Here is a 57,671-nt window from a genome sequence, read left to right as displayed (position 1 = left end):
GTCGTCAAGGGCGCCATCCTGCCCGAGTGGGTCGGATTCACGGTGGGTATGGCAGAGGAGATCTTCGAGCTGCCGGTGTACCTGGAGAACGATGCCAACCTCGGTGTGCTGGCCGAGGCCACCTGGGGCCCGCACGGCGGAACCCCCACCGTCGTCTTCGTCAAAGTGGGCACAGGGATCGGGGCAGGCCTCATTCTGGACGGCAAGCCCTACAGCGGGAATATCGGCCTGACCGGGGAGATCGGTCACACCCCTATCCATGAGCACGGGCTGCTCTGCCGCTGCGGCAACCGCGGATGCCTCGAGACGGTGGCCTCGACGACCATCATGATCGAGCTGATCTCGCGCACTCTCGACCGGCCCGTGCGCACCCGCGAAATCGTGCGAATGGCGCTCGACGGAGACGACCTGGCCATCCGGGTGGTCGAGGATGCCGGCCTGGCCGTTGGCCGGTCGATCGCCGCGATCGCCAACCTCGTCAATCCGCACACCATCATCATCGGCGGCCCGCTGACCGATCTGGGCGAGATGCTGCTGCGGCCGGTGCGGCTCGGCCTCAAGAAATACGCCGTGCCAATGATCGTGGAGACCACGGATGTGGTGATGTCTTCCCTGGGTGAACGAGCCGAAGCGCTCGGCGGCGCGTCTCTCGTTCTGCAGCAGTCGGGGATCACCTCCACCGTTAGCTGATCGTTGCAATGCTTGCGTTAATAAGTTAGCCACAACAGGAGTAGTGTGTGGCTCCTGAGCAGGGCTACAAAAGCGTGGTCCTGTGCGACGAGGAGGTCACACGTGGAGACGGGTCGAAACACGCACCCCACCATCCTGGAGATGCGGTCCATCACCAAGGAGTTCCCGGGCGTCAAGGCCCTCGATACCGTTTCACTCACCGTCAAGGCCCGCGAGATCCACGCGATCTGCGGCGAGAACGGTGCCGGCAAGTCGACCCTGATGAACGTGCTCTCCGGTGTCTATCCCTTCGGCACCTACGACGGTGACATCGTCTACGAGGGCACTGTCGTGCGGTTCCGCGATATCAAGCAGAGCGAGGCCGCGGGAATCGTCATCATCCATCAGGAGCTCGCCCTCATCCCCGAGCTCTCGATCACCGAGAACATCTTCCTGGGCAACGAGCCCGGTCGGCACGGTGTCATCAACTGGGTCGAGGCCCAGCGCCGGGCGATCGAACTGCTCGCCCGGGTCGGACTCGATGACGACCCCGACACCCAGGTCAAGAACATCGGGGTTGGCAAGCAGCAGCTCGTCGAGATCGCGAAGGCCCTCAACAAGAACGTGAAGCTGCTCATCCTCGACGAGCCCACCGCCGCACTCAACGAGAGCGACTCCCAGCACCTGCTCGACCTGATCCTGGGTCTGAAGGGCAAGGGGATCTCGTCGATCATGATCTCCCACAAGCTCAACGAGATCGAACAGATCGCGGACCAGATCACGATCATCCGTGACGGCAAGTCCATCGAAACGCTGGATGTGAAGGCCGACGGTGTCGACGAAGACCGCATCATCCGCGGCATGGTCGGGCGCACGCTGGGCAATCGGTTCCCCGAGCACACGGCCACCATCGGCGAGGTGTTCTTCGAGGTGCGCAACTGGACCGTGCAGCACCCGCTGACCACCGAGCGCCTGGTGGTGAAGAACTCGAGCTTCACCGTTCGCCGCGGCGAGGTCGTCGGGCTGGCCGGGCTCATGGGTGCGGGCCGCACCGAGCTCGCGATGAGTATCTTCGGGCGCTCCTACGGCAAGTTCATCTCCGGCCAGGTCTTCAAGGACGGTGAGGAGATCAAGCTGCGCACCGTCGCCGAGGCGATCGGCCACGGCATCGCCTACGTGAGCGAAGACCGCAAATCCCTCGGCCTCAACCTGCTCGACACCATCAAGCGCTCCGTCGTCTCGGCGAAGCTCAGCAAGATCTCCCGCGGCAGCGTGGTGAACGACACGGCAGAGGCGCAGGTCTCCGAGGAGTACCGCAAGAGCCTGCGGATCAAGACGCCCACCGTGGAGGAAGGCGTCACCAAGCTCTCCGGCGGAAACCAGCAGAAGGTCGTGCTGGCGAAGTGGATGTTCACCGACCCGGACCTGCTGATCCTGGATGAACCCACCCGCGGCATCGACGTGGGGGCCAAGGCCGAGATCTACCAGATCATCCGGGACCTGGCCGCGCAGGGGAAGGGCATCATCATGATCTCCTCCGAGCTGCCGGAACTCCTCGGCGTCTCCGACCGCATCTACACGATCTTCGAAGGCAAGATCACCAACGAACTCCTCGTCGCCCAGGCGGACCCCGAAACCCTCATGCGAAGCATGACCTCGTCCTCACAGAAAGTAGTCGCGTAATGAGCGCACCCGAGACCGACCGAAGCAGCGGATTCCAGATCCGTGACCTGAAGAAGCTGTTCGGCGGTGGAGGCTCGCTCAAGCAGTTCGGCATCCTCGGCGCCCTCGTCGTGATCATCATCATCTTTCAGGTCTGGACGGGCGGAAAGACGCTGCAGCCCGGCAACATCATCAACATCGTGCAGCAGTACTCCTACATCCTGATCCTCGCCATCGGCATGGTGATGGTGATCATCGCCGGCCACATCGACCTCTCGGTAGGGTCGGTCGCGGCGTTCACCGGCATCATCGTGGCGCTGGCCATGAAGGACTGGAACTTCCCCTGGTGGGCCGCGATCATCCTCGGCCTCGTCGTCGGCGGCCTCATCGGCGCCTGGCAGGGTTTCTGGGTCGCCTACGTCGGTGTGCCGGCGTTCATCGTGACCCTGGCCGGCATGCTCATCTGGCGTGGCGGCAACCAGTTCATCGGCGACTCCGCCACCGTGCCAGTCGACACCGGGTTCCAGGTCATCGGCAAGGGCTACCTCCCCGAGTTCGGGCCGAACTTCGGCGTCAACAACGCCACCATGCTTCTCGGCATCTTCGTCGTGCTGGTGCTCATCGGCCTCGAGATGCGGGGGCGCCGCACCCGCAAGGTGATGGGAGCATCCGCAGCCCCGGTCTGGATCAGCGTGCTGCGCGTCGTCATCCTCGGCGGCGTCGTGTTGGTGGCCGCCTACCTCTTCGCCACCGGCCGAGTCGGCACCAGCTTCCCGGTCTCCGGAATCATCCTCGCCGTGCTGGTGGTGGCGTACTCGTTCCTCACGAACAAGACCACCATCGGCCGCCACATCTACGCAGTCGGCGGCAACAAGCACGCGGCCGAACTGTCGGGCGTGAACTCGAAGCGGGTCAACTTCTTCGTGATGATGAACATGTCGGTGCTGGCGGCACTGGCCGGCATGATCTTCGTCGCCCGGTCGCAGGCCTCCGGCCCGTTCGACGGCACCGGCTGGGAGCTCGACGCGATCGCCGCGGTGTTCATCGGCGGCGCGGCCGTCTCCGGCGGCATCGGCACAGTTGCCGGCTCCATCATCGGCGGGCTCGTGATGGCCGTGCTGTCCAACGGTTTGGCGCTCAAGGGCATCCAGTCCGACCTCGTGCAGATCATCAAGGGCCTCGTGCTGCTGATCGCCGTCGGCGTCGACGTCTTCAACAAGTCGCAGGGCCGACCGTCGATCATCGGCTTGATGACGCGCAACCGGAGCGGCCAGGGCCCGACCGATGACGCCATATCCGCCCAGGTCACGCCGGGCGGCGGCACTCCCGACACCGCCGTGCCCGCTGACCTGCCCCGCTAGCTTTCACCCACTGATAACAACCCCGGAGAATCAGCTCCACTCCCTGCACCACACACAGAAGAAAAGAAAGAGATCCCAATGAAGAAGATCCTTCTTGCTACGACCGCTGTCATGGCAGTGGCCGCACTCGGCCTCACCGGCTGCGCCTCCGACACCGGACGCGGCGCCGCGTCCGGCGGCGACGAGGCCGCCAGTGGCTTCCCCGCCGACTCGCTCGTCGGCGTTGCTCTCCCCGACAAGACCAGTGAGAACTGGGTTCTCGCCGGCAGCCTCTTCGAAGATGGGCTCAAAGAGGCCGGCTTCGAGGGCGACGTGCAGTACGCCGGTGCCAGCAACGCTGTCGCCGACCAGCAGCAGCAGATCTCGACCATGGTGACCAACGGGGCGAAGGTCATCATCATCGGCGCCAAGGACGGCGCCCAGCTGGGCACCCAGGTCGCAGACGCCGAGGCCGCCGGTGTGACGGTCATCGCGTACGACCGCCTCATCCTGAACACCGACGACGTGGACTACTACGTCGCCTTCGACAACTTCAAGGTGGGTCAGCTCCAGGGCCAGGCTCTCCTTGACGGCCTGGCCGCGAAGTTCCCCGACAAGACCACCTACAACATCGAGCTCTTCTCCGGATCGTCGGACGACTCGAACTCCGCGGTGTTCTTCGACGGCGCCATGGACGTGCTCCAGCCGAAGATCGACGACGGAACGCTGAAGGTCGTCTCCGCCCAGACCGAGATCAGCCAGACGGCCACCGATGGCTGGAAGCCGGAGAACGCCCAGCGCCGCATGGACACCCTCATGCAGGGCACCTACCAGACCGAGGCCGTCGATGGCGTTCTCTCGCCGAACGACACCCTCGCCCGTGCCATCATCACCTCGGTGAAGGATGCCGGTCAGGCCGAACTGCCCGTCGTGACCGGTCAGGACTCCGAGGCTGCCTCGATCCCGCTGATCATGTCTGGCGACCAGTACTCGACCATCTACAAGGACACCCGCGCCCTGGTCAAGGAAGCCATCGCCATGGCGACTGCCCTCCAGGCCGGTGACGAACCCACCGTCAACGACACCGAGTCCTACGACAACGGCAACAAGATCGTGCCCGCCGACCTGCTCACCCCGGTCATCGTCACGAAGGACAACGCCGCTGAGGCGTACGCCGAGAACCCCGAGCTGCTCGCGCTCACCAAGTAGCACCCGCCAGATCCACGCAGAAGGCCGGTCGACCCCAACGGGTCGGCCGGCCTTTGCTGTGCCGGACGATCTGACCGGAGGCGCCCATCCGACGCTGCACGGAGTACCGTAGCCCCATGGTTGAAATCGGGGTTTCCAGTTCAGGTTTGGTGCGCAAGTTCGTTGGCAAGCCGCGGATCTGGGTTGGTGCAGTCTGGTGCAGCATCGGGCTGGCCTGGATTCTCCTCGCGGTGTGGGGAGAGCCGACTCCGAGCCGGATCGTCCTGGGGGCCATCTGGCTCCTGCTCGGAATCCTCCAAGTAGTTGTCGCCCTGCTCGACCGGAAGAACGGGCGAGGGTTCTATCAAACGGGGGCGGTCGACGAGACCGGCGAGCAACACTAGACCGTTAGTTCCCGCGGTGTGCTGACCTGGGCTGGCTCAGTGCGGCGAGTGAATACCGGCCAGCACTGCGGCCAGCAGGCTGATCCGCTCCCAGATCGACTCGACAAGAATGTGCTCACTGCGGGCGTGCGCACCGCCGCCGCGCGGGCCGAAGCCGTCGACGACGCCGAGGTCCGACGCCCCGAGCAAATTGGTATCGGCGGCGCCTGCGGCGGGCGCCTGGCCCATCCGGGCATGGTCGTGAGAGCCGCCCGCGCGCGCCGCGTCGATGTCGGCGATCAGCGACGCCAGGGTGAGGTCCGCGGCGCGGGGCTTCCAGGCCGGCCGGTGGGAGAGCCGGGTGACCGACACCTCGGCCCGTGGGCGAATGGCGGTGAGCGCCTCGATCTCGCCGAGAACCTGGGTCTCGATCTCGAGGTCGGAGAAACGGAAGCCCAGCAGCGCGTTGGCGGCCTCGGCCACGACGTTGGCCTGGCCTGGGGCGGTGATGCCGCCGAGGTTGTAGAGCACCGTGGCGCCCGGCTGCTCGGCCGCGCGCCTGGTCGCTTGCGCGGCAATCTCCCGCACCCGCAGGAGTTGGTCGAGGATTTCCTCGGTGGCTGAGACGCCCTTCTCGGGATCGAGGGCCGCGTGGGCGGGAATACCGGCCACGGCCAGGTTGATTCTCGTGCTGCCCAGCCTGCCCACCTTGAGGTCACCATTGGGTTGCGGGGATTCGAACCCGATGGCCGCGGCGCAGCCGTCGGCCGTGGCAACGAGCAGCTCGCTGGAGCTGGGCGAGCCGATCTCCTCGTCGGCGGTGACAATGATCCGTACCGGGCTGTGATCGACGCCGCTGCTGCGGAGGAGTTCCAGGGCCTCCTCGATCACGACGAGTCCGGACTTCATGTCGTAGACCCCCGGCCCGGTGATGCGGACGCCGTCGCTGGTCCAGGGCACCTCCCCGGCGAGGGTGCCGACCGGCCAGACGGTGTCGGAGTGCCCGACCAGCAGCACAGCGCCGGCCGCGGCGCCGGCACCCCGGCCGGGGAAGTCCGCGACCAGGTGGGTGCCCGCCTCCATCGGGTGCAGCACCACGGTGCCGCCGAGCAAGGTGTAGCGAGCCGCGAGAACGTCGACGAACTCCCGGCTGGCCTCGGTCGCTCCGGTGGGCGTTTCCCGCTTCACATAGGCCTCGAGGGCGGTCAGCGCGCGCGCCTTGGTCGCGTGGTCGACAACAAAAGGATCGGTCGAAGCGGTCACGCGCAACTCCTGGTCGTCACCGGCGCTCGGGCAGCTGCCGTAAAGATATGATACCTATCATTGACTGTAGTGGCCGGAATAATGTCTGTCATGGTTAACACGCACGCAATATAGGATGCCTATGATTGGCATCGAGACGCTGCCGGTTACGCCCGGTCGTTTCCGGCCTATTTTCACACTCGCAAAGGAACAACACCATGGGTGACCTGCAACTCACCGTGCAACCCACCCGGTCACGCCACGTGTTCGGCCAGGCCAGCAACCTGTACGCCCGCGTCTTCGGCTACACCTCGAGCGACCACACCCTCAACCCCAAACTGCTGTCGGCGATCGTGGGCAACGGCGGCGCCGCTGTGGCCGCGACCACCCCCGACGGTGACCTGGTGGGGTTTGCCTACGGCTTCGTCGGTTTCGACGCCGGCGCATCCTTTCTCTACTCCCAGGCCGCGTTCATCGACCCCGCCTACCAGGGCAAGGGCATCGGGCGGCTCCTCAAGCATGAGCAGGCCATCGTCGCGGCCACCGCCGGACTCGCCTCGATGCGGTGGGCGTTCGACCCGACCCTGGCGCGGAACGCCCACTTCAACCTCGACGTGCTCGGTGCCCGCGGGGTGCGGTTCGCGCCGAACTACTACGACGAGAACTACTCCGACCGGTTGATCGTGGAGTGGTCACTGGCCGCCGACGTCACCCCGAACCGAGCCGCGCCCATGCCTGCCGCCCCCGCACCGGAGTTCCCCGCGGTCGACCTCGCCGCGTTGGCCGAGACACCGCCCGCGCACTGGGGCCGGCCGGCCGGCAGCGGCGACGTCATCCATGTGCCGATCCCGTCGGACAACCCGGCGACCAGCCTGAATCCGGCTCTGGTCGCGGAGTTGCGTGCCACTGTCGCCGAGACCTTCGCCGAACTGTTCGAGCGCGGGTATGTCGCCGAATCCTGTGTGCGGGTCGATGCCACAACCGCCGCCTACACGTTCGTTCCGGCGCCGGCCCGCGCCTGGCATCCGGCGCCGTGCCGGGACCTGGCCGAACGATGACCGCGGCCAACGACGCCCTCGTCAGCCCGGAAGACCGGTACGCCGCCCGGTTGCAGAAGAAGTCGTCCGCCTCGGTGCTGCGCGCGCGCATCGTGGAGAGCGAGAAGAAGAACCTCGCCGAAACCTTCGCCCACCTCGGCGAGGACGACGCGCTGGTGCGCGCCCCGGCCCGCATCGTCGCCGCCCGCCGGCGGTACGTTCTCGGCGCGGGCAAGTCGTTCGCCTACGCCACCCTCTTCGCCTGGGACCTCTCGGCCGGGCTCTCCCAGGTGCTTTTGATCGACGAGGCCGCGGTGCGCTCGATCGAGGTGCTCAGCGACGTGCGCCCGACCGACGTGTTGGTGGTGTTCTCGTTCCGGCGCTACCAGAAGCAGAGTGTGCTCGTGGCCGAACGGTTCGCCGCGGCCGGCGGCACCGTGATCGCCGTCACCGATTCCCCCACCGCCCCGGTCGCGGCCTTCGCCACCGAAACCGTGACCGTGCCCACGTCGAGCGCCTCGTATGCCGACTCGCCGACCGCGGTGGCGGCCGTCATCCACCTGCTCAGTACCCTGAGCATCGCCAGTTCGAAGGGCGCCCGGCGCCGGTTCGCCGAACGGGAACAGCTCAACCAAATCTTGAACAGCTACGTGGAGTGACCCGGTTGACCGCCAGAACAGAAGGAGCACGATGAAGGTAGTGGGAGTTTCCCTGTTCGTCACCCGGTTGCCGCTGGTGCACGGGTTCGAGACCAGCTCGCATCGCAAGAGCCACCTCGACCACATCCTGGTGCGCCTCACGGATGCCTCGGGTGCGGTCGGTTGGGGCGAGATCGCCTCGGCCAGCGACCCGTTCTACTCCTCGGAGACCGTGGACACCGCCCTGCTGGTGGCGCGGAAGTACATCGTGCCGGCGATCATCGGCCACGAGTGGGAGACGCCGGCCGACCTGGCCACGACCTGGGCACGCATCCGGGGTCACGAATTCGCCAAGGCCGGGTTCGATATGGCCGCGTGGAGCCTGTACTCCGGGATGCGCAACGAGCCGCTATCGGTGACCCTGGGTGGTACCCGCACCGAGGTTGCCGCCGGGGTGTCGCTCGGCATCGAGGCGTCGATCGACGCCCTGCTGGCCGAGGTCTCCCGCCACGTCGACGCCGGTTACCGCCGGGTGAAGCTCAAGATCAAGCCCGGTTGGGATATCGAACCGGTGCGCGCGGTGCGGGCCGCGTTCCCCGAGCAGGACGTGCACGTGGACGCGAACGGCATCTACCGTGACACCGACGAGACCACCGCCCTGATGCGGGGCCTGGACGAGTTCAGCCTGAGCATGATCGAGCAGCCCTACGGGCCGCGCGACTTCGTGGCGCACGCCAGCCTGCAGGCCAAACTGGCCACGCCGATCTGCCTCGACGAGGGCGTGGTGGATCTCGACGACATCGGCACGATGATCGCGCTCGGCGCCGGGCGCATCCTGAACATCAAGGTCTCCCGCATGGGCGGCCTCACCGTGGCGCTCGCCGCGCATGACCTCGCCCGCGACGCCGGCATCCCGGTCTGGTGCGGCGGGATGCACGAGTTCGGTGTGGGCCGGGCGGCCAACGTGGCCCTGTCGTCGCTGCCCAACTTCAGCTACCCCTCCGATGTCTCGGCGTCGGAGAAGTACTACGCCAGAGACATCATCTCGCCGCCGGTCACCGCGACCGACGGCATGGTCACCGTGCCCACCGGGCCGGGGCTGGGCCACGAGGTGTTGGCCGCCTGGATCACCGAGAACACGATCACCCACGAGCACTACGGAGAAGAGCGATGAGCGTTTCAGACCAGCACGGCACGACCACAGGCGCCCAGGTGCTCTTCATGTTGGCCGACCCCACCACGACCCCGGCCGACGCGGATGCGCTGGCCGCGGCCGTGCACCCGGCCGACCCGTCCGCGCCGCAGGTCTCGGTGCTCGACCTGGCGGTCACCCGCGGTGACGGCATCTTCGAAACCCTCGACGCCATCGACGGCTACGGCCAGGCCCTCGAACCGCACCTGGCCCGGCTGGCGAACTCGGCCCGGTTGCTCGACCTGCCGGCGCCGTCGCTGGAGCTGTACCGCGAGGGCATCCGCCAGGCCATCGAGGCATCCGGTCACCCCCGCCTGTCGGTGAAGCTGGTGCTCACCCGCGGCGTCGAGGGCGCCGGCATCTGCACGGGCTGGGTCTACGCCGAGCCGGTGCCCGACTTCAGCATCGCCCGCACCGAGGGCGTGACGGTGGTGACCCTCGACCGCGGCTACAAGCACGACGTGGCCCAGACCTCGCCGTGGCTGCTGCAGGGGGCGAAGACCCTCTCCTACGCGGTGAACAAGTCGGTCTACCGAGAGGCCGAACGTCGCGGCGCCGACGATGTGATCTTCATCAGCAGCGACGGCTTCGTGCTCGAGGGCCCGACCTCGACTGTGGTGCTGCAGTTCGGCACCCACCTGGTCACCCCGTCTACCGACCAGGGCATCCTCGCCGGCACCGCGCAGGCCGCGGTGTTCGAATTCGGCGAGGCCAACGGGTTCACCACTGAGTACCGCACCGTCACCCCCGACGAGCTGCTCGCCGCCGACACGGTCTGGCTCGCCTCCAGCGTGCGCCAGATCGTGCCCGTGGTCGCCATCGACGGTACGCCCCGCGGTTTCGACACCGCCGTGCACACCGCCGCGCTCGACTACCTGCTCGCCCGCCGCAGCTAGCCTCGCCCCGCCGCATCCATCCACCACCCCACCCGGTGAGCGGAGGAACAGACGCGGAGAAAACAGGGGCTAGTAGAACTCGACGGTGTCCACCCGGTTGCGCAAGGGGGCGCCGTCGAGGAAGCGGGTGGCGTTGTCGGCGAAGAGCTCGGCGATGCGGCGTTCCTCACCGGCGTCGAGTGCGGCGGTGTGCGGGCTGACCAGCACGTTCGGGTGGTCCCAGAGCGGGCTGCCGGCGGGCAGGGGTTCGGTGGCGAACACGTCCAGCGCTGCGAATCCGACCTGTCCGCTGGTGAGCGCGTCGAGCAGGGCGGCCTCGTCGATCACGGTTCCCCGGCCCACGTTCACGATCGTGACGCCGGGTCGCGCGGCGGCGAACACGGCCGCATCCAGCAGGCCGTCGGTGGCGGTGGTGCCGGGCAGCGAGACCACGATCGCATCGGCACGGGCGGCGGATGCGGCGAGGTCGTCGATGGAGACGTACTCGTCGACATGCTCCACCGTCTTGGTGCTGCCGGCGCGGCGGGTGCCGATCACGTGCATGCCCAGGGCCGAGGTGAGCCGGGCGATCTCGCGGCCGATGCCGCCCAGTCCCACCAGCAGCACGGTCTGGTCTCGCACCTGCCCGAGCGCCCAACGGCCGGGCCAGACGTGGTCGCGCTGCTGGGCTTGCAGCCGGGGCAGCTGCTTGGCCCCGGCCAGGATGCCGAACAGCGCGAACTCGGCCAGCGGCCCACCGTGCACACCGGCCGAGGTGGTGAAGGCCACCCGCTGCAGGTCGCCGGGGCTGAGATCGGCCGCCTTCACCTGGGCGCCGCCGCCGGCCGCCATCAGCTGCACCCAGCGCACGCGCGGGTTGGCCGCCACGGTGCGGGCGAGCGCGGCCGGGTCCACATCGGGGATGCCATAGAGCACCTCGGCCGAGTCGACCAGTGCCTCGAACTCGGCCTGCTGGCCGGGGGTGCGCCGAAACGCCGGGTCGCCCTGGTAGTCGGCCGGATGCCGCATAGGCGGCAGCAGGGACTGGTCGCGCACCAGGTCGATGCGGGGTTCGGCCTGTTCGATCAGCCGGCAGAGCTCTTCGGCCAGCGGGGATGCGACGACGACCCGCAGTCGGTCGGAAGCGGGGGCATCGGAACGGGTGGGGGAGTCGGTCATGGGAAGCCCTCTCTGGCTGGGTGCGGTTCCAGCGTAGAACGCGAACCGGCCCGGTCTCCTCACGGAGGCCGGGCCGGTTGGGTCAGAACGGCAGGGAGCGCAGGTCAGCGCCCCGAGTGATCGGCGCTGTCGCCGGAGGTGTCTGGCACCGTGATCAGTCCGGTACGAGTCGAGAGCACCGCATCCGCTGTGCCGTGGGCACCCGCGGCGAGGGACTCGTCGAGCATCTCCATGTGCAGCGACTGCTCACCGTCGGTCTTGTCGATCCGGGTGGCCAGGGGCTTCTCGACCACGAACATCAGCAGCACCGCGGCCACCAGAACGAGCGGCACCATGAGCAGGAAGATCGGCGCGAGGGCGTCGTTGTAGGCGTTCACGATTACCGTGCGGGCGGCGTCGGGCAGCGCGGCGACGAGCGCCGGGGTGAGCGAGTTCGTTCCGGTCTCGCCGGTGCTGCCGGCGGGCAGGTTCGAGGAGAGGATGTCGGTGAGCCGGGAGACGAACAGGCTGCCAACGATGGCGGCGCCGAGCGACGAGCCGATCTGGCGGAAGAAGTTGTTCGAGCTTGTGGCGGTGCCCACGATGGCCTGCGGGAAGGAGTTCTGCACGACCAGGGTGAGGATCTGCATCGACAGGCCCAGACCGAAGCCCATCACGGCGAGGTAGGCGCACATGATCCAGATCGCGGTCGAGGCCGTGAGGGTGGAGAGCAGGAACAGGCCCAGCGCGGTGACGAACATGCCGATGATGGGGATCAGCTTGTACCGGCCGGTGTGCGACACGATCTGGCCGGAGCCGATCGACGAGATCAGCAGGGCGCCCATCATGGGGATCATCAGCAGGCCGGCATCCGTCGCGCCGACGCCGGTGACCATCTGCAGGTAGGTGGGCATGTACGCCAGGGCGCCGAACATGGCCACACCGGTGATGAGGCCGGCCGAGGTGGTGAGGTTGAAGTTGCGGTTCTTGAACAGCTTCAGCGGGATGACGGGCTCCGCGGCCCGGCTCTCGATGAAGACGAACAGGCCGGCGAACACCACAGTGCCGATGATCAGGCCGATGATGACGGGGGAATCCCAGTCGTAGGTGTTGCCACCCCAGGTGGTGAAGAGCACCAGGCTGGTTGCAGCGAGGGCGAGCACGATCATGCCGGGGTAGTCGATCTTCGGCTTGGTGAAGGCGCGCTTGGGCAGCTTGAGGAAGAAGATGGCCGAGGCGATGGCGAGGATGCCGAGGGGAAGGTTCATCCAGAACGCCCAGCGCCAGCCGGGTCCGTCGGTGAAGTACCCGCCGAGCAGCGGGCCGGCGACACTGGAGACGGCGAAGACCGCGCCCATGATGCCGGAGTACTTGCCGCGCTGGCGGGCGGGAACAACGTCGGCGATGATGGCCAGGGCCAGGATCATCAGTCCGCCGCCACCGAGGCCCTGCACGGCACGGCCGGCGATGAGGGTGCCCATCGAGTCGGCGAGGCCGCCCATGACGCTGCCGACCAGGAAGATCGAGATCGCGCCGACGAAGAGCCATTTGCGCCCGACGAGGTCACCGAGCTTGCCGTATACCGGCATCACGATGGTGGAGGCGAGGATGTAGGCGGTGGTGACCCAGAGCATGTGCTCCACGCCGTTGAGCTCGCCGACGATGGTCGGCAGGGCGGTGCTGAAGATGGTCTGGTCGAGCGAAGAGAGCAGCATCGCCACCATCAGGCCGGCGAAGACCAGCAGCACGCTGCGGGTTGACGGACTCCCCTCGTCGAGAGGGGGTTTGGGTTCAGCGGTTGTCATTTCAGTTTCTCCAATACGGTACGAAGCGTCGTGATCGAGCGCTCGTAAGATGTGCGGGGGTCGGCCGACAGCGGCCCACCGGTCTGGCTGGTGTCGCTGGCCCACTTCTTCATGCTCATGCGCACGGTGGCCAGGCACACGCCCAGGATGATGCGGGCCTCCTCGAGGCGGTCGGCCTCGGTCTCGGCGGCGAAGCGTTCGTCGCTGGCGAGCCAGCGCGCGACGATCTCACTCAGCCGGTCTTCGAGTGCGGCAACCCGCACCATCTGGCGCACCATCAGGTGCGGGTACTTGCGCAGCACGTCGCGCTTGAGCTCGGACTTGGTGCGCTGGGCGCCGCTGGCCTCGAACAGGGCGTGGATGAGGTCGAAGGCGGCGAGGAAGGGATCTCCGGCGTAGTCGCGGGGTTTGTCGAGCTCGGCCGATGCGGCCACCTCATCGATGCCGAGGACGGCGTCTTCCTTCGAGGGGAAATAGTTGAAGAAGGTGCGGGTCGACACATCCGCGCGCTCGCTGATGGCATCGATGGTCACGGCGTCGAGCCCGTGCTCTAGCACGAGCTCGGCGGCGGCGATGTGGATGGCTTGGGAGGTCTGTTCGCGCTTGCGCTCGCGCAGCCCCACGGGTGGGGAGGTGCTCATGCATTAATTCTTGCACGACGTGCAACTATGCGCAACTGCATACTTGCGCGCTGCGCAAGAAGGTAACTACCGCGGGAACGCGGCGCCGCGTTCGATCTCGTGGGTGCGGAGTTCCCGCAGGGCGCGCAGGTGCACCCCAGCCCAGGAGCGGAAGGGGCGCCACGCGTCCGCGACGTCACTCGGCGCAAGCTCGGCGCCGTACTTTTCAACGATTTCCGCGCTCAGCCGGCCCTCCGTGTGGGGGAAGACGTCGGGGGCGTTGGCTCCGCGAATGAGCACAAGCTCGGCCGCGAACGGCCCCAACCCGTGGACCGACTGGATCTGCTCGAGCGCCTCGCCCGCCGGTAGGGCCCGCAGGCTCGGCCCGTCGAGCACCCCGGCCAGGGCGGCGTCGGCCACGGCGTGCAGGTAGTCGGCCTTGCGGCCGGGCAGGTCGAGGGTGAGGCCGCGCAGCACCTGCGGTGAGGGAAAGGCACCGTCGGCACCTAACCGGCTGGTGAGGTCGCTGGACAGCCTGGCGGCCTGGCTCATGCGGATGCGCTGGGAGAGCACCGACCAGGCCGCCGCCTCGTAGGGTGAATGGAATCCGCACGGCCGAAGCCCCGGCAGCAGGCGCTGCGCCTCCGCGATCACGGGGTCGCGCCGGCCGACCGCCGGCCAGTCCCGGGCGTCGATGTCGAGGGAGACGAACCGCCGCACCTGTTCGGTGGCGGCCTCGAGATCGCCCGGGCCGGTCACCGAGATGCGGGCGGTGTCGCCGGCCTGGTGCACGGTGGCCTCCACTCGTTGCCAATCGGCCTCGGCAAGGAACACGGTGTGGAGGTGACCGCCGGTCTCGTTCGCCGGGAGCGCGGCCGGCGCGAACCCCTCCCAAAACCGCCGGCTGGTGGCCAGCGACCAGGGGCCGAGTACCTCGTGGAACGTCTCCATGATCGTCGTGCTTACGCGCGGTCGTGCAGGGTGATCTGGTAGCCGTCGGGGTCGGCGAAGGTGAAGGTGCGGCCGAACGGGCCGTCGATGGGCGTAGAGGTGATGGTGACCCCCGCCGTGAGGAGGGCGTCGTGGATGTCCTGGGCATCCGGGGCATGCAGCCAGACGCCCACGCCGAAGCCCAGTTGGCCCACCGCGTCGAGGTCCACTCCGGGCAGGGCTCCGCGCACGGCGAACGCGGCGGGCTTGGTGTCGAAGACCACGGCGTGGGGCGGACCGGCCTGCCGGGTGAGTCCGAGGTAACGCTCGTAGAAGGCTGCGGAGCGCTCGATGTCGCGTACCTGCAGGGAAATGAAACCGGGGCCGGAAGCCGTCATGAGAATTCTCTTTCGTCAGTGTCAGTAAGTTGACATGTAGAGAGTATGTCAGAATGCTGACATGAGTCAAGAGGATGCGCAGATCGAACTGGAGACATCGGTGGGCTACCTGCTCAAGGAGGCGTCGAGCGCACTGCGCTCGGCAATGGAGGCGGTGCTCCGCCCCCTCGGCATGAGCGTGACGCACTACTCCTGCCTGGAGCTGCTCGCCCAGCGGCCGGGCCTGTCCAACTCCGAGCTGGCTCGCGGCGCCTTCGTCACCCGGCAGTCGATGAACGTGCTGCTGCAGGCGCTGGAACGCGACGGGTTCGTGTCCCGGCCCGACCAGGCCGCAGAGGGCCGAGCACTGCCGACCCGGCTCACCGAGCTGGGCCGCAGCCGGCTGACCGTGGCCAGCGCGGCGGTGCGCGGGGTGGAAGACCGGATGCGGTCGGGCCTGGATGCTGTCGAGCGTGAGCAGTTGCGCGCGCTGCTGGCCCGGTGCGTCACCGCCCTGACCGACCCGGCCAGCGATCCGGCCGCGCCGCGCTAGTCGTGCCGCTGGTCTAGCCTTGCACCATGGCGACCCTGGGCAGATACCCGAAAGGCGTCGCGAAGCGTGCCGAGATCCTGGATACTGCTCTCGCGCTGGTCGCCCGGCAGGGCTTCCACCAGACCTCGGTGCGGGATATCGCCGATGCCGTCGGTCTCACGTCGGCCGGGCTGTTGCACTACTTCGAGTCCAAGGACGACCTCTGGGTGGCCATCCTGCGCACCCGGGACGAAGTGGATGCGGCCAAGGATCCGAATGACCCCGACCCGGCGGCCACCTACGCGGCACTGATCCGCCACAACGCCGAGGTTCCCGGGCTCGTGCAAATGTTCGCGAACCTGTCCGCCGCCGCGGCGACCGACCCGGCGCATCCCGCGCACGCCTACTTTCGGGAACGCTACGCGCACTCCCGGAAGACGATCGCGGCCGGGCTGACCCGGATGCAGGCGTCCGGTCGGCTCGACCGGTCGGTCGACCCCGAGATGTTCGCGTCGATTCTGATGGCGGTCAGCGATGGCATCCAGGTGCAGTGGATGTTCGACGAGACCCGCGACATGGGGGAGCACGTCGAGGCCCTGATCGCGCTGGCCCGCACCGGGAGCCGTCCGGCCGAACCGGACGGCCCCGAGGAAGACCCGCGCGGTTAGAGCGTGGCCGTGGCGGGGTTCCAGTCCTCCGGCAGGGGAACCGGCTTCGGGATGCTCGAGGGCACGTCGACGACTTGACCGGTCTCGGCGGCCGCCGAGACGGCCAGCAGCACGTCGAGCACGTGCGCCGCGACGGCACCGCTGGCCCGCTCGGGCACCCCGGCACGGATGGCGCGGGCCAGGTCGAGCACTCCGGAACCGCGGCCGTAGGTGGAGCCGGTCGCCGGGATCGTGGTCGGCTCGTCGTGGCCGAACCGCCACAGGGTGGAGTCGCCCTCAAAGGTGTTCGGGTCCGGTAGCACCAGGGTGCCGTCGGTGCCGCTGATCTCCACGAAGCCCGCCCGGGGGAGGGCGTTCTGGAAGCTGAAGGTGGACTGCGCGGACTGCCCGCCCTCGAACGAGATCACCGCGGCGTGGTGGGTGGGCACCTGCACCGGGAACTCGACACCCGCGCGCGGGCCGCTGCCGATGGTGCGCACGGCCTGGGAACGCGACGAGACCGCGCCGACCCGGCTGGCGGAGCCGAACGCGTGCACCAGGGTGGTCACGTAGTACGGGCCCATGTCGAAGAGGGGACCTGCGCCGAGCGCGAAGAGGAATTCGGGATTCGGGTGCCAGGCATCCGGACCGGGAACGTGGAACATGGTGGTCGCCGTCAACGGTTCACCGATGTCGCCGCGCTGGATCGCTCGCATGGCGGTCTGGATGCCCGCGCCCAGCACGGTGTCCGGTGCGCAGGCCACCCGCAGTCCCGCGGCGCTCGCCGCGGCGAGCAGCGCCGCCCCGGAGTCGTGATCGAGGGCGAGCGGCTTCTCACTCCAGACGTGCTTGCCCGCGGCGATGATCCGCTCACCCACCTCGGTGTGCACCGCGGGAATGGTGAGGTTGACCACGATCTCGATGTCGTCGCGGGCGAGCAACTCGTCGACCGTGCCGTGGCTTGCCACCCCGTATGCCTCCGCCTGCGCCTGGGCGCGAGCGAGGTCGAGATCGGCGACGAAGAGCACCTCCAGGTCGGCGAACGCCGTCATGTTCTCCAGGTAGGTGCCGCTGATGACGCCGGCGCCGATCACGCCGACGCCGACGGGTCCGGTGCGCGTCACTTGTCGTTCTCCGCAAGCCAGGCGAACGATGCGGCAATGCCCTCGAAGACGTCACCCGCGTAACCGTCGAATTCCACCACGCGCAGGGCGTGCGGCGCGGCGGCGAGAATCGCGGCGACCCCGGCCTCCCCGCTGCCGGCGGGCAACTGGCTCTTGAAGGCCGCATTGAGTTCGGCGGGAACGTCGAGGGCGCTCTCGGCGCTCGGCAGGGAGGTGGCGATGGCACCCTGGATCGGGCCGTCCTTGATGTGCAGGAACTGCACCCGGTCGCCGAGCCGGCGTAGCAGCTCAGGCGTGTCGGCGCCGCCGACGGTCGACCAGAAGGTGTCGAGTTCGAGGGCGACCTCCGGCGAGAGCCGCTCGACGAAGAGTTCGTAGATGGCCCGGCCGTCCACCTGGTTCGAGAACTCCCAGTTGTGGTTGTGGTAACCGAACCGCAGGCCTTCGGCGGCGGCCTTCAGCTGCAGCTCGTTGACGCGGTCGGCGATTCGGGCGGCGTCGTCAGCGCTCTGCCAGCGCTCGCTGGGCACGAATGGGTCGATGACGGTGCCGATGCCGAGCTGCGCCGCGGCAGCGAAAGCGCGGGCCGGGTCATCGGAGTCGATCACGGGGGCGTGGCCCGACGGCGCCGTGATGCCGGATGCCGCGAACGCACGCTGGTACTCATCCGCCCGTTCGATGAAGGCATACGGCTCCACCTGGGTGAAGCCGATTTCGGCGATGCGGGCCACGGCGCCCTGCAGGTCGGCGGAGATGGCATCCCTCACCGTGTAGAGCTGGACCGAGGGTGTGCTGGACATACTTGCTCCTTTGGAAGTGATGGTTATCTGCAGTGACAAACCTAACGCCGTTCGGTTTTAAAGCCAAGGGGTGGTGACGATAGTTACGAGCGGTTGTACCCTGTGCGTTTGTACAGGAACGGCCATTAGGCTCGATCCACTATGGATGACCCTCCCACGCATAAACCCAAGCTCCCTGTCCGCCCCGAACGCTTCCGGGCGCAGGGAGCCACCTCGTGAACGAATGGATCATGCTGGGCCTCGGGCTCATCCTGACCGCCGGAACCGGTGTGTTCGTCGCCGCCGAGTTCGCCCTCGTCACCCTCGACCGCAACGAACTCGAGGCGCGGCAGGCCCGCGGTGAGAAACGCCTGGGCCCGACCATCAAGGCCCTGCGGATCACCTCGACCCACCTCTCCAGCGCACAGCTGGGCATCACACTGACGACCCTGCTCACCGGCTACACCTTCGAGCCGGCCATCAGCTCGCTGCTCCGCGGCCCGCTGACCGGTCTCGGCGTGCCCGATGGTGTCGTGCCGGTGCTGGGCGCGGTCATCGGCATCGCGCTGGCCACCCTGTTCTCCATGGTGATCGGCGAGCTCGTGCCCAAGAACTTCGCGCTGGCCGTTCCCCTGGCCACGGCGAAGGTCGTCGTGCCGCTGCAGGCCGCGTTCACCGCCGTCTTCAAACCGGTGATCCTGCTGTTCAACAACACCGCGAACGCGCTCATCCGCCTGATCGGCATCGAACCGAAGGAAGAACTCTCCGGCGCCCGCTCGGCTGAGGAACTCGGCTTCCTGGTGCGCCGCTCCGCGCTCGAGGGCCTGCTCGACGCGAACCACGCCGACATGCTGGGCCGCACCCTGCGGTTCTCCGACCACTCGGCGGCCGACGTGATGACCCCGCGCGTGCAGATGGCGTCGGTGCACGCCGGCGATACCGCCGAGAGCATCGTGACCCTGGCCAGCACTACCGGTTACTCCCGCTTTCCGGTGATCGGCCGGGACACCGACGACATCCTCGGGGTGCTGCACGTGAAGCAGGCCTTCGCTGTGGCCCTCGGCCGGCGCGCCCTGGTGACCGCCGCCGACCTGCTGATCCCCGCCCTGCGGGTGCCCGAGTCGATGGGCGTCGACAGGCTGCTCGGCACCCTGCGCCAGCAGGGCCTGCAGATCGCGGTGGTGACGGATGAATACGGCGGAACCGCCGGCATCGTCACCCTGGAAGACCTGGTGGAGGAACTCGTCGGCGAACTGGAAGACGAGCACGACCGGGCCAAGCCCGGCATCGTGCAGACCGGCCGCTCGATCGTGTTCGACGGTGCCCTGCGCCCCGATGAACTGCTCGACCGCGCCGGCGTCACCGTGCCCGACGACGGCGACTACGAGACCATCGCCGGCTTCGTGACCGACCGGCTCGACCGCATCCCCGAGGTGGGCGACGTCGTCACGATCGACGCCGGCACCCTGCGGGTGGAGCGGATGGACGGTGCCCGCGTGCTGCGCGTGCGCCTCACCCCGACCGAGTCCGGGCTTGATGCCGACCCGCTGCCCGCCGCGATCGAAGGGAGGCTGACCCATGAGTGAGTACCTGCCCGGGCTGCTCTGGCTCGTTGTCCTACTGATCGTGAACGCCTTCTTCGTCGGTGCCGAGTTCGCCGTGATCTCGGCCCGCCGGTCGCAGATCGAACCCCTGGCCGCACAGGGCAACAAGGCGGCGAAGACCACCCTCTGGGCGATGGAACACGCGACCCTGATGCTCGCCACCTCACAGCTGGGCATCACGGTGTGCTCGCTGGTGATCCTGAACGTGTCCGAGCCGGCCATCCACCACCTGCTCGAGATCCCGCTCGGGCTCACTGCGCTCTCCGCCGAGGCCATCAGTGCGATCGCGTTCGCGGTGGCGCTGGCCCTGGTCACCTTCCTGCACGTGGTGCTGGGCGAGATGGTGCCCAAGAACATCTCGTTCTCGGTGCCCGACCGCGCGGCCCTGCTTCTCGCGCCGCCGCTGGTGTTCGTGGCGCGGGTGTTCCGCCCGGTGATCGTGAGCCTGAACTGGCTGGCGAACAGCGTGCTGCGTGTGTTCCGGGTGACCCCCAAGGATGAGGCGACCAGCGCGTTCACCCTCGACGAGGTGGCCGGCATCGTGCGGCAGTCCACCCGCGAGGGCATGCTCGCCGACGCCTCCGGCACGTTGTCGGCGGCGTTCGAGTTCACCACCAAGCGGGTCTCCGACGTGGAGGTGCCGCTCTCCGGCATCGTATTCCTACCGGAGCATGCGTCGCCGGCTGATCTGCAGCAGGCTGTGGCCGCACATGGGTTCTCCCGGTATATCGTCACCGACAGTGCGGGAGCCCCGGCCGGCTACCTGCACCTCAAGGACGTGATGGACCTCACCGGAGCGGATGCCTTCCAGCAGCCGGTTCCGGCCAAGCGGGTGCGCAGGCTTGCCACCGTGCTCCGCGACAGCGACCTCGAGGACGCCCTCGCGGCCATGCGCCGCACCGGCTCCCACGTGGCCTCCTCGTTCGACGGTGACGGCGTTGCGACCGGGGTGCTGTTCCTCGAGGACATCATCGAGGAACTCGTCGGCGAGGTGGACGACGTCACCAGCGTGTAACCCGCTGCCCGCCCCGTTCGTTGGTAGAGCTTGCCGAGACCCGGTGACCGTGCCCCGCTCGTTGGTCGAGCTTGTCGAGACCGGGTGACCGTGCCCCGCTCGTTGGTCGAGCTTGTCGAGACCGGGTGTGGTTGTGAACGCGGTCGGCTCGCGGGATCTCGACGGGCTCGATCAGCGGATTGGTCGCGCCCCGGGCGTTGGTCGAGCTTGTCGAGACCCGGTGACCGTGCCTGCATCCCTATCCGTGGCGGCGGGGAGTAATGTCGCCGCTAGGACTGCAGCCGGAGCGGGGTCAGATGGTGTTCGAAGAGGTGATCGGGGCGGTCGTGCAGGTCGTCGAAGGCCTGGGCGCCGCGATCATGGTGTTCGGCGGGCTCGCCGCGCTGATCGGCGGTATTCCGCAGGCGCTGCGCACCGCGACGCGGGCCACGGCTTACCAGGTGATGCGCCGCAACCTCGGCCGCGCGATCCTGCTCGGCCTCGAGGTGCTGATCGTGGCGGACATCATTCGCACCATCCTGGTCGAACCCACCGTGGAGAGCGTGCTCGTGCTCGGCGCGATTGTAATCATCCGGGTGCTGCTGAGCTTCTCTCTCGAGGTGGAGATGGACGGCGTCTGGCCGTGGGCACGCTGGCGCACCGCGGGCAAGGGAAGCCCGGCTGCCGCGCAGAGCGCCTCCGACTGACCCGCGCCCGCCCGCGCGGCCTCGCGGCACGTGTTCGGTGCGGGGGCACGTGCACGAGCGTGTGCCGCCGGGACCAACTAGTGCCGCCGGGACCAACGCGTGCCGCGGGGGCGAACGCGGGGCTTCAGGCGCGGGCGAGTCGCCAGAGCGAGGTGACCTCGGCGACCCGGGCCGCGTGCAGTGGGTCGGTGGTGTCGGCGACCTTGCGGTGGGTGGGGCGGATGTCCAGGCGCGCGACCACGGTGAGGCCGGCGTCGTCGATCAGGTCGAGCAGTTCGCCGCGGGAGCGCAGCCCGAGCAATTCGGCCAGGTTGGAGATGATCAGCCAGCCCTCGCCATCCGTGGTGAGGTGGTCGGCCAGGCCGGCCAGGAACCCGCGCAACATGCGGCCGTTCGGGTCGTACACGGCGAAGTCGGTGCCGGCGTTGGCCGAGGCGGGCAGCCAGGGCGGGTTGCAGACCACGAGGTCGGCGCGGCCGTCGGGGAACAGATCGGCTTCCACGAGCTCGACCCGGTCGGCGTAGCCCAGACGGTGCAGGTTGTCGCCGGCGCAGACCAGTGCCCGCGGTTCCAGGTCGGTGGCCACGATGCGCGCGACGCCGCGCTGAGCGAGGATCGCGGCGATCACGCCGGAGCCCGTGCCGATGTCGAACGCCACCGTGCGACCGTCCAGGGGAGCGGTGGCGACGAGGCCCAGGTACTCGCCCCGCACGGGTGAGAAGACCCCGTAGTGCGGGTGGATGCGGGCGCCGAGCGCCGCGACCGGAACCCCCTTGGTGCGCCACTCGTGCGCGCCGATCACACCGAGCAGTTCGCGCAGCGAGGTGACCGAACGGCCGTGGCCGGGGCCGTACGCCTCGACGCAGGCCTGCCGCACATCGGGCGCGCGACGGAGGGTGAGGGCGTAACCGGAGTCGAGGGTCACCAGCAGCAGGCCGAGCAGCCGGGCCCGGCGCAGTGCCTCGGTGCGATGCGCCTCGAACGCTGCCTTGAGGTCGACCGCGGGAGTGCGGTGGTGCCGGTCGACCCGCCGGGCCATGGCGGTGAGCAGCTGCCTCGCGTTGTGGAAGTCGCCGGTCCAGAGCATGCCGGTGCCCGACTTCGCCATGCGGTAGGCGGCATCCGCGGTGAGGGTGTCGTCAACGACGACCACGCGGCGCGGCGCAGGCCAGCCGCCCTCTGAATGCCAGCGGGCGGTGTGTTCGATGTCGCCGGTGCGCCAGCGGATGTCGGCGGTGGGCGGTGCGTCGTCGCCGGAACCCGAGCCGGAACCGGAACCGGAACCGGAACGTGTCTCGGTGACGCCGGTCGAGGTGGCGTGCGTCAGCGCTCCGGTCTCGCTGGCGCCGCGGCTGTCGGCGGGAGTGTTCGTGCTGGACATGGTGTCCGCTCTTGTGACACGACACACGTTGTTTCGGTCCGCCCGCGTTCGTGCACGCGGGAATGACGGCCGGGACCTGCAGCGAGCAGAAGGCTCCGCGGCCTGTGTCGAGTATCGCATCCGCGCCCCGACGCCGGCTGGACGGCAGCGGACCCTCCACCGAGTTGCCCCGCTGCGGACGAGTTGCTCTGGTCTGCGGGGGCAACTCGTCCGGGTGGGGGCAACTCGGCGCGCTACTGCAGCGCGGGCAGAACCTCTCGCTCGAACAGCTCCATGCCGGAGCGGTCGTAGGCCGCTTCGGGGAAGTAGTGGATGGCGTAGCCGAGGCCGAGTTCCTTCATCTTGGTGAGACGCTCGACAATCTGTTCGGGCGTGCCGACGCCCTGCGCGGTTCCGCTGCGGTAGTCGGCCATGTACTTGACCGTGCCTTCCTCGCCCAGGTACGGCGCCACCCGGGCTTCGATGGCGTCGAGCCGCTCGGCGACCTCGGCCTCGTCCCGGCCGATCACGGTGTTGTAGTTGGCCGAGCGCACGATGGCGTCGAAGTCGGTGCCGACTGCGGCGCAGTGCCCGCGCAGCAGCTCGCTCTTGTGCGCGAAGCCCTCGGGGGAGCCGTCGAAGTTGGTGTAGTTCGCGTGCTGCGCGGCGATGCGCAGGGTGACCTTCTCGCCGCCGCCCGCGATCCAGATCGGGATGCCGCCCTCCTGCAGCGGCAGCGGCCGCACGATGGCGCCATCCACCTGATAGTGCTCGCCGTTCAGGGTGGCGGTGCCGGTGGTCCAGGCCTGCTTCATGATCTGCACACCCTCGTCGAGGCGGGCGAGCCGCTCGCCGGCGCGGGGGAAGCCGTACCCGTAGGCACGCCACTCGTGCTCGTACCAGCCGGCGCCGATGCCCATCTCCACCCGGCCGCCCGAGATGATGTCGATGGTCGCCGCCACCTTGGCCAGATACGCCGGATTGCGGTAGCTCATGCAGGTGCACATCTGGCCCAGTCGCACCCGGCTGGTGGTGGCCGCGAACGCACTCATCAGGGTCCACGCTTCGTGCGTGGCCTCTTCGGTGGGCACCGGAACGGTGTGGAAATGGTCGTAGACCCAGATCGATTCCCAGGCGCCGGCATCCGCGTGGGCGGCGAGGCTGCTCATGGCGGCCCACTGCTCCGCGGGGTCGATGCCGACCAGGTCGTGGCGCCAGCCTTGGGGAATGAAGAGTCCGAATCGCATGGGGACAGCCTAGAGGCGGTCGATGACGGCCGGATTACGCCGGTTCAGGACGGCGCGTCGCCGGATGTGGTCGGCGGGGCGGGCGGCTTAGTCTCGGTCGATTCCGGCGCCGCGGATGCGGCATCCGTCGCGTTCGGCGCCGTCGCGGGCGCGCCCTCGACCGGTTCGACCGGCCGCATGTGCACGCCCATCACCGTGAGCACGGCCAGCATGATGGCGCCGGCGAAAATGGCGATGTCGGCCACGTTGCCGATGAAGAGGTTGCCGTAGCCGATGAAGTCCACCACGTGACCGCGGGCGAAGCCGGGCGCACGGAAGAGCCGGTCGCCGAGGTGTGTGGTGGCGCCACCGAGCAGTAGTCCGAGCGCGATCATCCAGCCGATGGATTCCACCCGCCAGGCCAGCCGCACGATGAACACCACAGCGGCCGCGGCCAGCACGGCGAAGATCCAGGTGAAGTTCGCGCCGATGGAGAACGCGGCGCCGGGGTTGTAGACCAGCACGAAGCGAATCAGGTCGCCGATCACCGGAATGACCTGGCCGTCGCTGAGCGCCGCTTCCGCCCACACCTTGCTGCCCTGGTCGAGCAGGATCACCACCACGGCGATGACGAAGGTAGGCCAGGCCAACCGGGAGGCCCGGAAGGATCGGGTCGGAGTCGACGGCGGGATCGGGGCGGCAGAAGTCACCCCCATATCGTCTCAGGCTTTTCGGTCGCCGAGGAGTGCGAAGACCGCATGGTTGACTGTTGATCAGCCAGTTGGCAGCCGCCGACCGGTTGTGCACACGACAGCACATCGCCACAGCACCACAGAGGGGCCAGCCCGTGAACCCGAGCGAACAGATCGACAACCTGATCAACACGCATCCGGACTGGCGCGGCGCCGCCCTGGCGAAACTGCGGCAGAGCATTCTCGCCGTCGACCCCGAGATCGTGGAGGAATGGAAGTGGATGGGCGCCCCGGTCTGGGAGCTCGACGGCATCCTCGTGGTGGGCAACATCTTCAAGACCAAGGTGAAGCTCGGCTTCATGTACGGCGCCCTGATCGATGACCCCGACCAGCTCTTCAACGGAGAACTCGGCGGCAACCAGCGCCGCTCGGTGGAGCTGTCCGAGGGCGACGAGGTCGACGAAACTGCCCTTCAGAACCTGATCCGCTCCGCGATCGCATACAACCAGGCGAAGCCGAAAAAGACCGCCAAGAAGTAACGGCGAAAGTTGACCGGTTCTCCCGCCTCGCGTCCGCCGAGCCGTGTAGCGTAGTTGCACCCGTACGCTGCCGGCCGCAGCGGGATCGACCGAGCGTGATCATCCGCTCACCTGCTAGAGGAGACCGCGCATGTCGTCACCGACCGACGCCGAGATCACGACGAGCACCTCGGATGCCGACACTGGCGTCGCCGCCGTGGTCTACAACCCGATCAAGGTCGACCTCGACGCCATCAAGAGCGTCGTCGCCACCGCCGAAGCCGCGGCCGGGTGGGGCGAGACGCTCTGGTTCGAAACCACCAAGGAAGACCCGGGCCAGGGCGCGGCGCAAGCCGCCCTGGACGCCGGCGCCACCGTGGTGATCGCTGCCGGCGGCGACGGCACCGTGCGCGCCGTGGCCGAAGTGGTGCACGGCAGTGACGCCACGCTCGCGCTACTGCCCTCCGGCACCGGCAACCTGCTGGCGCGTAACCTCAACCTCACCCTCGACAACCTCGAGCACTCCATCGACGTGGCCTTCACCGGCACCGACCGGCACGTCGACATCGGCCGGATCGAGATCCGGCACGAAGACAACAGCGTCGGCAAGCATGCGTTCCTGGTGATGGCCGGACTGGGCCTGGACGCGAAGATGCTCGCGAGCACCAATGACGAGCTCAAGGCCCGGATCGGCTGGCTCGCCTACGTAGGCGCGATCTTCACCGCGCTGCGCGACAAGAACCAGCTGCGCATGAAGTACAGCCTCGACGGCGGCAGCGTGCAGTCGGTGCGGGCGCACACCATGATCGTGGGCAACACCGGCCTGCTCACCGCCAATGTGCTGCTGCTGCCGGAGGCCGTGATCGACGACGGCCAGTTCGAGATCGTGATGCTGCGGCCAGAGGGCTTCCTGAGCTGGGTGCAGATTCTGGTGAAGGTGCTCTGGGAGAACGGTGTGCTGCGCCGCACGCCGCTGGGCCGGCGGATGATGTCCAAGGAGGTCGACGCTCTCAACTATGTGAAGGGCCGCCAGATCACGGTGAAGCTGAACCACCCCGAGGAGATCGAACTCGACGGCGACGGCTTCGGCACCGCCACCGCGTTCAAGGCCGAGGTGCACGCCGGCGGACTGCGCGTGCGGGTTCCGCAGGCGTGACCGGCGTGCCCCTCGATTCATATTCCCTAACGGCCATATGCCGGGTGAACCGGATGCGTCCGCGTGCGTGAGGTGCTGCTGCCGGTGATCGGGGCGGCTGTGAACGTGGTCTCCTCACCCGGCCCCGGCACGGCGGAAGCGCCGGTGTTCGTGCTCGTGCACGGCATCGGCATGTCGCACCGCTACCTCGACCGGCTGCACAGCGAGCTGGCTTCCGCCGGCGCCGTGCACTCGGTGGACCTGCCCGGTTTCGGCAAGGCGCCCAAGCCGGAGCACGGGGTGACGATCGAACAGTACGCCGACTACCTCGCCGAGCTGCTGCCGCTGCTGACCGACCGGCCCGTCGTGCTGGTCGGACACTCCATGGGCGCCCAGTTCGTCACCGAGACCGCTGCGCGGCATGCGGCGCTGGTGTCGCACCTGGTGCTGATCGGCGGGGTCACCGACCCCACCCGCGGTTCGGTGCTGCTGCAGGCGCTCGACCTGGCTCGGGACACCACCCGCGAACCGCTGGACGGCACCCTGATCGTGCTCGGCGACTACCTGCGCTGCGGTCCGCGTTGGTACCTGACCACCCTGCGACCCATGCTCGCGTACCGCACCGACCTGCGGCTGCGGGATGTCTCTGCGGCCACCCTGGTGATTCGCGGGGAGGACGACCCGGTGTCCCGCCACGACTGGGGTGTGCACCTCGCCGCGGCGGCCCCGTCAGGCCGGCTGCTGGAGCTGCCCGGACGGCACCTGGTGCAGTTCAGCGCCGCCGCTGCCACGGCCGTCGGCATCCTCGAGCACGCCGGCACGCCTTCTCTGGGCGAAGCGGTCCGCGGCGAGCCGGTCGCGCCGTGACCCAGGAGCCGGGTCGGGTCGGGCGGGCGCGTGTGCGCGACGCCCTGCACAACGCCGGCTCCTGGCTGCTCGACTACGGGTACGCCCTGATCTGGCAGGCCCGCACGGTGCTCTCCCGCACCGACCCGGCCGAGTTCGGCACCGGCACGGCCGTGCCGGTGCTGATCCTGCCCGGTGTCTACGAGCGTTGGCCGTTCATGCGCCCGCTGATCGAGCTGCTGCACGAGCACGGGCATCCGGTGCACGTGGTGACGCCGCTCGGCACCAACCGGCGGCCGGTGGCGGCGTCGGCGACGATCGTGGCCGACTACCTGCAGAGCCAGAACCTGCACAACGTGGTGATCGTGGCCCACAGCAAGGGCGGCCTGATCGGCAAGTACCTAATGACACAGCTCGACCCCGACGCCCGCATCACCCGGCTGGTCGCGATCAGCACCCCGTTCTCCGGCTCGCGGTACGCCCGCTACCTGCTCATGCCCAGTTTGCGCGCGTTCTCCGGCACCAACCCGCACCTGGCCGCCCTCGCGGCCGACAAACGCCTGAACGCCCAGGTGGTGTCGATCTTCGGCCGGTTCGACCCCCACATCCCTGAGGGCAGCATCCTGCCTGGCGCCGAGAACGTGCTGATCGACACCGGCGGCCACTTCCGCATCCTCGGCCACCCCGAGACGCACCGGCAGGTGCTCGCCGCCGTGGCCCGCGCGAACTGATTGCGCGAGATTCCTGACAGCGCGAAATAAATCGAGTAGCTTGGCCGGGTAGTGCGTCTTTCCCCCGGATCCAGCCGCGTGCACGTCGACGGCCGAATCATCCGTGACCGTTCTTGTGAGCAGGAGAGGCACCCATGACCGGGTTCCCATCGGCCATCCGTACCCCAGACCAGAAGTTGCGCGTGTTCATCAGCTCCACGCTGAAGGAGCTGGCCCCCGAGCGCAAGAGCGCCCGTATTGCCGTGGAACGGCTGCACCTGGCGCCGGTGATGTTCGAGCTCGGCGCCCGGCCGCATCCGCCTCGCGACCTGTACCGGGCCTATCTCGACCAGAGCAACATCTTCGTGGGAATCTACGGCGACAGGTACGGCTGGGTCGCCCCCACCGAGACCGTTTCCGGGCTCGAGGACGAGTTCAACCTCTCTGGCTCGCTGCCCAAGCTGATCTACATTCGCGAGACCGACGGTGAACGGGAGCCCCGGCTGAACGACCTGCTCGACCGCATCCGCACCGATGACACCGCCTCGTTCAAGTACTTCGCCGATGCGGATGCCCTCACCGGCCTGCTCGAGGCCGACCTGGCCACCTTGTTGGCGGAGCGGTTCGCCGCCAGCGCCCGGCCCGCCGAGCCGGAGCACACGGCCGAGGTCGAGGACGCCCTGGGAACCTTCCCGTCCCCGGTCACCGAGCTGATCGGCCGGGAACGCGAGGTTGCCAGCCTCAAGCGCACCCTGGAGCGGGAGGAAGTGCGGCTGGTTACGGTGACCGGCCCCGGCGGCATGGGCAAGACCCGGCTGGCGATCGACGTGGGCGAAGACCTCGCCGCCGAGTACCCCGACGGCGTGTACTTCGTCGACCTCGCCCCGGTACTCGACCCAGCCAACGTGGTCACCGCCATCGCGCAGACTCTCGGCGTACGCAACACCGGTGACGGGCCCGTCGAAGGCAAGCTCGTGATCGCGCTGCGCGGGCGACGGGTTCTGCTCGTGCTCGACAACTTCGAACAGGTTCTGGCCGCGGCGGCGGTGGTGACCCGGCTGCTCTCCGCACTGCCCGAGCTCAACGTGCTGGTGACCAGCCGCGCCCTGCTGCGAGTCAACGGCGAGCACAACTTCGAACTCGGCCCGCTCGCACAACCCGATGCTGTCGGAGACGAACGGCCGGAGACGGTATCGTTCGCCGCGGCCCGCACCTCGCCGGCGGTCGCCCTCTTCGTGGAACGCTCCCGGGCGGTGCGGCCCGATTTCGAGCTGACCCCCGCGAACGTCGGCGCCGTGGTGGGTATCTGCGCCGCCCTCGACGGGGTTCCGCTCGCACTGGAACTGGCGGCCGCCCGCATCCGTCTGCTCTCACCCGAGCTGATGCTGGCCCGGCTGGACCGGCGGCTGCCGCTCCTGAGCGGCGGGGCCAGCGACCTGCCCGCCCGCCAGCAGACCCTGCGCCGCACGATCGAATGGAGCACCCAGCTGCTCGGCGACGAGGAACGTAAGCTGCTCAACCGGCTCGGCGTGTTCGTGGGCGGCTTCACCCTCGAGGCCGTGGAGAGCATCGGGGCGGACGATGGGGCCGACGTCCTCACCATGCTCGGCGTGCTCGTGGACAGCAGTCTCGTGCGCCAGGAGGAGCGCCCACAACAGACCTACTTCACGATTCTCGCGACGGTGCGCGAATACGCGCTCGAGCAGCTCGAATCGGGCGGTGAGCTCGAGGACCTGCGCCGGGCGCACGCCGAGTACTACGTGCGGGTGGCCGCGAACGCCGACCGGCTGCTCGACGGCAAACACCAGGTCGAGTGGATGTCGAGGCTGGTCGACGACCGGGAGAACCTGCGCGCCACCGAACGGTTCTATCTCGACCGGGGTGACTGGGAGACCGCGACCGCCTTCGCCTGGTCGCTCTACCTGTACTGGTGGATCGGCGGCCACCTGGGCGAGGTGCGCGGCTGGATGGAGGAGCTACTGGCCGCGGATGCCGAGCTGTCGCCGGCCGCCCGCGCCCGGGCGCTGTACTTCACCGGCGCCATCCGGTTCTGGCAGGACCCGGTGGACGGGATCACGCAGACTCTCACCGAGAGCGCCGAGCTGTTCGCGCAGGTGGGACTGCCCAAGGCGGAGGCGCTGACGCTGGTGTCGGTGGCCCTCGCGGCGCTCGAGAAGGGCGAAGCCGAGGAGGCCGAGTCGGTGCTGGAGACCAGCCTGCATCTCTTCCGCGGAGCGAACTACCGCTGGGGAGAGGCGATGGCGCTGGTGTCGCTGGGCCTGGCCGCGATTCTGCGGCAGAAGCTGCCCCGCGCCCTCAACCGGTTCGAGGAGAGCCTGGCGCTCACCCTGCGACAAAAGGACAAACTCGGCGCCACGATCGCGCTGCACCACTGTGGGTGGGCGCATCTGCTGCTCGGTGACGCAGATGCGGCCACCACGCAGTTCGAAGACAGCCTGATGCTCTCCCGCGACCTGGGGCACAAAGAAGGCGTCGCCTATGGGCTGGAGGCGCTGACCGCGATCGCCGCGCAGGACGGGGACGCGGTGCGCGCCGGGCGGCTGTTCGGCGCGGCGCTGTCGGTGCGAGAACAGACCGGGCTCTACAACGCCCCGTCGATCTCGTTCCACCGGGCCTGGACCGGACCGCTGCAGAGCGGGCCGTTGGCGGCTGACTTCGAACGCGGTGAGAAGGAGGGCCGCCACCTCGGCGTACGTGCCGCCGTGGCGTACGCGCTGCCGCCGGCCAAGGGCGGCGCCATGGACGTATTCGGGGACCGACTATCGCCGGCGTCCCCGCTGCCGCCGATGCCGAAGGACACGGAATGACCCGCATCCAGTGGGGGCTGAAGGGTGCCGACCGGCTGAGCCCGTTCGCCCGCTGGCTTGCCGTGCTGCTGGTGCCGTTTCTGATGGTCGCAAGCGTGCTGCTCTATGTCTTCCCTACCCGCACCGACCAGCTGTTCGCCTGGACCATCGCCCCGCCGCTCAGCGCGCTGCTCCTGGCCTGCGCCTACATCGGCGGCATCTGGTTCTTCGTTCGGGTGGCGCGGGAGACGAGGTGGCACCGGGTGCATCGCGGCTTCATCGCCGTGGTGGTGTTCGCAACGCTCCTCGGCCTGGCCACGGCGCTGCACTGGGATCGTTTTCACCAGGGCACCTTCATCTTCGTGGTCTGGGCCACCCTCTACGCCATCACCCCGTTCCTGGCGGCGGCCGTGCTGGTGCTGCACCGCGGTGTCGACAATGGTCGGCCCGAGGAACGGGACTACCTGCTGCACGGGGTGGTACGGGTGGTGCTGGTCGCGGTGGGCCTGGCGGCGCTCGCCGCGGGCCTGGCGCTGTTCCTCTTCCCGGTAGAGTTCGGCGGGTTGTGGGCATGGGAGCTCACGCCGCTCACCGCCCGGGTGGTGGGCGCCGTGCTCACCCTTCCGGGCATGGTCAACGTATGGATGCTGCGCGACGCCCGGTGGAGCTCGTACCGCCAGGTCTTCCAGGCGCAGATCGTGAGCCTGGCCTTCATCCTCCTCGCCCTGCTGCTCGGCCGGGACGCCCTGACCGGTCCCAGCGCCGTGCCGGTGGTGGCGGGCCTCTGCTTCTCGTTCCTGGCCTACGTCACGTTCTACGCCTACTGCGAGCGCCGCCTCCGGGCCGCCTGACCCCCGCCCCGCCGCCCGTGCTTGTCGAGACCCTCGTTGGTCGAGCTTGTCGAGACCCTCGTTGGTCGAGCTTGTCGAGACCTGGTGCGCCGACCTGCACACCAGAAGGTCTCGCGGGTCCTTCTCGCTAGAGGCGGGCCGCCCGCACGATGGCCTGGATGCGCCCGGGCACGGTGTCGTCCTGGAGCGAGGTGACGTGGCCGAGGGGGCGGGCGTCCACGATGTCGCCGAGCAGCCGGCGCATGATCTTGCCCGAGCGGGTCTTGGGCAGGTCGGGCACCAGGAACACGTCCCGGGGCTTGGCCACCGCGCCGATCTCGTGCGTGATGTGCGCCCGCAGTTGCGGGGCCAGCTCGACGCGCAGGGCCAGCCAGGCGGCCGGATCATCCGTGGCCGGGGCCACCGCGGGGATCACGAACGCGGCGATGCCCTCGCCGGTGGTCGCATCCGCCACACCCACCACGCCGGACTCGCCGACGGCCGGATGCGACACCAGGGCCGACTCGATCTCGATCGTGGAGAGCCGGTGCCCGGAGACGTTGATCACGTCGTCGACCCGGCCGAGCAGCCAGATGTCGCCGTCGTCGTCGTACTTGGCGCCGTCTCCGCTGAAGAAGTAGCCCTGCTCCGCGAACCGCGCCCAGTAAGAATCGCGGTAGCGCTCCGGGTTGCCCCACACCGTGCGGGCCATGCCCGGCCAGGTGCCGGCCAGCACGAGGTAGCCGCCGGTGCCGTGCGGCACCGGCTGGCCCGCGTCATCCACCACCAGCGTGCTGAGCCCCGGCAGCGCACGCAGCGCGGAACCCGGTTTGAGGGTGCTCACCCCGGGCAGCGGCGCCATCACGGCCGCGCCGGTCTCGGACTGCCACCAGGTGTCCACGATCGGGGCTGAGCCCGCGCCGACGTTCTCGCGGAACCACACCCAGGCTTCGGGGTTGATCGCCTCGCCGACCGAGCCGAGCAGACGGATGCTGGACAGGTCGTGTTCGGCGGGCAGGCCATCCGGGAACCAGGTCATGAACGTGCGGATGAGCGTGGGCGCCGTGTAATACGTGGTCACGCCGTAGCGCTCGATGATCTCGAAGTGCCGGCCGGGGTGCGGGGTGTTCGGGGTGCCCTCGTAAATGACCGAGGTGGTGCCGTTGGAGAGCGGGCCGTAGTGCACGTAACTGTGCGCGGTGACCCAGGCGAGGTCGGCGGTGCACCAGTGCACATCCGTGTCTTTGGCGTCGAATACCGCCCAGTGGCTCCAGGAGGCATGGGTGAGGTAGCCGCCGCTGGTGTGCACCAGGCCCTTGGGCTTGCCGGTCGTGCCGGAGGTATAGATGATGAATAGCGGCGTCTCGGCGTCGAAGAACTCGGGCTCGTGGGTGGCGGATGCCGTATCGACGGTGTCGTGCCACCACACATCGCGCCCGGTGGTCCACGGGATGTCCGGGGTCAGGTCGCCGGTGCGGCGCACCACGAGTACATGCTCGATCGAGTCGACGCCCTCGACGGCCTTGTCGGCGGCTTCCTTCACCGGAACTGCCTTGCCGCGGCGGAACTGGCCGTCGGTGGTGACGAGCAGTTTCGCGCCGGTGTCCTCCACCCGGAAGCGCAGGGCCTCGGCCGAGAATCCGCCGAAGACCAGGGAGTGGATGGCGCCGATGCGGGCGACGGCAAGGGTGATGATGATCGTCTCGGGGATCACCGGGAGGTAGATGACCACCCGGTCGCCCTGCACGATGCCGAGGTCGGTGAGCGCGTTGGCGGCCCGGGCGACCTCTTTCTCGAGGTCCGCGTAGGTGAGGGTGCGACGGTCGCCCGGTTCGCCCTCGAAGTGGAACGCGACCTTGTCGCCGCGGCCGGCGGCCACGTGCCGGTCGACGCAGTTCACCGCCACGTTGAGCTTGCCGCCGGCGAACCACTCCGCGTGCGGCACGCTCATCACGCCGTCGGCATCCGGGGTGGTGGGGTGCCAGCTGTGGTCGGTGTGCCAGGGCTCAGCCCAGTCCAGGCGCTTGGCCTGCTCGGTCCAGAACGCGACCGGGTCGGCGGCGGCTTTCTCGTACCAGGAAGCGTCGACGTTGGCCTGCGCGGCGAACTCGGCCGGGGCGGGGTAGCGGCGGTGCTCGGTGGAGAGGTTGCGGATGGTGGCGCTGGTGTCGGTCCAGTCGGCGGTGGCGGCGCGGCTGGCCGGGGTGTGGGTGGTGGTGCCAGTGCTCATGTCGGTGTCGGTGTCGGGGTTCGGCATGGGCACACTCCGGCGGTCTGGTCAGGATGGGGCAGCTGGTCACTTTCGACGCTACGCAGCAGTCGGGCCCGCTGCAGGGCGAAGCGCAACGCGGCGTAACCTTCGCCGACTGCCGGTGAAGCGGATGTGCCTTCCGCGGCGGCACCCTGAAGGCCTCGTCTCGCTGCGGCACCGTCTCCACCCCGGCGGAAGGTGTTGGCACGTGTTGACCCCCGGCGGCACGTGTTGACCTCGGCGGCGCGTGTTGTAACGCGTGCCGTGACGAGTGCGGCGTGCCGTGACGAGTGCGGCGTGCCGTGACACGCACGGTCTGCCACCGCGTGCCGCCGCGTGGTCCGCGGACCGTGACGTGCGCTACCGAGCTCGTGGCGCACCAGAGTCACGGCGGCGCAGCATAATTCTCGTGGCGCATCACAAAGGCCGGATTTTCCTGCGCGGCGAGAAGTTTCCTGCGCCCCGAGTGCTATTCCGCGCCGCGAAACAGGGTCAGGCCCACTTCTTGATGGCCCACTTTTCGAAGACGCCCAGGATGGCGTCGGTGAGCTTGCCGAGCAGGGCGAGCAGGATGATGGCCAGCAGGATGCGATCGACCCGGCCGTTGTTGCCGGAATCGGAGAGGAGGAACCCGAGTCCCATCGACGCGGCGATCAACTCCGCCGCGACCAGGAACAACCAGGCCTGGGCGAGTGCGAGGCGGAGTCCGGAGATCACCGACGGGATCACAGCGGGCAGCTGAACGGCACCGAAGAGTCGTACTCCGCGCAGGCCGAACGCGCGGCCGGCCTCCACCAGTTGCCGGTCCACGTGGCGCAGCGCCTGGGCAACGGTCGTGTAGACGGGGAAGAAGGCGCCGATCGCGATGAGGGTGATCTTCGACTCCTCACCGATCTTGAGCCAGATGATGAGCAGGGGCACCCAGGCGAGCGACGGCACTGCCCGGATCGCACCGAGCGTGGGCGCAAAGAAGATGTCGGCGGCACGGGAGAGGCCGACCAGCGCGCCGGCGGCGAGCCCGAGCGCCGCCCCGATGGCAAAGCCGATGAGCACCCGCTGGGTGGAAATGGCCACGTAGAGGGTCAGCTGGCCACGTTCGAACAGGTCAACGGCGGCCACCCAGACGGATGCGGGTGGCGGAAGCTGCGACGCGGTGACGAGTCCCAGCGTGCTGCTGAGCTGCCACACCAGAAGGATCAGAAGCGGCAGCAGCAGGCCGCCCACAATGCGCACACTGCGCCGGGAGGTCAACGGCCGGCGCGCGGCGGGGGCCGTGCTGGGGACGAGGGTCTCGGTCATCGGGGTGCCTTCCGTGCGGGCGGTGCGGGCGGTGCGGGCTGTGCGGGTGGTTCGGGCAGTTCGCGCGGGCCGGTGAGTGCGAACGGGGTGGCCGGGGCGCCCTGCGTGCTGCCGCCCCGGCATCCGCTCGCCGGTTACTCGACGATCGTCGGGTCGGCCTTCGTGGCGAAGGTGTCGTTGATGATCGTGTCGAGGGCGTCGTCGACCTGGCTCTGCTCGAGCACGTCACCGGTTTCGACGAAGATCGGGCCGATGGTGGTGAGCACGTCGAACTGGGCATCGCCGGGAACGTTGTCGACGTCGAGGTTGGTGCGTTCGGTGATGACCGTGCTCGCGACGGCCGGGTCGAGGGCGGCGACGTCGGCCAGGATCGTGGCGGTCTCCTCCTCGTTCTCCAGCGCCCAGGCGCGGGCGTGCTCGTAGACGTCGACCACGGTCTGGGCCACATCCGGCTTCTCAGCGATGAAGGACTCGGTGGCGTTGAGGAAGCCGTAGCTGTTGAAGTCGACGTTGCGGTAGACCAGCTCGGCGCCGGCAGCCTCTGCGCCGCCCATGATCGGGTCGAGGCCCGCCCAGGCGTCGACAGAGCCGTTCTGGAGGGCGGCCCAACCGTCGGCGTGCTGCAGATTCTGCACGGTCACGTCGTCCTGGCTGAGGCCGGCCTCCTCGAGCGCCTGCAGCAGGAAGAAGTAGGGGTCGGTGCCCTTGGTGGCGGCGACCTGCTTGCCCTTGAGGTCTTCGACCGAGGTGATCGCCGAGCCCTCCGGCACGACCAGCGCGGCCCACTCGGGCTGGGAGTAGATGTCGATCACCTGGATGGGCGAGCCGTTTGAGCGGGCGAGCAGCGCGGCCGAGCCGGCCGTGGAGCCGACGTCGATGGCGTTGGCGCGCAGGGCCTCGTTGGCCTTGTTCGAGCCGGCGGACTGCACCCAGTTCACCGTGATGTCCTGATCGGCGAGGGCGTCTTCGAGCCAGCCCTGGTCCTTGATCACCAGACTCAGCGGGTTGTAGGTGGCGAAGTCGATGTTGAGGGTGCCGCCCTCGGTGATGACCGCACCGGATGCGTCGTCGGTGCTGGCGGCGGCATCCGCGGCGGGCTGGTTCTCACCGGCGACGCAGCCCGTGAGCAGCAGCGCGGCGGCGGCGGCGGAGGCGACGAGGGCGGTGGTGGTGAAGCGTCTCTTCATGACAAGTCTTTCGTTGGATTCGAGAATGGCGCTGCCCGGGACGGGAGCTGATACGGATATCCATGCTGTGGGTGTCGTGCGGTGGAGCTGATGCGGTGGTGCGGGAAAACTATGGCTGCGGCGCACGATCAAGCTGTGCGAACGACGGGGGAGTAGTCGAGTCAGTAGGGGAAGTGCGGGATGCTCGTGCCGGTGGCCACCCCACGCGGGTCGCCGTGCCGGTCGATACCGAGCCCCGCCAGCAGCCTCCCGCGCAGTTCGGCGAGTTCCGCCGAGCCCCGGTCGCGGGGGCGCGTGCCGGGCACCGTGATCTCCTGCACAATCGTGGCGCCGGGCGGGCGGGAGCCGCCGGAGGGGGCGGCTTCCTGGCCGAGCAGGATGATGCGGTCGGCCAGTTGCAGGGCCTCGTCCACGTCGTGGGTCACCAGCAACACCGTGGTGGGCGCTGCGGCGTGCACGTCGAGCAGTAGGTCCTGCATCTTGAGCCGGGTGAGCGCATCCAGTGCCCCGAACGGTTCGTCGAGGAGGAGTACCCCGGGGTTGCGGGCGAGGGCACGGGCGAGCGAGGCGCGCTGCGCCATTCCGCCGGAGATCGAAGCGGGGCGGTGGTCGGCAAACGCCGACAGCCCCACGAGTTCGAGCAGTTCGGCGACGCGGGCGCGGCCGGCCTCACGGGCGGTGCCGCGGGGCAGGCCGAGCGCTACGTTGTCGGCCACGGTGCGCCAGGGCAGCAGGCGCGGTTCCTGGAATCCGACGGCGCAGCGGGTGTCGAAGTCGGTGACGGGTGACCCGTCGATGCGCACCGAACCGGCGCTCGGCGAGTCCAGGCCGCCGGCGATACGCAGCAGGGTGGACTTGCCGCAGCCACTGGTGCCGAGGATCGCGAGCACCTCGCCGGGCTGCACGCTGATCGACACGTCGCGCAGCACCGGCCGGGCGACCTCGACGCTCGTCGTCGTCGCGGCGCGTGTGCGGCGGCGGCTGCCGGGGCTGGGCGCGAAGGTACGGCCCAGGCCGGAGAACTGCACGGCGTAGGCCGCATCTGTGCCGGTCGGCTCGCCGGTGCGCACAGCCGCGGCGGGGCGGGCCGTCGTGCGCGTTGCGGGGCTGGCGGACATAACTGCCGATCGGGTTGTCGGGGCAAGAGTTTCCTCGACGCTACCCAGCCGGCCACGCGGGCGCACCCCGCGATGAAACGCAACGTAGCAATTGGCGTCGGGCGCACCCGGGCAGGTGCGGCGCGCGAGGTGCTGGTGTAGCACCATCCACCGGCTCGCGGCACGTGTCGGATGCGGCGGCACCTGTTGGAACGCGGGCCGTCGGGCCCAGCGCGTGCCGCGGGGCACAACGCGTGCCGCAGCGGGCGAGGCGCAGGACCCGCAACAGGCGACCCGCGAGCACTCCCAGCCGGGAGTTGCAATGATGGAGGTATGACTCGAACCGTTTCCGGAGCCCGCGTGCTGATCACCGGCGCCGCCATGGGCATGGGCCGCCTGTACGCCGAGCGGGCCGTCGCCGAGGGTGCCCGGGCCGTGATCCTCTGGGACCGGGATGCCGCGAGTCTCTCGAGCACCGCCGCGATCCTCACAGAGCGTTCCAACGGGGTCACCCAGATCGCGCCGTACGTGCTCGACATCTCCGACCTCGGCGCCATCGCGCAGACCGCGCAGCGGGTGCGCACCGAGGTGGGCAACCCCGACATCGTGATCAACAACGCCGGCATCGTGCGCGGCTCGTTCTTCTGGGAGCACGACAACGGCGATGACACCCGCTCGACCATGCAGGTGAACGCGCTCGCGCCGATGTACATCACCCGGGAGTTCCTGCCCGCCATGATGCGCAATCCCTACCGGGAGTCGAGGATCGTCAACATCGCCTCCGCCGCCGGCATGCTCTCCAATCCGCGGATGAGCGTCTATGCGGCCTCGAAGGCAGCCGTGATCGCCTGGAGCGATTCGCTGCGCCTCGAACTCGAGCAGCAGGGCTTCGACCACGTGCGGGTGAGCACCATCGCACCCAGCTATATCTCCACCGGTATGTTCGACGGTGCCCGCGGCCCCCTCCTCACCCCGGTGATGACCCCGGACTATGTGGTCGACAAGGTCTGGCGGGCCATGCTCGCCGGCCGGCCCCAGCTGCTGATGCCGTGGACCGTCGGGTTGAGCAAGAAGCTCCGCGGCGTGCTGCCGCTGGCCGCCTGGGACGCCGTGGCCGGCCGGGTCTTCGGCGTCTACCGCTCGATGGACACCTTCGTCGGTCGTCGCTGACCCCACGCGCGCCGAGTTGCCCCGTTCCGGACGAGCTACCCCGGTGCGCGGGGGCAGTTCGTCCGCAGGAGGGCAACTCGGCGGATTGTCTTGCCCGGTTGACACGTTCGTATCCGTCGACGTACGATGGAAACGATTCCATGGAAACGATTCCACAGGATCCGTAAAACTCGCAGGACACGCGCCTCGCATCCGCGGCAGAGCACGAGCACCAGCACCAGAGCACCGACACGCACACACAAGGGAGTGGCTGTGGAAGCCGTAACGATCAAGGACGTCGCCGCCCTCGCCGGAGTCTCGGTGGGCACCGCCTCCCGCGTGCTGTCGGGCAACCCGGCCACCTCGGCCGATGCCCGCGACCGCGTTGCCGCCGCGGTCGCCGAGCTCGACTACCAGCCCAACGCCCAGGCACGGGCGCTGCGCTCCACCCGGTCCAACGCGCTCGGCCTGCTGGTGCCGGATGTGCGCAACCCGTTCTTCGCCGACCTCGCCCACGCCGCCGAACAGGCCGCCCTCTCCGCCGGCTACGTCACCCTGCTCGGCAACGCCAACGAGCGCAACGACCAGCAGGACCGCTACCTCGACACCCTCATCTCCCGGCGCGTGGACGGCGTCATCGTCGCCCCGGTCGGCGACGACCTCGGTCGGCTCCGTGCCCTGATCGAGCGCGAGGTTCCCACCGTGCTGGTGGACCGCACGGTGCCGGGCCTCGACCTCCCCAGCGTCACCACCGACAGTGAAAGCGGCATCCGCCAGGCCGTGCAGCACCTCGCCGACCTCGGCCACACCCGTATCGGCTACATCTCCGGCCCGCAGGCCACCTCCACCGGCCGGGACCGCTTCGCCGCGTTCACCCGGGCCGTGGCCGAGGCGGGCCTCAGCCAGGACCCCGAGTTGGTCTACTTCGGCGACTACCAGGCCGCCAGCGGCTCCGCCGGCGTGCACGCCCTGATGCAGCTGGCCAGCCCGCCCACCGCGCTGCTCGCCGCCGACAGCCTGATGGCGGTCGGCGCCATCAGCATCCTGCACCGGCTCGGGATGCGCATCGGCACCGACATCGCCCTCGTCGCCTTCGACGACATCGAGTGGTTCGCGCTGCTCAACCCGGCGCTGAGCGTGATCGCGCACAGCGTGGAAGACATGGGCCGGATCGCGGTCGACCTGCTGCTGCAGGTGATCGCGGGGGAGACACCGGAATCGGTGGTGCTGCCCAGCGAGCTGATCGTGCGGGCCTCCTCGGCCACCCCGATCACCGGTACCGCCCCCGCGACACCTGAGCAAAGGAGCCAGTAAATGAACGCGCACCCCCTGATCACGTTGCAGAACGTGACCAAAACCTTCGGCCCGGTCACGGTCATCCAAGACGTCACCGTGAGCGTCTACCCCGGCCAGGTGCAGGTGCTGCTCGGCGAGAACGGCGCCGGCAAGTCCACCCTGATCAAGATGGTCGCCGGCGTCTACCAGCCCGACGGCGGCCAGATCCTGGTCGACGGCACCGTCACCACCCTGCCCACCACGAAGGCCGCCGAAGACCACGGCATCGCCACCATCCACCAGGAACTCAACCTAGTCGCCACCATGAGCGTGGCCGAGAACGTGATGCTGGGCCGGATGCCCACCAAGTTCGGCATGGTCGACCGTAAAGAACTCCGCCGCCAGGCGCGCGCCGCGCTGGCCCTGATCGGCCTGGACGTCGACGTCAACCTACTGGTCGGTGACCTGGGCATCGCCAAGCAGCAGCTGGTCGAGATCGCCAAGGCGCTCAGCATCAATGCCCGCGTACTGATCCTCGACGAACCCACCGCCGCGCTCACCCGGCACGAGACCCAGGCGCTGTTCGCCGTGATGGCCGACCTCCGCAGCCGCGGCGTCGGCATGCTCTTCATCAGCCACCACCTCGACGAGATCGCCGAGGTCGGCGACACCGTCACCGTCATTCGCGACGGCCACTTCATCGCCGAGGTTCCCGCCTCCACCCCCGAAGACGAACTGGTCAAGCTGATGGTCGGCCGCAGCATCGAAGACCAGTTCCCGCGCCGTGCCGACGAGACCCCGGCGGTCACCGAAGTGCTCACCGTCACCAACCTCACCAGCGCCGGCCAGTTCGACGACATCAGCTTCACCGTGCGCGCCGGCGAGGTGCTCGGCATCGCGGGGCTCGTCGGGGCGGGCCGCACCGAACTGATCCGCGCCATCGCCGGCGCCGATAAATACGACACCGGCACTGTCACCGTGCGCGGCACGAAGCTTCCCAAGGGCGACATCAAGGCGGCGATCAGGGCCGGCATCGGCCACGTGCCCGAGGACCGCAAGGGCCAGGGCCTGGTGCTCGACGCCTCGGTGAACGACAACCTCGGTTACGCCACCCTCGCGTCCAGCGCCAAGCTCGGCCTGGCCGACTTCACGGGGCAGCGCCGCCGTGCCGAGGCCGTCGCGAAGACGCTCCGCATCCGCATGCACACCATCGACCAGCCGATCCGCTCGCTCTCCGGCGGCAACCAGCAGAAGGCCGTGTTCGGTCGCTGGATCATCGCCGCCTCCACCGTGCTGCTGCTGGACGAACCCACCCGCGGCGTCGACGTGGGCGCCAAGGTCGAAATCTACGAACTGATGAACAGCATCACCGCAGCCGGCGGGGCCATCGTCATGGTCTCCAGCGAACTGCCCGAAATCCTGGGCATGAGCGACCGCATCCTCGTCATGCGCGACGGCCGGCTGGCCGGCGAACTGAGCGCAGCGGATGCCACCCAAGACACAGTCATGACCCTCGCCGCCCGCGACGTCGCCGCGCAGCGCTGACCAGAAGGAACAAGAACCCATGTCAACGACGACCACCATCACGCCCACGCCCACCCGGCGCTCCTTCGACTACAAGACGTTTCTGGCCAACAACGGCGCCCTTGTCGGCCTCGTGGTGCTCTGCATCGCCCTGGTCATCGCCACCCCCGACTTCCTCACCGGGCAGAACCTGCTCAACATCGGCATCCAGGTGTCGACCGTGGCGGTGCTCGCCTTCGGCATGACCTTCGTCATCGTCGCTGGCGGCATCGACCTCTCCGTCGGCGCGGTCGCCGCCCTCTCGGCCATGGCCTCCGGCTGGTTCTTCGTCAGCGCCGGCCTGCCCGGCTGGGTGGCCCTGCTCGGCGGTCTCGCCGTGGGCCTCCTCGCCGGCATAGTCAACGGCGCCGCGAACGCCTACGGCAAGCTGCCCTCCTTCATCGCCACCTTGGCCATGCTCAGCGTGGCCCGCGGCCTCACCCTGGTGATCTCCGACGGCCGGCCGATCAAGACCGCCGCGGAGGTCTCCTTCCTCGGCGGCAACCTCGGCCCGGTGCCGATGCCCATCGTCGTGCTCGTGGTCGCCGCGTTGGTGGCCTCATTCATCCTCAACCGCACCGTGCTCGGCCGGTCCATGTACGCCGTCGGCGGCAACGCCGAAGCCGCCCGGCTCTCCGGCCTGCCGGTCAAACGCATCATCGTGACCGTGTTCGCCCTGGCCGGCCTGTTCGCCGCCCTCGCCGGGCTGCTCCTGGCCGGCCGGCTCGATTCCGCCCAGCCGCAGGCCGCCGCCGGCTACGAACTGGATGCCATCGCGGCCGTCGTCATCGGCGGAGCTTCGCTTTCCGGCGGGCTCGGCAAGATCTCCGGCACCTTCATCGGCGCGCTGGTGCTGGTCGTCATCCGCAACGGCCTCAACCTGCTCAACGTGTCGTCGTTCTGGCAGCAGGTCGTGATCGGCCTGGTCATCGCCCTCGCCGTCGGCGCCGACGTACTGCGCCGGAAGACCCGCAACAGCTAATACTCCCCACCCCCCAGACCCCGCACCATCCAGAGAAGGAAACACAATGAAGTCATCCTCTTTCCGCCGCATCGCCGCCGTCACCGCCACGGCCGCTCTGATCCTCGCCGGCACCACCGCCTGCGGACGCGGGGGCGGTGACGAGGCCAGCGGACCCAAGGTGGTGCTCGCGGTCTCCACCCTGAACAACCCGTTCTTCGTCGAGCTGCGCGACGGCGCGCAGGCCGCCGCCGACGAGGCCGGCGTCGACCTCTACATCGTCGACGCCCAGAACGACTCGGCCACCCAGGCCAACCAGCTGGCCACGGCCGCGGCCGGCGCCACCAAGGCCGTCATCGTCAACCCGGTCGACTCGGATGCCGCCAGCGCCTCTGTGACCGCCCTCACCGCCGCGAGCATCCCGGTGATTGCCGTGGACCGCACCGTCAACGACGCCGAACTGACCTCGCTCGTGGCCAGCGACAACGTGGCCGGCGGCAAGCAGGCCGCCGACGAGCTCGCCGCGTCGATGGGGGAGAAGGGCACCGTCATCGCCCTGCAGGGTGTCTCCGGCACCTCCGCCAGCCGCGACCGCGGCGCCGGCTTCGCCGAGGGCATCGCCGCCTACCCCGACATCACCGTCGTCGCCCAGCAGACCGCGAACTTCGACCGCGCCTCGGCCCTCGACGTCACCACCAACCTGCTGCAGGCCAACCCCGGCGTCACCGGCATCTTCGCCGAGAACGACGAGATGGCCCTCGGCGCCATCCAGGCCCTGGGCGACCGCGCCGGCTCCGACGTGATGGTGGTCGGCTTCGACGGCACCGCCGACGGCCTCACCGCCATCTCGGACGGCTCGCTCTACGCCACCGTCGCCCAGCAGCCCGCCGAACTCGGCAAGCTCGCCATCGAACTGGCCGTCAAGGCCATCAACGGTGACACCGTCGAGGCCACCGTGCCCGTCGAGGTCGTTTCCGTCACGAAGACGAACGTGGGCGACTTCTCCAAGTGATCCCGCCAACCCAACACCCAGGCGTCGGAGCACCCCCGCCCGCTGTCGTCGTGGTCGGCTCCATCAACGCCGACCAGGTCGTGACCGTGGCGCGGCATCCGCTGCCCGGTGAGACGCTGATCGGCACTTCGATCGCGATCCTGCCGGGCGGCAAGGGGGCCAACCAGGCCGTGGCCGCCGCCCAGCTCGGCGCCAGCGTGGCCATGGTCGGCGCGATCGGCCGAGATGCCCACGCCCGCGCCGCCACCACGATCCTGCGCTCGAGCGGGGTCGACCTGTCCAGCGTGCAGGAACTGCACGGGCCCACCGGCCTGGCGGTGATCACCGTGGACGACGACGGCGAGAACACCATCGTCGTCATTCCCGGCGCCAACGCGCGGGTGGATGCCGGCTTCGTCGCCGGCAGCGCCGCAGTGATCGCGTCGGCGGCCGTGCTGGTGCTGCAGGGCGAGATCCCCGCAGCCGGCATCACGGCTGCCGCCGGGCTGGCCACCGGACGGGTGGTGCTGAACCTCGCCCCCGTGATCGTCATCGACCCGGCCACTCTGGCCCGCGCCGACCCGTTGATCGTGAACGAGCACGAGGCCGCGCTGCTTCTGGCCCAGCTCACCCCAGGCGCCCCGGCGCCGGCGTCAGACGCGGACGCGGTCGCCCGTCTCCGTGCCTGGGGGGTGACCTCCGTCGTGCTCACCCGCGGCGCACTCGGCGCCATCGTGTCCGATGCGCTCGGCACCGACAGCGTGGCCTCGCCCGTGGTCGAGGCCGTGGACAGCTCCGGAGCCGGCGACGCCTTCGTCGGCGCACTGAGCGCCCGACTCGCCGCCGGCGACAGCCTCCGTGACGCGGCCGGCTTCGCCGTGCGGGTGGGCGCATACGCCGTGCAGTCCACGGGCACCCAGCCGTCCTACCCACACGTCGGCGACCCGCTGCCCAGGGTGCATACCGATTCCGCTATCCACCTGAACGAGGCCTCACAGTGAAACGCACCGGCATCCTGAACGCAGACCTGAACGCGGCCCTCAGCCGTCTGGGTCACGGCGACATCGTTCTGGTCGGCGACTGCGGGATGCCGGCGCCGGCCGGGGTACCCGTGATCGACCTGGCCCTGGTGCACGGGGTTCCCCGATTCGAGCAGGTGCTCGACGCGCTGCTCGGCGAACTTGTCGTCGAGCACTGCCTGGCCGCCGCGGAGGCCCAGGGCACTATCGCCAACGACTGGTTGCGCGGCCGGTTCGACGAGATCGAATACATCACCCATGCCGAGCTCAAGGCGCTCTCCGCGACGGCGCGGGTGTTCGTGCGCACCGGGGAGGCCACTCCGTTCGCCAACGCGGCGCTGGTGTGCGGGGTGCCGTTCTAGGCACGCCCGCATAGCGACCTGCCCGCGTGCGGACGAGCTGCCCCGGTGCGCCGGAGCAACTCGTCCGCAGCGGGGCACCTCGGCGGCGGGGCGCCGACCTGGCTTGGCTTAGGCAAGCCTGTCCAAAGTTCCACCCAAAGCCCTGATCAAGCGATAGATTAGGCAAGGCTTTCCACGCTGGCGGCGCCGACTATCGGTGCCTATGGTGTCTCTATGGCCATCCTCTTACCCACCCTGTTTCGGCCCTCGCACGCCGACCTGGATGCCGGTGCGCGCGCCCAGACCGTCGCTCCGTCCTCTGCCACCAGCCTCGCCGCGCGGCTCAACTGGCTGCGCGCCGGGGTGCTCGGCGCCAACGACGGCATCGTCTCCGTCGCGGCCATCGTGGTCGGCGTCGCCGGTGCCGGCGGATCCACCCCGGCGATCGTCGCGGCCGGAACGGCCGGGCTCGTCGGCGGTGCCATCTCCATGGCGCTCGGGGAATATGTCTCGGTCAGCAGCCAGAGCGACAGCCAGCGCGCCATGATCACCAAGCAGAAGCGCAAGCTGCACGACAACCCCGCCGGCGAACTCGCCGCCCTCGCCACGCTCTACGAGGAGCGCGGGCTGGCTCCCGCCACCGCCCGTCAGGTGGCGCTCGAACTCACTCAGAAGGATGTCCTCAAGGCGCACCTCTCCGCGGAACTCAACATCGTCGAAGAGGACGTCGCCAACCCCTGGCATGCCGCCGCGGCCTCCGCGCTGGCGTTCACCCTCGGCGCGATCCTGCCGATGCTCGCGATCCTGCTGCTACCGGAGGCGATCCGGGTGCCGGTGACCTTCGTCGCGGTGCTCGTGGCCCTCGCGGCGACCGGAGCCCTGGGTGCTGGCCTGGGGGGCAGTCGCATCCTGCGCGCCACCGTGCGGGTGGTACTCGGCGGTGCGGCCGCGCTCGGCGTGACCTGGCTGGTCGGCACCCTTCTAGGCGTCGCCGTCTTCTAACCGCCCCGGCCGGAGGGGTGGGTCAGGCGAGGGCCAGCAGCCGGGCGGCGCCGACCAGGCACGCGCCGGCGACCGCGAAGAAAACCAGCACCCAGAACAGGCCGGGCAGATGGCTGAGCCTGGCCAGCTGGTCGGCATCCGAGGCGGTGCCGCCGCGGCGTCGCCGGGTGCGCTGCAGCTCCACCACGGTGCGGAGCGCCCCGAGCAGCAGGAACGCGGTCACCAGGAGGGCGAACACGCTCTGCACGGTCTCGGTGCCGAACCAGGTGACGCCGAAGACGATCGCGGCGGTGACAAGCACCGACCAGAGTCCGAACCAGTTGCGGATCTGGACGAGCAGCAGTGCCAGCGCCGCGAGCAGCGCCCAGAGCAGGCCCACGTCGTGGCCACGGCCGAGCAGCCACGCGGCGCCCAGGCCGAGCAGCGCCGGGGCGGTGTACCCGGCGAGCAGGGTGAGCACCATTCCCAGGCCGCGCGGCCGGCCGCGGCTCACGGTGAGGCCGGAGGTGTCCGAGTGCAGCCGGATGCCCTGCAACCGGCGGCCGCTGAGCGCCGCGACCAACCCGTGGCCGCCCTCGTGCACAATCGTGATCACGTGCCGGGTGAGCTTCCAGGCCTGCGGAACGAGCACCAACAGCGCCGCCGCCGCGACGGTCAGCCACACCGTCGCCGGCGGTAGCGGCGAGTTCCGCGCCGACACCCGGGCCCAGAACTCGAGGAGAACGTCGATCACAGGGCGCCGAGCACCAGTTCGATCTGCCGCTCGGCCGGGCGCCGCGGGTCGGGCATGAATGCGCCGGTGGGCTTGGCGCCGTTCTTCTCGTAGAAGCGCATCGCCCGGTGATTGGCCTCGTGCACGTGCAGGTGCACCCGGTCGAGCTGGTGTTCCTCTGCCGCCCAAACCCGCACGGACTGCAGCAGGGTGGCCGCCACCGTCGAGAGGCCACGGAAGGTGGGATCCACCCACACTCCCACCAGGTTCGCGCGCGGGTCGCCGGTGCCGGGGCTGCCCGGGTGGTAGGCGGGCGGGCCGGCCGAGATGAACGCGCTCATCGTGCCGATCCAGAGGTCGGCGGGAGTGCGGGCGACCACCTGGTAGCTCGTGGGTAGGGCATTGCGGATGCCGCGAGCCCGCCAATCCTCCTCGGTGAGGGCGTGTGCCACGGCAAACGACTCCAGGAACGCGAGGGGGAAGTTGGCGATTGCCCGCAGCCGGATATCGCGCAGCTGCTGCCAGTCGGCCTCGAGGGGGTAGTAGAGCTCAAAGCTGCGCCTCGGAGCTGGAATTCGCGTGGCGACCATCCACCGAGGTTAGTCGTCTGGGCTGAACGATGTGTACAACTTCCCCGGTCGCCCGCGGCGTGGAGCGGAGCGAGCGCTCCGGGCCGCGGAACCTGGGCCGTGCCGCGAAAGCCGGTCAGCCGTGCGTCGCACCTCGCGCGCCGAGCACCCGGGCCGTGCTGGTGCCTGGCCGCAGGTCGAGGCGGCGCAGCAGTTGCGCGTTCACCGCCACCACCACTGTCGACGCCGACATCAGCAGCGCTCCCACCTCCATTGGCAGAACAAACCCGATCGGAGCAAGCACCCCGGCAGCCAGCGGCACCGAGAGCAGGTTGTAACCGGCCGCCCACCACAGGTTCTGGGTCATCTTGCGGTAGCTGGCCCGGGAGAGCTCGATCACCGAGAGCACCGACCGCGGGTCGTCGCTGGCCAGGATCACACCGGCCGACGCGATCGCGACATCCGTGCCGGCGCCGATGGCGATGCCCACGTCGGCCTGGGCGAGGGCCGGGGCGTCGTTGACGCCGTCGCCCACCATGGCCACCCGGTGACCCTCGTGTTGCAGTTGCACCACGGTTGCAGCCTTGTTGTCGGGGTGCACCCCGGCGAAGACCCGGTCGATGCCGAGTTCGGCGGCCACCGACTGGGCCACGGCCTCGGCGTCGCCGGTGATCATCACGACGCCGATGCCGAGGGCGCGGAGTGCCTTCACGGCGTCCCGGGATTCCGGCCGCACCTCATCGGCCAGGCCGAGCGCGCCGATCACCGTGCCGTCCTGCAGCACGTGCAGCACGATGGCGCCCTCCAGGGCCCAGCTCGCGGTGACCTCGAGCGGTTCGAGGCCGTGCTGGCGCAGCAGGCTCGGGCCGCCCACGGCGACCTCGTGACCGTGCACCGTGGCCGTGACACCCACGGCGGTGGACGCTCGGAAGCCGGTGGCGGCCGGCAGGTCGAGCCCGCGGGCGCGGGCCGCGGTGACGATCGCCCGGGCGAGCGGATGCTCACTGTCGCCCTCGACCGCTGCGGCCAGCGCGAGTACCGTCGCCTCGTCGAAGCCGGGAAGAGGCTGCACCCGGCTGACCACCGGTTCGCCCCGGGTGAGTGTTCCGGTCTTGTCGAAGAGCACGGTGTCGATGGTGCGCATGCTCTCCAGCGCCAGCCGGTCTGTCACCAGCACGCCGCCGCGAGCTGCGCGTTCGGTGGCGATGGAGACCACCAGCGGAATCGCCAGGCCCAGCGCGTGCGGGCAGGCGATCACCAGCACGGTGATCGTGCGCACCACGGCGTCCTCTGGGCTGCCGAGCAGGGTCCAGGCGATCGCGGTGACGACGCCCACGCCGAGCGCGAACCAGAACAACCAGCCCGCTGCCCTGTCGGCGAGCCGTTGCGCGCGGGACGACGAGGCCTGCGCGTCGGCCACCAGCCGGCGGATGCCCGCAAGCGCGGTGTCATCGCCGATCGCGGTCACCCGCACCCGCAGGGCGGTGTCGGTGGCCACCGTGCCGGCCACGACCGCGGAGCCGGGGCCGCGGCTCACCGGGCGGGACTCGCCCGTGATCATCGACTCGTCCACGTCGGCGGTGCCCTCGGTCACCTGCCCGTCGGCGGGGACCCGGCCGCCGGGGCGCACGATCACCAGGTCGCCGACGCGCAGCTCGGCCGGGGCGACGATGGTGACCTCGCCCGCATCCACCCGCTCGGCTTCATCCGGTAGCAGCGCCGCGAGCGAATCGAGAGCGGAGGACGACTGCGCCAACGATCGCATCTCGATCCAGTGACCCAGCAGCATGATCACGATCAGCAGGGCCAGCTCCCACCAGAAGTCGAGCTCCATGGCCAGGATGCCCAGGCTCGCGCCCCAGGAGGAGAGGAACGCCACCGTGATGGCCAGCGCGATCAGCAGCATCATGCCGGGGGAGCGCTGCCGGAGTTCGCTGATCGCGCCGGTGAGGAACGGTCGGCCGCCCCAGAGATACATCACGGTGCCGAGCACCGGTGAGACCCAAGCGGCCCAGGCTGCATCGGGCAGGTCGTAGTTCAGCAGATCGGCGAACATGGTGCTGAAGCCCACGACCGGAACCATCAGCACGAGCATCAGCCAGAAAAGCCGCCGGAACTGGCCGACGTGGTCGCCGTGGCCGGAGTGGTTCATCGCGCCGTGGTCCATCGCACGGTGGTCCATGCCGTCGTGCTCCGGCGTGCCGGAGCTGGCGTCGGTTCGGGTCATGTCGCCGTGGTCCGCGGGCTGGGGGTCGGTCGGGAGCGTCATGCGTTCAGGATATACCCCCTAGGGGTATTAAGCGAGGAAAGCGAGGTACCGTCGAGGGAAGACGTCGAGCGACGAGAGGGAATGCCGATGATGTGGGGCAATGGAATGGACCCGGGCTGGATCTGGCTGTACGGGTTACTGGCGATGGCGTCACTCGTGGTCGTCATCGTTTGGGCGGTGCGGGCCCTGCGCAACGATGGCGGACCCGGCGCCACACAACCGGGCGACGCCCGGCGCATCCTCGACGAGCGCTACGCCCGCGGTGAACTCAGCGCAGAACAGTACCGGCAGCAGGTGGCCGAACTCGGCGAGGAGCCCTGACCAGGCTGATTCGAGGATCGCCGTGCCGGCTGCCACGACACGCCGGCCGAGCAGAAGAATCCCCGCCTTTGTGCGCCCGTTAGGCCTCAGCCGAGCCGGATGATCGCGGCCAGCAGCTCGGGTTCGAGCGGGCGGTCGGCGAAGACCACCCGCTCGAGCCGGGTGCTGGCGGGGTAGACGTGGTGGGCTGTCGCGGCGGTGGCCGTGGAATTAGCTGGGTCAGCGGGCAGGCCGCTCCCGCTCCATACCCGGCTGAGCCCGATGCGCTCGAGCACCCGCACCGACGCCGGATTGTTGGCCAGGGCACGAGCGGTCACCGGAAGCGGCGCATCCCGGGCGGCGGCCAGGGCTGCCGTGGCCGCTTCGGTGGCGAGCCCGACGCCCCAGCTGGTGGGGGTGAGCCGGTACCCCAGGTTGTAGGCGCCACAGTCCATCTGCATCATCGCCGCCACCCCGATCAGGGTGCCGGCGGCCAAATCGGTGCCGGGCAGGCTGTCGCGCAGCCGGACGGCCCAGCGGCCCAGGCCGGACGCGGCCCAGCTGGCTTGGCTCTCTGCAATGCTGTGTTCGGACAGGGCCAGGGTGGTGTGCCGGCCGCTCGGCAGGTGCAGCCATGTGCCCGGGTCGCTGTACACGGCGTGCACCTCGGCCAGATCGTTCCACGTCAGCGGCTCGAGCCGCAGCCGGGCTGTGCTGAGGGTCGCGGGGGCGAGGAAGTCGGGCACGGTTCCATGCTTCCACACCGTGCCGCGCTGGCGCCGCCCTGAACCGGGAGCGTTCGTTGCGGCGGAGAATTTCCCAACTCGCCGCTGCGCGCGGCCAGACACGCCCAGGAATCCCGAAGGTCTCCGGCCTTAAGACCTCCCGCGCGCCGTCCCGGGGCCGGCTACCGCAGCGCCGAGATCCGCAGGGCCACGGACTTGAGGTTCTGGATGCGCTGCTCGTACCGGGCCGCGAGCACGATCAACAGCACGCCGCCGACGCCGAGCCACAGCCACCAGGGCACCGCGTCGTAGGTGAGCGAGATCCACGGCCAGAGCTGGGCCACACCGTGGATGAGCAGCACCACCGCGCCGATCAGGAAGGGGGCCTGCAACTTGCGCGCGGTGCCGATCAGGAGCACCGCGAGCGCCAGAACACCCAACCCCACCACTCGCCAGAGGGGGCTGTAGCTCAGGTCGAGCAGCAGTGACGGCACGAGTAGAACCAGCAGGCCGGGAGCCAGGGCGACCCAGCTGCGCGCGGACGGCGTGCGGTCCAGGTGCAGGAGCCCGCTCGCGACCAGCGCGAGGGCCAGCGGAATGCTGACGATCTCGACCGGATCCGGAACATCCTGGGTCCACCCGGCCACCACCATCGCGGCCGCACCGCCAAGTGCCACCCACGCGACGAGCCGGCCGAGGGCGCTGGGATCGGCCCAGAATGCGCCGAGGTACAGCGCCGAGAACATCCAGACGATCAGCACCACGCGGATCGCCGCCAGCGGTGCATAGTCCAGGGCCGGGAGTTCGGCCAGCACCACCCCGACCATGGCGGCGATGACCAGGCCGTAGCCGGCCCGTTCCGCCAGTGTGGTGCCCACGAATCGGGTCGCCCGACCCCGGTCGCCGATGGGCGCGGTTGTACCCGGCAGGTCGGGCGCGTCGATATCCGGCGCGGCGGTACCGGGCGCACGAGAACCCGCTGCGGCCCATCCGCCCGGGCCGGCCGTACCGACGGCACCGGCGGTACCGGCGGTACCGGCGGGCGATGCGGCCCTGGCCGCCCAGACCAGGCAGACACCGGTGGCCACAACAAGGCCGGCGGCCGGGATCAACCAGGCCTCCAGCGCGCCGAGGGGACCGGTCGGTCGGCTGTAGAGCGGCAGGATCCGCGCGCCGGCCGAGACCGTCACGGCCGCGACGCCCACGAGCACGGCCGGCCAGGCCAGAACGTGCCAACGCGGCCGGTTCACCAGCAGCGCGCCGAGCACGGCGACGGCCCCGCCGAGCGTCAGGCTGAGCACCGGGCGAGCCACGGCGCCGTCCGCGCCGCCGATCGCGCTCGGCAGGATCGCGACCGCGAGGCCGACGGCCAGCCAGGCTTGCCCGGACAGCCTGGACTCGCCGGCTGCACCGCTCGCCCCTGGCCGGTCCGGCCGTCGGCCGAGCAGGCCGAGGGCAATGAGCTGACCGGCGGCCAGGGACAGCCCGAGCGGCACGGTGCCGAGCTCGAACGGTGTGGGCAGATCCAGGCGCAGGCCCAGCAGCAGCGCTAGCAGACCGGCGGCGATGGCGCTCCAGGCGAGCATCGCGCCGGCGACGCTGCGATCGACCCAGCGCACGGCCAGGTGCAGCACGGCGAAGAGCGCGATGAGCAGGGTCATGCGGCCCTCGGCGTACGGCGGGTAGGTGAGGGCTCCGGTTTCGGCCCACAGGATGCCGACCAGCGCCAGGAGCACCAGGCCATAGCCGAGCACCCGCACCGGGTCGATCGCCGCGGGTGTGCCGGGGGCGAGGCCGGGTGCGGTCAGCCGGGGTGCCGGGCGGTCGGCGGGCGGTCGACCGCGCACGATGACGAGGGCGCCCGCGCTGATGAGCAGCAGCGCCGCGGGCACCAGCCAGGCCTCCAGCCGCCAGGCGGGCCCGGTCGGCGAGGTCTCGAGCAACGGCACGATGCGGCCGCAGGCGGTGAGCACGATGCCGGCGGCGCCCACGGTGATGCCGGGCCAGGCCAGTGCGCTCCAGCGATCGGCGTTCGGTCGCGTCACCAGCAGCGCCGCGCCCACGGTGAGCAGCCCACCGAGCGCGAGGGTGAGGATAGGTCGAATCACCGCACCCTGCCAACCCTCCACCACGCTGGGCAGCAGCGCGACGGCCATGCCCACGCCGAGCCAGACCGGCAGGGCTCGCCCAGGCTCGAGGGCGTCCCGCTCGGTGGAGGCGGCACCGAGCAGGCGGGCGGCGATGAGCTGCCCCGCCACGAGAGAGAGGCCCAGCGGCACCGTGCCCCACTCGAGTGGGCTGATCAGGTCGCGGCCGAGGCCGGCGATCAGGGCCAGGCCCCCGGCCACAATCGTGAACCAGGCCAGCAGGCTGCCGGCCCGGCTCCGGTCGAGCCAGCGCAGCAGAATGTGTAGCGCCGCGAAGAGCGCGATCAGCGCCAGCGCGCGACCGGCCGCGTACGGCAGATAGGTCAGGGCACTCGATTCCGCGATCAGGATGCCCAGCAAGGCAAGGCAGACGAGGCCGTAGCCGAAGCCGCGGGGCACGATCGCACCGGCAGTCGTGGTCTCCTCCGGCGTCGCATCCGCCGCACCGGGCAGTGCGGCCGGGAAGGCCCGAATGATCAGGCCGCCGATGACGACCAGCAGCAGGGCGGCGGGCACCAGCCAGGCTTCGAGGCGCCAGTCCGGCCCGCCCTGCCGCCCGACGAGCAGCGGCTGGATGCGCCCCGCCGCGGTCACGACGATCGACGCCGATCCCACGAGCACGGCGGGCCAGGCGAGCAGGCTCCAGCGCGGGCGGCCGAGCAACAGCGCCCCGCCGGCGGCAAGTACCCCGCCGATCGCGAGAGTGAACAGCTGGCGAATCGCATCGTCGGTCAAGCCCGTTGCCGCAATGGTCGAGGCATCGGGTGCGGCCGCGACGACGGCGCTGGGCAGCAGCGCGAGGCCCAGCCCGACGCCGATCCAGCCGTGTGCGGCGGCACCGGCGGTGCCGGCCCCGGCGGACCACGGCCGGTTCCGCAACAGTTGCCCGGCCACCAGGGCCACACCGAGCGGCACCAGTACCAGCTCGAACGGGTCGACGGCGTCGGCGAGAATCGCGGTGACCGCCGCACCGCCGGCCAGTACGGCGCTGCACCATGCGGTGACCGTGCCGAACGGCACCCTGCGGCGGAGCAGCGCGAACACGTGCAGACCGCTCAGCAGCAGCACGAGGCCGATCGCCCGTGCCGCGCCGAGGCCGGAGGGGTCGAAGACGGAGGTCTCGAGCACGGTCAGGGTGACCAGCGCAATCAGCATCAGGGCGAGCGCGGTGCGCATCCGTACCGACCGGGACGCGGGGTGGTCCTGCCGCACGAGCAGCACGGCCGCGGCAGCCAGGAGCACCGTGGCCGGCAGCAGCCAGGCCTCGAGCGCGGGGCCGGTCGCGGCGTCGGCGGTGATCTCCCGCAGCGACCGGGCGACGCCGGTGACGAGCACTCCGAGCGCGCCGGCCAGGCCGGCCGCGGCGAGGAACGCCCACCGGGGCGGCGTCCACCGCACCAGCGTCGCGCCCAGCAGCAGCACCGCAGAGAGGGTGCCCACGATCACCGGGCGCAGCACGGAACCGGTCTGCCCGGTCAGGGCCAACGGCAGCGCGGCCACACTGAGTCCGGCGAAGGTGAGCAGCGCGGCGCCGGGGCTGGCGGCGACGGCGCGATCGACCCGGCCGAAGCGCCAGAGCAGGGCGGCCAGGGCAAGCAGGGTGCCTGCCAGGGGAAGCACATAAGCCTCGAGCGGGGTGGTGCCGCCGTCAGCCAGACCCCACCAGAGTGCGGCGGTGGCTAGTACGAGGGAGATCCAGCCGAGGTGGCGTCGCCAGGATCCGGATGCGAACAGGCCGTCGGCGTCGACCGCCGTGATCAACACCGCGACGGCGGTGAGCAGCAGCATGAGCCAGCCGAGCTCGACCCGGTCGAGGGGAAGGAACGCCGTGGCGAGCACGACACCGGCTCCGAACTCCAGGCCGAGTCCGGCGCGCGAGGTGCGCCCGGTCACGCGCAGGGTCAGGGCGAGCGCGACGGTGAGCAGCGTGGCGGTCGGCGCCGTGAGGGTGGTGACCGTGGCGGGCGCATCCGTGACGAGCACAAGATCGGTGGCCAGGGCGAACAGGCCCGGCGCAACCAGGAGCGCCGCGGTGGCCCGCTCCCAGCCCAGGCGCGGTGCCGGCCGCACGGTCCAGAGCAGCATGGCCGAGGCCACGAGGGCCGCGGCCAGGATGCCGGCGGCCGGCGCGAGCAGCGCCACGGTGGCGCGCTCGTCGGAGGGCAGGTTCTCGAGCACGCGGCCGGTGGGCGCCGCGACCAGGTAGACGGTGGGGGCAAGCAGGGTCCAGAACGCCCAGCGGCGCTCCATCGGCGTGAGACGCCCGAATCGGCTCTGGGCGATGAACACCTGCAGCACTCCGGTGGTCACCGCGACGGCCAGCAGCAGGTACAGCCAGAGCACGGCGGTGGTCGGTGGCGCCGCGAGCGTGAGCGCGCGCGGGGCGGCCGCCGCCCCGACCAGGGTGAGCACGATGGCGCCGGCGAGCAGGGCGCCCCGGCCGCCGGAGCGCGTTCGCCGGTCGAGCAACAGCCGGGCGAGCACCAGGGCCAGTACGGCGGAGAGCGTGCCGACCCACCAGCTCGAGCTTCCGCTCCAGCCCAGAACGTAGCCCAGCGCTTCGGCCGAGATGAACAGCGTCACCAGCTGCGGGCGGAATTGGCCGAGCTCGGGGCGCCGGCTCCGGGCCAGGAACAGCGCGGCCAGGGCGAGCGCGCCGAGCAGCAGGTAGAGCGGCAGGATCAGCCAGAGCCACTGCGTGAACGGCACGGCCAGCAGCACGAGCGCCAGACCGAACCAGACGAGCACGCGCAGGCGGGCGCCCAGAACGCCGTCCAGCCGCCAGAAGATGCTCACCAGCAGGCCGACCCCCACGAGCGCGGCCAGCGCGGAGGTGGCTTCGCTGCTGACCCGGGCGATCGGGTCGGGGTCGGCGGCAATCAGCGCCCGCAGCAGGGGAACCGCGGCGACCAGTAGCACGCTGAGCCCGCTGAGGCAGGCCAGCGCGGCGGCGGTGACGGCACCGGTAAGGGCGACCCGGCGGGCGGTGGTGGCCGGAAGGCGCCGCCAGACCAGTTCGAAGCCCAGCGCGAGCGTGACCGCCACGAGCACCGGTACCGCCACGAACAGGTCGAGGGATTCGCTCCGCCAGGTGCTGACGACCACGCCGAGCACGGCCGTCAGTGCGGCCAGGCCGGCCGCGGCGTAGGCCGCGGTGCGGGAGAAGGCATCCGGCTCCGGTGTGGACAGCACCGTCGCGGCATGCGCCGTTGCCAGGATCGCGACGATGCCGAACGTGAGCAGGGGAGCCCAGGCGGAGTCGGGCTGCACAACGGCGGCCAATCCGGCCGCGGTGAGCAGGGCGAGCCCGGCGACCAGGAGCAGGGCGACCCGTTCGGCGCGGCGGTCGAGCGTCGGCCAGAATCCGGCCGAACCGGGCACGGTGAACCGGTGCAGCAGCGCGCCGGCGGCAGCGCCGGACAGCGCCACGAACACCCGAGTGAGCGGCGCGGCATCGGCCGCGAATCCCGCGGCGAGGAGGCCGACAGCGGGAGCGGCGGCGGCGAACCCCGCCACGCTGGCCACCCGCAATGACGACCACGCGTGCCAGCCGAGGAACAACACGGTGCACACGAATAGGGCGGCGCCCCAGTAGAGCAGGCCGTCGCGCTCGCCGAAGCCGAACAGGTTGTTCTGTCGAATCGCCCAGACATCGAGCAGCACGAGCACCACCGCGAGGGCGCCGATGCCCTCCGCGGTGGCCACGAGGCGCTTCCGGCGCAACATCGCCGCCGTCACCAGGGTGCCGAGCGTGAACACGGCCACCACGCTGGACCGGAAGGCCAGGCCGGTGAAGATCCAGGCCACGGTGAGGAAGAAGATCGCCGCCACCGACACCAGCGTGACACCAACGAGCAGCAGCACGATCTGAACACTGGAGCGCTTGTGCGGGGCCGGGCCAGACGGACCGGTCGCCTCGGGCGGCCGGGTGCTGACGGGTGGTGGGGTCGCCGGGGTCGCGGATGCCGGCGAGCCGGCCGGCGCCGGCCACGAGGCCGCGGCCGCGGGAATCGGCGGTGTGGCCGCGGGCGTCGCCACGTCGGCTGGCATCGCTGCGGTCGTTCCCGAGACCGGCTGCGGGATGACGGGCCGGGCGGTGACGGTCTGCGCCGTGGGGGCTGCGGCCAGCGCGGCCGTGATGCGCGCCGCGGCGGCCGTCGCGGCCTGGGTGGCCGCGCGCTCGGCATCCGCCTGCGCGGCGGCCCGGGCGTCGGCATGGCGCTGGGCGGAAGCGGTTTGTTCTGCCAGCGCCTGCTCGGCCACCCGCTCGAGCGCGCGCTTCTCGGCCAGAGCCCGGGCCGAGGCAGCGCTCTCCGCCACCTCGTAGCGAATCTGCCCGATCAACTGCACCCGCCTGTCGAGGGCGGCGGCGGCATCCGTTGAGGCAGCGAGCAGGTCGATCGCGGCCGGGTGGCGCAGGTCGAGCCCGCAGGACGCACACACCGGCGACTGCAACGGGGTTCGGCAGGCGGGGCAGAGCGTGGTGTCGGTGAGATCGGCCGTCGTGCGTGGCCAGAGAAAGCGCCCCACGTACTCGGCAAAGTCGCGAATGGCGCTGCTCGGTGACATCAATCCCCCTGATGAATGGTGCGGGCCCCCACAGGCTACTGGTTCGGCAGCAGCTGTGAGCGGGTTACCCACAGGCGGGCACCCCCGTACTGGGCGATTGACGCTGTGTCAACCGATCCAATAACGTCTCGATCATGAGCCCCACCCCACCGGCAACCCGGCAGAGCAAGCAGCCCGACGAGCGCCGCGACGAGATCGTCGCCGCCACCCGGCAGTTGTTCGCCGAACGGGGCGTTGCCAAGGTCTCGGTGACCGAGATCGCCAAGCGTGTCGGCGTCACCCGCGGCCTGATCTACCACTACTTTCCCGACCGCGACGCGCTGATCGACCTGATCTTCGAGGACCACATCGACGAGTTCGTCGAAGCGGTCACCCGGTGGGATGCCGAGCGCGAGGCCGGCAACGTGGAGAAGGCCCTGCTGGACTGCGTGGCGATGTTCCGCCATCACCTGCACACCAAGGACATGTTCCGCGAAGACCTCGGCAGCCCCGAGAACGCGGGCCTCTACAACCGGTTCATCGACCTGGCCGTGCGCGCCGTCGTCGAGCGGCTGCAGGTCACGACCGCCCTGGCCTACGCCCGCACCCACCAGATCGAGATCGAGCACGTCGGCGAGG

50 protein-coding genes (2 of these 50 running past the window's edge) are annotated in these 57,671 nt (G+C 69.7%); 30 read left to right on the top strand and 20 right to left on the bottom strand.

Annotation, left to right across the window (positions count from 1 at the left end):
* The 5 genes from CTB96_RS02300 to CTB96_RS02280 all read left to right on the top strand — a co-directional run.
* Positions 1-690, top strand: partial view of an ROK family transcriptional regulator gene (locus CTB96_RS02300; protein ID WP_110125299.1) — the 3' portion only. Its footprint begins 492 nt before the window's first position; the window shows 690 of its 1,182 coding nt (coding positions 493-1,182); its start codon lies off the left edge, out of view; it ends in the stop codon at positions 688-690.
* A 141-nt stretch (positions 691-831) separates the two neighbouring features.
* Positions 832-2,352 (top strand): multiple monosaccharide ABC transporter ATP-binding protein, encoded by a 1,521-nt coding sequence (gene mmsA / locus CTB96_RS02295; RefSeq protein ID WP_110125889.1) that lies wholly within the window; start codon positions 832-834, stop codon positions 2,350-2,352.
* A 38-nt stretch (positions 2,353-2,390) separates the two neighbouring features.
* Complete coding sequence (mmsB, locus tag CTB96_RS02290) at positions 2,391-3,692, top strand: multiple monosaccharide ABC transporter permease (RefSeq protein ID WP_110125888.1); 1,302 nt, start codon at positions 2,391-2,393, stop codon at positions 3,690-3,692.
* 78 nt (positions 3,693-3,770) lie between these two features.
* Positions 3,771-4,880: a substrate-binding domain-containing protein gene (locus tag CTB96_RS02285; protein ID WP_110125298.1), complete on the top strand. Its 1,110-nt coding sequence runs from the start codon at positions 3,771-3,773 to the stop codon at positions 4,878-4,880.
* A gap of 116 nt (positions 4,881-4,996) precedes the next feature.
* A complete protein-coding gene (locus tag CTB96_RS02280) occupies positions 4,997-5,263 on the top strand; it encodes a hypothetical protein (RefSeq protein ID WP_110125297.1) in 267 nt (88 codons plus the stop codon).
* 36 nt (positions 5,264-5,299) lie between these two features.
* Here CTB96_RS02280 and CTB96_RS02275 read toward each other — a convergent pair whose 3' ends face one another.
* The gene (locus CTB96_RS02275) at positions 5,300-6,505 is read right to left on the bottom strand and encodes a M20/M25/M40 family metallo-hydrolase (RefSeq protein ID WP_110125296.1); all 1,206 of its coding nucleotides are present in this window, start codon (positions 6,503-6,505) and stop codon (positions 5,300-5,302) included.
* A gap of 197 nt (positions 6,506-6,702) precedes the next feature.
* On the opposite strand from CTB96_RS02275, the gene CTB96_RS02270 reads away from it, so the two are divergent.
* Genes CTB96_RS02270 through CTB96_RS02255 form a run of 4 tightly spaced genes read left to right on the top strand, consistent with a single transcriptional unit; the run spans position 6,703 to position 10,247 of the window.
* The gene (locus tag CTB96_RS02270) at positions 6,703-7,542 is read left to right on the top strand and encodes a hypothetical protein (RefSeq protein ID WP_110125295.1); all 840 of its coding nucleotides are present in this window, start codon (positions 6,703-6,705) and stop codon (positions 7,540-7,542) included.
* Positions 7,539-8,180: a MurR/RpiR family transcriptional regulator gene (locus CTB96_RS02265; protein ID WP_110125294.1), complete on the top strand. Its 642-nt coding sequence runs from the start codon at positions 7,539-7,541 to the stop codon at positions 8,178-8,180. Before CTB96_RS02270 ends, CTB96_RS02265 begins: the two co-directional genes overlap by 4 nt.
* A gap of 31 nt (positions 8,181-8,211) precedes the next feature.
* Positions 8,212-9,333: an o-succinylbenzoate synthase gene (gene menC / locus CTB96_RS02260; RefSeq protein WP_110125293.1), complete on the top strand. Its 1,122-nt coding sequence runs from the start codon at positions 8,212-8,214 to the stop codon at positions 9,331-9,333.
* Entirely contained in the window at positions 9,330-10,247 is a 918-nt protein-coding gene (locus CTB96_RS02255) for an aminodeoxychorismate lyase (protein ID WP_219993196.1), read from the top strand. The genes menC and CTB96_RS02255 overlap by 4 nt, the downstream gene beginning before the upstream one ends.
* 69 nt (positions 10,248-10,316) lie before the next feature.
* Here CTB96_RS02255 and CTB96_RS02250 read toward each other — a convergent pair whose 3' ends face one another.
* From CTB96_RS02250 to CTB96_RS02230, 5 genes are all read right to left on the bottom strand, one after another.
* Positions 10,317-11,405 (bottom strand): D-2-hydroxyacid dehydrogenase, encoded by a 1,089-nt coding sequence (locus CTB96_RS02250; protein ID WP_110125292.1) that lies wholly within the window; start codon positions 11,403-11,405, stop codon positions 10,317-10,319.
* 104 nt (positions 11,406-11,509) lie between these two features.
* Complete coding sequence (locus tag CTB96_RS02245; protein WP_110125291.1) at positions 11,510-13,189, bottom strand: MDR family MFS transporter; 1,680 nt, start codon at positions 13,187-13,189, stop codon at positions 11,510-11,512.
* The gene (locus CTB96_RS02240; RefSeq protein WP_219993195.1) at positions 13,186-13,830 is read right to left on the bottom strand and encodes a TetR/AcrR family transcriptional regulator; all 645 of its coding nucleotides are present in this window, start codon (positions 13,828-13,830) and stop codon (positions 13,186-13,188) included. Before CTB96_RS02240 ends, CTB96_RS02245 begins: the two co-directional genes overlap by 4 nt.
* A gap of 66 nt (positions 13,831-13,896) precedes the next feature.
* On the bottom strand, positions 13,897-14,760 hold the full coding sequence (locus CTB96_RS02235; protein WP_110125290.1) for a DNA-3-methyladenine glycosylase family protein: 864 nt from the start codon (positions 14,758-14,760) through the stop codon (positions 13,897-13,899).
* 11 nt (positions 14,761-14,771) lie between these two features.
* Positions 14,772-15,137 (bottom strand): VOC family protein, encoded by a 366-nt coding sequence (locus tag CTB96_RS02230; protein WP_110125289.1) that lies wholly within the window; start codon positions 15,135-15,137, stop codon positions 14,772-14,774.
* Positions 15,138-15,198: 61 nt separating this feature from the next.
* Between CTB96_RS02230 and CTB96_RS02225 the strand changes: the two genes are divergently transcribed.
* Together CTB96_RS02225 and CTB96_RS02220 are read left to right on the top strand one after the other, a co-directional pair.
* Positions 15,199-15,669: a MarR family winged helix-turn-helix transcriptional regulator gene (locus CTB96_RS02225; protein ID WP_110125288.1), complete on the top strand. Its 471-nt coding sequence runs from the start codon at positions 15,199-15,201 to the stop codon at positions 15,667-15,669.
* A 26-nt stretch (positions 15,670-15,695) separates the two neighbouring features.
* Positions 15,696-16,316, top strand: coding sequence for a TetR/AcrR family transcriptional regulator (locus CTB96_RS02220; RefSeq protein ID WP_110125287.1), 621 nt, complete (start codon positions 15,696-15,698; stop codon positions 16,314-16,316).
* On the opposite strand, the gene CTB96_RS02215 is transcribed toward CTB96_RS02220, so the two are convergent.
* On the bottom strand, positions 16,313-17,419 hold the full coding sequence (locus tag CTB96_RS02215; RefSeq protein WP_110125286.1) for a Gfo/Idh/MocA family protein: 1,107 nt from the start codon (positions 17,417-17,419) through the stop codon (positions 16,313-16,315). The two genes, CTB96_RS02220 and CTB96_RS02215, sit on opposite strands and share 4 nt — an antisense overlap.
* Positions 17,416-18,219, bottom strand: coding sequence for a sugar phosphate isomerase/epimerase family protein (locus CTB96_RS02210; RefSeq protein ID WP_110125285.1), 804 nt, complete (start codon positions 18,217-18,219; stop codon positions 17,416-17,418). Before CTB96_RS02210 ends, CTB96_RS02215 begins: the two co-directional genes overlap by 4 nt.
* Positions 18,220-18,434: 215 nt before the next feature.
* On the opposite strand from CTB96_RS02210, the gene CTB96_RS02205 reads away from it, so the two are divergent.
* From CTB96_RS02205 to CTB96_RS02195, 3 genes are all read left to right on the top strand, one after another.
* Entirely contained in the window at positions 18,435-19,784 is a 1,350-nt protein-coding gene (locus CTB96_RS02205) for a hemolysin family protein (RefSeq protein WP_110125284.1), read from the top strand.
* Complete coding sequence (locus CTB96_RS02200) at positions 19,777-20,817, top strand: hemolysin family protein (protein WP_110125283.1); 1,041 nt, start codon at positions 19,777-19,779, stop codon at positions 20,815-20,817. Before CTB96_RS02205 ends, CTB96_RS02200 begins: the two co-directional genes overlap by 8 nt.
* A 260-nt stretch (positions 20,818-21,077) precedes the next feature.
* On the top strand, positions 21,078-21,503 hold the full coding sequence (locus CTB96_RS02195; RefSeq protein ID WP_248283178.1) for a DUF1622 domain-containing protein: 426 nt from the start codon (positions 21,078-21,080) through the stop codon (positions 21,501-21,503).
* A 124-nt stretch (positions 21,504-21,627) separates the two neighbouring features.
* On the opposite strand, the gene CTB96_RS02190 is transcribed toward CTB96_RS02195, so the two are convergent.
* From CTB96_RS02190 to CTB96_RS02180, 3 genes are all read right to left on the bottom strand, one after another.
* Positions 21,628-22,884: a methyltransferase gene (locus CTB96_RS02190; protein ID WP_110125281.1), complete on the bottom strand. Its 1,257-nt coding sequence runs from the start codon at positions 22,882-22,884 to the stop codon at positions 21,628-21,630.
* 233 nt (positions 22,885-23,117) lie between these two features.
* The gene (locus CTB96_RS02185) at positions 23,118-24,110 is read right to left on the bottom strand and encodes an LLM class F420-dependent oxidoreductase (protein WP_110125280.1); all 993 of its coding nucleotides are present in this window, start codon (positions 24,108-24,110) and stop codon (positions 23,118-23,120) included.
* 44 nt (positions 24,111-24,154) lie between these two features.
* On the bottom strand, positions 24,155-24,805 hold the full coding sequence (locus tag CTB96_RS02180) for a signal peptidase II (RefSeq protein ID WP_110125279.1): 651 nt from the start codon (positions 24,803-24,805) through the stop codon (positions 24,155-24,157).
* A 131-nt stretch (positions 24,806-24,936) separates the two neighbouring features.
* Between CTB96_RS02180 and CTB96_RS02175 the strand changes: the two genes are divergently transcribed.
* The 6 genes from CTB96_RS02175 to CTB96_RS02150 all read left to right on the top strand — a co-directional run bounded on the left by CTB96_RS02175 (position 24,937) and on the right by CTB96_RS02150 (position 31,648).
* Complete coding sequence (locus CTB96_RS02175; protein ID WP_110125278.1) at positions 24,937-25,320, top strand: DUF1801 domain-containing protein; 384 nt, start codon at positions 24,937-24,939, stop codon at positions 25,318-25,320.
* Positions 25,321-25,450: 130 nt separating this feature from the next.
* Positions 25,451-26,455 carry a diacylglycerol/lipid kinase family protein gene (locus CTB96_RS02170; protein ID WP_110125277.1) on the top strand — a complete coding sequence of 335 codons (1,005 nt, stop codon included), beginning with the start codon at positions 25,451-25,453 and terminating at the stop codon, positions 26,453-26,455.
* Between the two features lie 63 nt (positions 26,456-26,518).
* Positions 26,519-27,301 carry an alpha/beta fold hydrolase gene (locus tag CTB96_RS02165; RefSeq protein ID WP_110125276.1) on the top strand — a complete coding sequence of 261 codons (783 nt, stop codon included), beginning with the start codon at positions 26,519-26,521 and terminating at the stop codon, positions 27,299-27,301.
* A complete protein-coding gene (locus CTB96_RS02160) occupies positions 27,298-28,011 on the top strand; it encodes an esterase/lipase family protein (RefSeq protein WP_248283177.1) in 714 nt (237 codons plus the stop codon). The genes CTB96_RS02165 and CTB96_RS02160 overlap by 4 nt, the downstream gene beginning before the upstream one ends.
* Before the next feature lie 134 nt (positions 28,012-28,145).
* Entirely contained in the window at positions 28,146-30,818 is a 2,673-nt protein-coding gene (locus tag CTB96_RS02155; protein WP_110125274.1) for a DUF4062 domain-containing protein, read from the top strand.
* On the top strand, positions 30,815-31,648 hold the full coding sequence (locus CTB96_RS02150) for a hypothetical protein (RefSeq protein WP_110125273.1): 834 nt from the start codon (positions 30,815-30,817) through the stop codon (positions 31,646-31,648). Before CTB96_RS02155 ends, CTB96_RS02150 begins: the two co-directional genes overlap by 4 nt.
* Positions 31,649-31,775: 127 nt before the next feature.
* Here the strand turns inward: CTB96_RS02150 and acs are convergent, their stop codons facing one another.
* The 4 genes from acs to CTB96_RS02130 form a co-directional block, all read right to left on the bottom strand.
* On the bottom strand, positions 31,776-33,884 hold the full coding sequence (acs, locus tag CTB96_RS02145) for an acetate--CoA ligase (protein WP_248283176.1): 2,109 nt from the start codon (positions 33,882-33,884) through the stop codon (positions 31,776-31,778).
* Between the two features lie 486 nt (positions 33,885-34,370).
* Complete coding sequence (locus tag CTB96_RS02140) at positions 34,371-35,177, bottom strand: ABC transporter permease (RefSeq protein WP_110125272.1); 807 nt, start codon at positions 35,175-35,177, stop codon at positions 34,371-34,373.
* 134 nt (positions 35,178-35,311) lie between these two features.
* Complete coding sequence (locus tag CTB96_RS02135) at positions 35,312-36,364, bottom strand: aliphatic sulfonate ABC transporter substrate-binding protein (protein ID WP_110125271.1); 1,053 nt, start codon at positions 36,362-36,364, stop codon at positions 35,312-35,314.
* A 161-nt stretch (positions 36,365-36,525) separates the two neighbouring features.
* The gene (locus CTB96_RS02130; protein ID WP_110125270.1) at positions 36,526-37,482 is read right to left on the bottom strand and encodes an ABC transporter ATP-binding protein; all 957 of its coding nucleotides are present in this window, start codon (positions 37,480-37,482) and stop codon (positions 36,526-36,528) included.
* 312 nt (positions 37,483-37,794) lie between these two features.
* On the opposite strand from CTB96_RS02130, the gene CTB96_RS02125 reads away from it, so the two are divergent.
* The 8 genes from CTB96_RS02125 to CTB96_RS02090 all read left to right on the top strand — a co-directional run bounded on the left by CTB96_RS02125 (position 37,795) and on the right by CTB96_RS02090 (position 45,762).
* Complete coding sequence (locus tag CTB96_RS02125) at positions 37,795-38,631, top strand: SDR family oxidoreductase (RefSeq protein WP_110125269.1); 837 nt, start codon at positions 37,795-37,797, stop codon at positions 38,629-38,631.
* Positions 38,632-38,883: 252 nt separating this feature from the next.
* Complete coding sequence (locus tag CTB96_RS02120) at positions 38,884-39,924, top strand: LacI family DNA-binding transcriptional regulator (protein WP_219993194.1); 1,041 nt, start codon at positions 38,884-38,886, stop codon at positions 39,922-39,924.
* Positions 39,925-41,430 carry a sugar ABC transporter ATP-binding protein gene (locus CTB96_RS02115; protein ID WP_110125267.1) on the top strand — a complete coding sequence of 502 codons (1,506 nt, stop codon included), beginning with the start codon at positions 39,925-39,927 and terminating at the stop codon, positions 41,428-41,430.
* 19 nt (positions 41,431-41,449) lie between these two features.
* On the top strand, positions 41,450-42,430 hold the full coding sequence (locus CTB96_RS02110; protein ID WP_110125266.1) for an ABC transporter permease: 981 nt from the start codon (positions 41,450-41,452) through the stop codon (positions 42,428-42,430).
* A gap of 46 nt (positions 42,431-42,476) precedes the next feature.
* Positions 42,477-43,421 (top strand): substrate-binding domain-containing protein, encoded by a 945-nt coding sequence (locus CTB96_RS02105; protein WP_110125265.1) that lies wholly within the window; start codon positions 42,477-42,479, stop codon positions 43,419-43,421.
* Positions 43,422-43,471: 50 nt separating this feature from the next.
* Positions 43,472-44,401 (top strand): ribokinase, encoded by a 930-nt coding sequence (locus CTB96_RS02100; protein ID WP_248283175.1) that lies wholly within the window; start codon positions 43,472-43,474, stop codon positions 44,399-44,401.
* Positions 44,398-44,781: a D-ribose pyranase gene (gene rbsD / locus CTB96_RS02095; protein WP_110125264.1), complete on the top strand. Its 384-nt coding sequence runs from the start codon at positions 44,398-44,400 to the stop codon at positions 44,779-44,781. Before CTB96_RS02100 ends, rbsD begins: the two co-directional genes overlap by 4 nt.
* Before the next feature lie 213 nt (positions 44,782-44,994).
* Entirely contained in the window at positions 44,995-45,762 is a 768-nt protein-coding gene (locus tag CTB96_RS02090) for a VIT1/CCC1 transporter family protein (protein WP_110125263.1), read from the top strand.
* A 22-nt stretch (positions 45,763-45,784) separates the two neighbouring features.
* On the opposite strand, the gene CTB96_RS02085 is transcribed toward CTB96_RS02090, so the two are convergent.
* The 3 genes from CTB96_RS02085 to CTB96_RS02075 all read right to left on the bottom strand — a co-directional run bounded on the left by CTB96_RS02085 (position 45,785) and on the right by CTB96_RS02075 (position 49,312).
* Complete coding sequence (locus CTB96_RS02085) at positions 45,785-46,495, bottom strand: M50 family metallopeptidase (protein WP_345788766.1); 711 nt, start codon at positions 46,493-46,495, stop codon at positions 45,785-45,787.
* Positions 46,492-47,064, bottom strand: a complete 573-nt coding sequence (locus CTB96_RS02080) for a GNAT family N-acetyltransferase (RefSeq protein WP_110125262.1) — start codon at positions 47,062-47,064, stop codon at positions 46,492-46,494. Before CTB96_RS02080 ends, CTB96_RS02085 begins: the two co-directional genes overlap by 4 nt.
* A gap of 115 nt (positions 47,065-47,179) precedes the next feature.
* Positions 47,180-49,312: a heavy metal translocating P-type ATPase gene (locus CTB96_RS02075; RefSeq protein ID WP_110125261.1), complete on the bottom strand. Its 2,133-nt coding sequence runs from the start codon at positions 49,310-49,312 to the stop codon at positions 47,180-47,182.
* An 87-nt stretch (positions 49,313-49,399) separates the two neighbouring features.
* On the opposite strand from CTB96_RS02075, the gene CTB96_RS02070 reads away from it, so the two are divergent.
* Positions 49,400-49,633: an SHOCT domain-containing protein gene (locus CTB96_RS02070; protein WP_110125882.1), complete on the top strand. Its 234-nt coding sequence runs from the start codon at positions 49,400-49,402 to the stop codon at positions 49,631-49,633.
* 86 nt (positions 49,634-49,719) lie between these two features.
* Here CTB96_RS02070 and CTB96_RS02065 read toward each other — a convergent pair whose 3' ends face one another.
* On the bottom strand, positions 49,720-50,358 hold the full coding sequence (locus CTB96_RS02065) for a GNAT family N-acetyltransferase (RefSeq protein WP_181397103.1): 639 nt from the start codon (positions 50,356-50,358) through the stop codon (positions 49,720-49,722).
* Positions 50,359-50,519: 161 nt separating this feature from the next.
* Positions 50,520-57,053, bottom strand: coding sequence for an SCO7613 C-terminal domain-containing membrane protein (locus CTB96_RS02060; protein ID WP_110125259.1), 6,534 nt, complete (start codon positions 57,051-57,053; stop codon positions 50,520-50,522).
* Between the two features lie 134 nt (positions 57,054-57,187).
* Between CTB96_RS02060 and CTB96_RS02055 the strand changes: the two genes are divergently transcribed.
* Positions 57,188-57,671: the 5' portion of a TetR/AcrR family transcriptional regulator gene (locus tag CTB96_RS02055; protein WP_110125258.1), read on the top strand. It continues 110 nt past the right edge of the window; the window shows 484 of its 594 coding nt (coding positions 1-484); the start codon lies at positions 57,188-57,190; its stop codon lies off the right edge, out of view.

This window comes from Cryobacterium arcticum, assembly GCF_003185895.1.
GTDB lineage: Bacteria > Actinomycetota > Actinomycetes > Actinomycetales > Microbacteriaceae > Cryobacterium > Cryobacterium arcticum.
The sequence above is the reverse complement of the archived record's forward strand: the minus strand, read 5'-3'. Positions and strand labels throughout refer to the sequence as shown.

Bases quoted from the DNA above. Each gene is read 5' to 3' on its own strand.
- mmsA (WP_110125889.1), top strand. From the start codon at position 832: ATGCGGTCCATCACCAAGGAGTTCCCGGGCGTCAAGGCCCTCGATACC.
- CTB96_RS02285 (WP_110125298.1), top strand. From the start codon at position 3,771: ATGAAGAAGATCCTTCTTGCTACGACCGCTGTCATGGCAGTGGCCGCA.
- CTB96_RS02280 (WP_110125297.1), top strand. From the start codon at position 4,997: ATGGTTGAAATCGGGGTTTCCAGTTCAGGTTTGGTGCGCAAGTTCGTT.
- CTB96_RS02270 (WP_110125295.1), top strand. From the start codon at position 6,703: ATGGGTGACCTGCAACTCACCGTGCAACCCACCCGGTCACGCCACGTG.
- CTB96_RS02265 (WP_110125294.1), top strand. From the start codon at position 7,539: ATGACCGCGGCCAACGACGCCCTCGTCAGCCCGGAAGACCGGTACGCC.
- menC (WP_110125293.1), top strand. From the start codon at position 8,212: ATGAAGGTAGTGGGAGTTTCCCTGTTCGTCACCCGGTTGCCGCTGGTG.
- CTB96_RS02255 (WP_219993196.1), top strand. From the start codon at position 9,330: ATGAGCGTTTCAGACCAGCACGGCACGACCACAGGCGCCCAGGTGCTC.
- CTB96_RS02250 (WP_110125292.1), bottom strand. From the start codon at position 11,405: ATGACCGACTCCCCCACCCGTTCCGATGCCCCCGCTTCCGACCGACTG.
- CTB96_RS02245 (WP_110125291.1), bottom strand. From the start codon at position 13,189: ATGACAACCGCTGAACCCAAACCCCCTCTCGACGAGGGGAGTCCGTCA.
- CTB96_RS02240 (WP_219993195.1), bottom strand. From the start codon at position 13,830: ATGAGCACCTCCCCACCCGTGGGGCTGCGCGAGCGCAAGCGCGAACAG.
- CTB96_RS02235 (WP_110125290.1), bottom strand. From the start codon at position 14,760: ATGGAGACGTTCCACGAGGTACTCGGCCCCTGGTCGCTGGCCACCAGC.
- CTB96_RS02230 (WP_110125289.1), bottom strand. From the start codon at position 15,137: ATGACGGCTTCCGGCCCCGGTTTCATTTCCCTGCAGGTACGCGACATC.
- CTB96_RS02225 (WP_110125288.1), top strand. From the start codon at position 15,199: ATGAGTCAAGAGGATGCGCAGATCGAACTGGAGACATCGGTGGGCTAC.
- CTB96_RS02220 (WP_110125287.1), top strand. From the start codon at position 15,696: ATGGCGACCCTGGGCAGATACCCGAAAGGCGTCGCGAAGCGTGCCGAG.
- CTB96_RS02210 (WP_110125285.1), bottom strand. From the start codon at position 18,219: ATGTCCAGCACACCCTCGGTCCAGCTCTACACGGTGAGGGATGCCATC.
- CTB96_RS02200 (WP_110125283.1), top strand. From the start codon at position 19,777: ATGAGTGAGTACCTGCCCGGGCTGCTCTGGCTCGTTGTCCTACTGATC.
- CTB96_RS02195 (WP_248283178.1), top strand. From the start codon at position 21,078: ATGTCGCCGCTAGGACTGCAGCCGGAGCGGGGTCAGATGGTGTTCGAA.
- CTB96_RS02190 (WP_110125281.1), bottom strand. From the start codon at position 22,884: ATGTCCAGCACGAACACTCCCGCCGACAGCCGCGGCGCCAGCGAGACC.
- CTB96_RS02185 (WP_110125280.1), bottom strand. From the start codon at position 24,110: ATGCGATTCGGACTCTTCATTCCCCAAGGCTGGCGCCACGACCTGGTC.
- CTB96_RS02180 (WP_110125279.1), bottom strand. From the start codon at position 24,805: ATGGGGGTGACTTCTGCCGCCCCGATCCCGCCGTCGACTCCGACCCGA.
- CTB96_RS02170 (WP_110125277.1), top strand. From the start codon at position 25,451: ATGTCGTCACCGACCGACGCCGAGATCACGACGAGCACCTCGGATGCC.
- CTB96_RS02155 (WP_110125274.1), top strand. From the start codon at position 28,146: ATGACCGGGTTCCCATCGGCCATCCGTACCCCAGACCAGAAGTTGCGC.
- CTB96_RS02150 (WP_110125273.1), top strand. From the start codon at position 30,815: ATGACCCGCATCCAGTGGGGGCTGAAGGGTGCCGACCGGCTGAGCCCG.
- acs (WP_248283176.1), bottom strand. From the start codon at position 33,884: ATGCCGAACCCCGACACCGACACCGACATGAGCACTGGCACCACCACC.
- CTB96_RS02140 (WP_110125272.1), bottom strand. From the start codon at position 35,177: ATGACCGAGACCCTCGTCCCCAGCACGGCCCCCGCCGCGCGCCGGCCG.
- CTB96_RS02135 (WP_110125271.1), bottom strand. From the start codon at position 36,364: ATGAAGAGACGCTTCACCACCACCGCCCTCGTCGCCTCCGCCGCCGCC.
- CTB96_RS02130 (WP_110125270.1), bottom strand. From the start codon at position 37,482: ATGTCCGCCAGCCCCGCAACGCGCACGACGGCCCGCCCCGCCGCGGCT.
- CTB96_RS02125 (WP_110125269.1), top strand. From the start codon at position 37,795: ATGACTCGAACCGTTTCCGGAGCCCGCGTGCTGATCACCGGCGCCGCC.
- CTB96_RS02115 (WP_110125267.1), top strand. From the start codon at position 39,925: ATGAACGCGCACCCCCTGATCACGTTGCAGAACGTGACCAAAACCTTC.
- CTB96_RS02110 (WP_110125266.1), top strand. From the start codon at position 41,450: ATGTCAACGACGACCACCATCACGCCCACGCCCACCCGGCGCTCCTTC.
- CTB96_RS02105 (WP_110125265.1), top strand. From the start codon at position 42,477: ATGAAGTCATCCTCTTTCCGCCGCATCGCCGCCGTCACCGCCACGGCC.
- CTB96_RS02090 (WP_110125263.1), top strand. From the start codon at position 44,995: ATGGCCATCCTCTTACCCACCCTGTTTCGGCCCTCGCACGCCGACCTG.
- CTB96_RS02080 (WP_110125262.1), bottom strand. From the start codon at position 47,064: ATGGTCGCCACGCGAATTCCAGCTCCGAGGCGCAGCTTTGAGCTCTAC.
- CTB96_RS02075 (WP_110125261.1), bottom strand. From the start codon at position 49,312: ATGACGCTCCCGACCGACCCCCAGCCCGCGGACCACGGCGACATGACC.
- CTB96_RS02070 (WP_110125882.1), top strand. From the start codon at position 49,400: ATGATGTGGGGCAATGGAATGGACCCGGGCTGGATCTGGCTGTACGGG.
- CTB96_RS02060 (WP_110125259.1), bottom strand. From the start codon at position 57,053: ATGTCACCGAGCAGCGCCATTCGCGACTTTGCCGAGTACGTGGGGCGC.